General features: G+C 34.5%; 48 protein-coding genes and 1 tRNA gene (1 of these 49 running past the window's edge). 24 read left to right on the plus strand and 25 right to left on the minus strand.

Going from position 1 to position 57,671, the window contains the following annotated elements; genetic code table 11:
• Window positions 1-658: 658 nt before the first annotated feature.
• Genes ACFSJT_RS18315 through ACFSJT_RS18330 form a run of 4 tightly spaced genes read right to left on the minus strand, consistent with a single transcriptional unit; the run spans window position 659 to window position 7,305 of the window.
• Entirely contained in the window at window positions 659-4,156 is a 3,498-nt protein-coding gene (locus ACFSJT_RS18315) for an efflux RND transporter permease subunit (RefSeq protein WP_378321788.1), read from the minus strand.
• Window positions 4,157-4,164: 8 nt separating this feature from the next.
• Window positions 4,165-5,331 (minus strand): efflux RND transporter periplasmic adaptor subunit, encoded by a 1,167-nt coding sequence (locus ACFSJT_RS18320; protein ID WP_378321789.1) that lies wholly within the window; start codon window positions 5,329-5,331, stop codon window positions 4,165-4,167.
• Window positions 5,332-5,338: 7 nt separating this feature from the next.
• Window positions 5,339-6,703, minus strand: a complete 1,365-nt coding sequence (locus ACFSJT_RS18325; protein WP_378321790.1) for a TolC family protein — start codon at window positions 6,701-6,703, stop codon at window positions 5,339-5,341.
• Window positions 6,700-7,305, minus strand: a complete 606-nt coding sequence (locus ACFSJT_RS18330) for a TetR/AcrR family transcriptional regulator (protein ID WP_378321791.1) — start codon at window positions 7,303-7,305, stop codon at window positions 6,700-6,702. Before ACFSJT_RS18330 ends, ACFSJT_RS18325 begins: the two co-directional genes overlap by 4 nt.
• A 231-nt stretch (window positions 7,306-7,536) precedes the next feature.
• Between ACFSJT_RS18330 and ACFSJT_RS18335 the strand changes: the two genes are divergently transcribed.
• Window positions 7,537-8,511: a polyprenyl synthetase family protein gene (locus ACFSJT_RS18335; protein ID WP_378321792.1), complete on the plus strand. Its 975-nt coding sequence runs from the start codon at window positions 7,537-7,539 to the stop codon at window positions 8,509-8,511.
• Window positions 8,504-8,860, plus strand: a complete 357-nt coding sequence (locus tag ACFSJT_RS18340) for a hypothetical protein (RefSeq protein ID WP_378321793.1) — start codon at window positions 8,504-8,506, stop codon at window positions 8,858-8,860. Before ACFSJT_RS18335 ends, ACFSJT_RS18340 begins: the two co-directional genes overlap by 8 nt.
• On the opposite strand, the gene ACFSJT_RS18345 is transcribed toward ACFSJT_RS18340, so the two are convergent.
• Window positions 8,857-9,396: an alpha-ketoglutarate decarboxylase gene (locus tag ACFSJT_RS18345; protein WP_378321794.1), complete on the minus strand. Its 540-nt coding sequence runs from the start codon at window positions 9,394-9,396 to the stop codon at window positions 8,857-8,859. The genes ACFSJT_RS18340 and ACFSJT_RS18345 overlap by 4 nt on opposite strands.
• A gap of 114 nt (window positions 9,397-9,510) precedes the next feature.
• Here ACFSJT_RS18345 and ACFSJT_RS18350 point away from each other — a divergent pair, with 114 nt between their 5' ends.
• The 7 genes from ACFSJT_RS18350 (at window position 9,511) to ACFSJT_RS18380 (ending at window position 16,670) form a co-directional block, all read left to right on the plus strand.
• Complete coding sequence (locus tag ACFSJT_RS18350) at window positions 9,511-12,285, plus strand: 2-oxoglutarate dehydrogenase E1 component (protein WP_378321795.1); 2,775 nt, start codon at window positions 9,511-9,513, stop codon at window positions 12,283-12,285.
• 65 nt (window positions 12,286-12,350) lie between these two features.
• Window positions 12,351-13,640: a 2-oxoglutarate dehydrogenase complex dihydrolipoyllysine-residue succinyltransferase gene (gene odhB, locus ACFSJT_RS18355; protein ID WP_378321796.1), complete on the plus strand. Its 1,290-nt coding sequence runs from the start codon at window positions 12,351-12,353 to the stop codon at window positions 13,638-13,640.
• A 291-nt stretch (window positions 13,641-13,931) separates the two neighbouring features.
• On the plus strand, window positions 13,932-14,417 hold the full coding sequence (locus ACFSJT_RS18360) for a MarR family winged helix-turn-helix transcriptional regulator (RefSeq protein ID WP_378321797.1): 486 nt from the start codon (window positions 13,932-13,934) through the stop codon (window positions 14,415-14,417).
• Between the two features lie 317 nt (window positions 14,418-14,734).
• Window positions 14,735-15,091 carry a hypothetical protein gene (locus ACFSJT_RS18365; RefSeq protein ID WP_378321798.1) on the plus strand — a complete coding sequence of 119 codons (357 nt, stop codon included), beginning with the start codon at window positions 14,735-14,737 and terminating at the stop codon, window positions 15,089-15,091.
• Window positions 15,092-15,151: 60 nt separating this feature from the next.
• The gene (locus ACFSJT_RS18370; RefSeq protein ID WP_378321799.1) at window positions 15,152-15,307 is read left to right on the plus strand and encodes a hypothetical protein; all 156 of its coding nucleotides are present in this window, start codon (window positions 15,152-15,154) and stop codon (window positions 15,305-15,307) included.
• A gap of 298 nt (window positions 15,308-15,605) precedes the next feature.
• Window positions 15,606-16,469: a sigma-70 family RNA polymerase sigma factor gene (locus tag ACFSJT_RS18375; RefSeq protein WP_378321800.1), complete on the plus strand. Its 864-nt coding sequence runs from the start codon at window positions 15,606-15,608 to the stop codon at window positions 16,467-16,469.
• A gap of 9 nt (window positions 16,470-16,478) precedes the next feature.
• Entirely contained in the window at window positions 16,479-16,670 is a 192-nt protein-coding gene (locus ACFSJT_RS18380) for a hypothetical protein (RefSeq protein WP_378321801.1), read from the plus strand.
• Between the two features lie 107 nt (window positions 16,671-16,777).
• Here the strand turns inward: ACFSJT_RS18380 and ACFSJT_RS18385 are convergent, their stop codons facing one another.
• Together ACFSJT_RS18385 and ACFSJT_RS18390 are read right to left on the minus strand one after the other, a co-directional pair.
• The gene (locus ACFSJT_RS18385; RefSeq protein WP_378321802.1) at window positions 16,778-17,713 is read right to left on the minus strand and encodes a GYDIA family GHMP kinase; all 936 of its coding nucleotides are present in this window, start codon (window positions 17,711-17,713) and stop codon (window positions 16,778-16,780) included.
• Window positions 17,714-17,719: 6 nt separating this feature from the next.
• Window positions 17,720-19,039, minus strand: a complete 1,320-nt coding sequence (locus ACFSJT_RS18390; protein WP_378321836.1) for a hydroxymethylglutaryl-CoA reductase, degradative — start codon at window positions 19,037-19,039, stop codon at window positions 17,720-17,722.
• Between the two features lie 336 nt (window positions 19,040-19,375).
• On the opposite strand from ACFSJT_RS18390, the gene ACFSJT_RS18395 reads away from it, so the two are divergent.
• The 5 genes from ACFSJT_RS18395 to ACFSJT_RS18415 all read left to right on the plus strand — a co-directional run bounded on the left by ACFSJT_RS18395 (window position 19,376) and on the right by ACFSJT_RS18415 (window position 27,029).
• Window positions 19,376-21,547, plus strand: coding sequence for a S9 family peptidase (locus ACFSJT_RS18395; protein ID WP_378321803.1), 2,172 nt, complete (start codon window positions 19,376-19,378; stop codon window positions 21,545-21,547).
• A gap of 17 nt (window positions 21,548-21,564) precedes the next feature.
• Window positions 21,565-23,136, plus strand: a complete 1,572-nt coding sequence (locus tag ACFSJT_RS18400; RefSeq protein ID WP_378321804.1) for a peptide MFS transporter — start codon at window positions 21,565-21,567, stop codon at window positions 23,134-23,136.
• A gap of 10 nt (window positions 23,137-23,146) precedes the next feature.
• Window positions 23,147-24,895 carry a peptide MFS transporter gene (locus tag ACFSJT_RS18405; protein WP_378321805.1) on the plus strand — a complete coding sequence of 583 codons (1,749 nt, stop codon included), beginning with the start codon at window positions 23,147-23,149 and terminating at the stop codon, window positions 24,893-24,895.
• A gap of 94 nt (window positions 24,896-24,989) precedes the next feature.
• A complete protein-coding gene (locus tag ACFSJT_RS18410) occupies window positions 24,990-25,529 on the plus strand; it encodes a thioredoxin family protein (RefSeq protein ID WP_378321806.1) in 540 nt (179 codons plus the stop codon).
• 210 nt (window positions 25,530-25,739) lie between these two features.
• Complete coding sequence (locus tag ACFSJT_RS18415) at window positions 25,740-27,029, plus strand: serine hydrolase domain-containing protein (protein WP_378321807.1); 1,290 nt, start codon at window positions 25,740-25,742, stop codon at window positions 27,027-27,029.
• Between the two features lie 12 nt (window positions 27,030-27,041).
• On the opposite strand, the gene ACFSJT_RS18420 is transcribed toward ACFSJT_RS18415, so the two are convergent.
• The 5 genes from ACFSJT_RS18420 to surE all read right to left on the minus strand — a co-directional run bounded on the left by ACFSJT_RS18420 (window position 27,042) and on the right by surE (window position 32,008).
• Window positions 27,042-29,093 (minus strand): ComEC/Rec2 family competence protein, encoded by a 2,052-nt coding sequence (locus ACFSJT_RS18420; RefSeq protein ID WP_378321808.1) that lies wholly within the window; start codon window positions 29,091-29,093, stop codon window positions 27,042-27,044.
• 163 nt (window positions 29,094-29,256) lie between these two features.
• Window positions 29,257-29,784 carry a C40 family peptidase gene (locus ACFSJT_RS18425; protein WP_378321809.1) on the minus strand — a complete coding sequence of 176 codons (528 nt, stop codon included), beginning with the start codon at window positions 29,782-29,784 and terminating at the stop codon, window positions 29,257-29,259.
• Window positions 29,785-29,797: 13 nt separating this feature from the next.
• A complete protein-coding gene (lpxB, locus tag ACFSJT_RS18430; RefSeq protein WP_378321810.1) occupies window positions 29,798-30,907 on the minus strand; it encodes a lipid-A-disaccharide synthase in 1,110 nt (369 codons plus the stop codon).
• A gap of 29 nt (window positions 30,908-30,936) precedes the next feature.
• Window positions 30,937-31,233 (minus strand): hypothetical protein, encoded by a 297-nt coding sequence (locus ACFSJT_RS18435; RefSeq protein WP_378321811.1) that lies wholly within the window; start codon window positions 31,231-31,233, stop codon window positions 30,937-30,939.
• A complete protein-coding gene (gene surE / locus ACFSJT_RS18440; protein WP_378321812.1) occupies window positions 31,226-32,008 on the minus strand; it encodes a 5'/3'-nucleotidase SurE in 783 nt (260 codons plus the stop codon). Before surE ends, ACFSJT_RS18435 begins: the two co-directional genes overlap by 8 nt.
• A gap of 263 nt (window positions 32,009-32,271) precedes the next feature.
• On the opposite strand from surE, the gene ACFSJT_RS18445 reads away from it, so the two are divergent.
• Window positions 32,272-34,407, plus strand: a complete 2,136-nt coding sequence (locus tag ACFSJT_RS18445) for a carboxy terminal-processing peptidase (protein WP_378321813.1) — start codon at window positions 32,272-32,274, stop codon at window positions 34,405-34,407.
• Between the two features lie 6 nt (window positions 34,408-34,413).
• Window positions 34,414-35,526 (plus strand): ABC transporter permease, encoded by a 1,113-nt coding sequence (locus tag ACFSJT_RS18450; protein WP_378321814.1) that lies wholly within the window; start codon window positions 34,414-34,416, stop codon window positions 35,524-35,526.
• Window positions 35,527-35,592: 66 nt separating this feature from the next.
• On the opposite strand, the gene ACFSJT_RS18455 is transcribed toward ACFSJT_RS18450, so the two are convergent.
• The 5 genes from ACFSJT_RS18455 to ACFSJT_RS18475 form a co-directional block, all read right to left on the minus strand.
• Complete coding sequence (locus ACFSJT_RS18455) at window positions 35,593-35,763, minus strand: hypothetical protein (protein WP_378321815.1); 171 nt, start codon at window positions 35,761-35,763, stop codon at window positions 35,593-35,595.
• A gap of 122 nt (window positions 35,764-35,885) precedes the next feature.
• Window positions 35,886-36,485 carry a hypothetical protein gene (locus ACFSJT_RS18460; protein WP_378321816.1) on the minus strand — a complete coding sequence of 200 codons (600 nt, stop codon included), beginning with the start codon at window positions 36,483-36,485 and terminating at the stop codon, window positions 35,886-35,888.
• 65 nt (window positions 36,486-36,550) lie between these two features.
• Window positions 36,551-37,621 carry a hypothetical protein gene (locus ACFSJT_RS18465; protein WP_378321817.1) on the minus strand — a complete coding sequence of 357 codons (1,071 nt, stop codon included), beginning with the start codon at window positions 37,619-37,621 and terminating at the stop codon, window positions 36,551-36,553.
• A 291-nt stretch (window positions 37,622-37,912) separates the two neighbouring features.
• Window positions 37,913-40,702 carry a CHAT domain-containing protein gene (locus ACFSJT_RS18470; RefSeq protein WP_378321818.1) on the minus strand — a complete coding sequence of 930 codons (2,790 nt, stop codon included), beginning with the start codon at window positions 40,700-40,702 and terminating at the stop codon, window positions 37,913-37,915.
• A 145-nt stretch (window positions 40,703-40,847) separates the two neighbouring features.
• Window positions 40,848-41,309 (minus strand): hypothetical protein, encoded by a 462-nt coding sequence (locus ACFSJT_RS18475; RefSeq protein WP_378321819.1) that lies wholly within the window; start codon window positions 41,307-41,309, stop codon window positions 40,848-40,850.
• Between the two features lie 269 nt (window positions 41,310-41,578).
• Here ACFSJT_RS18475 and ACFSJT_RS18480 point away from each other — a divergent pair, with 269 nt between their 5' ends.
• A complete protein-coding gene (locus ACFSJT_RS18480) occupies window positions 41,579-42,142 on the plus strand; it encodes an RNA polymerase sigma factor (RefSeq protein ID WP_378321820.1) in 564 nt (187 codons plus the stop codon).
• Window positions 42,143-42,149: 7 nt separating this feature from the next.
• The gene (locus tag ACFSJT_RS18485; protein WP_378321821.1) at window positions 42,150-42,950 is read left to right on the plus strand and encodes a tetratricopeptide repeat protein; all 801 of its coding nucleotides are present in this window, start codon (window positions 42,150-42,152) and stop codon (window positions 42,948-42,950) included.
• Window positions 42,951-43,431: 481 nt separating this feature from the next.
• On the opposite strand, the gene ACFSJT_RS18490 is transcribed toward ACFSJT_RS18485, so the two are convergent.
• Complete coding sequence (locus tag ACFSJT_RS18490; protein ID WP_378321822.1) at window positions 43,432-45,021, minus strand: vitamin K epoxide reductase family protein; 1,590 nt, start codon at window positions 45,019-45,021, stop codon at window positions 43,432-43,434.
• Between the two features lie 240 nt (window positions 45,022-45,261).
• Here ACFSJT_RS18490 and ACFSJT_RS18495 point away from each other — a divergent pair, with 240 nt between their 5' ends.
• Entirely contained in the window at window positions 45,262-46,062 is an 801-nt protein-coding gene (locus ACFSJT_RS18495) for a DNA/RNA non-specific endonuclease (RefSeq protein ID WP_378321823.1), read from the plus strand.
• 24 nt (window positions 46,063-46,086) lie between these two features.
• On the opposite strand, the gene rodA is transcribed toward ACFSJT_RS18495, so the two are convergent.
• The 6 genes from rodA to purH all read right to left on the minus strand — a co-directional run bounded on the left by rodA (window position 46,087) and on the right by purH (window position 53,267).
• Complete coding sequence (rodA, locus tag ACFSJT_RS18500; RefSeq protein ID WP_378321824.1) at window positions 46,087-47,340, minus strand: rod shape-determining protein RodA; 1,254 nt, start codon at window positions 47,338-47,340, stop codon at window positions 46,087-46,089.
• Window positions 47,340-49,211: a penicillin-binding protein 2 gene (mrdA, locus tag ACFSJT_RS18505; RefSeq protein WP_378321825.1), complete on the minus strand. Its 1,872-nt coding sequence runs from the start codon at window positions 49,209-49,211 to the stop codon at window positions 47,340-47,342. Before mrdA ends, rodA begins: the two co-directional genes overlap by 1 nt.
• A complete protein-coding gene (mreD, locus tag ACFSJT_RS18510) occupies window positions 49,208-49,714 on the minus strand; it encodes a rod shape-determining protein MreD (protein ID WP_378321826.1) in 507 nt (168 codons plus the stop codon). Before mreD ends, mrdA begins: the two co-directional genes overlap by 4 nt.
• Window positions 49,711-50,529, minus strand: coding sequence for a rod shape-determining protein MreC (gene mreC, locus ACFSJT_RS18515; RefSeq protein WP_378321827.1), 819 nt, complete (start codon window positions 50,527-50,529; stop codon window positions 49,711-49,713). Before mreC ends, mreD begins: the two co-directional genes overlap by 4 nt.
• Before the next feature lie 133 nt (window positions 50,530-50,662).
• Entirely contained in the window at window positions 50,663-51,691 is a 1,029-nt protein-coding gene (locus tag ACFSJT_RS18520) for a rod shape-determining protein (protein WP_024772404.1), read from the minus strand.
• A gap of 43 nt (window positions 51,692-51,734) precedes the next feature.
• Window positions 51,735-53,267 (minus strand): bifunctional phosphoribosylaminoimidazolecarboxamide formyltransferase/IMP cyclohydrolase, encoded by a 1,533-nt coding sequence (purH, locus tag ACFSJT_RS18525; protein WP_378321828.1) that lies wholly within the window; start codon window positions 53,265-53,267, stop codon window positions 51,735-51,737.
• 151 nt (window positions 53,268-53,418) lie between these two features.
• Here purH and ACFSJT_RS18530 point away from each other — a divergent pair, with 151 nt between their 5' ends.
• Window positions 53,419-54,672: an ABC transporter permease gene (locus ACFSJT_RS18530; RefSeq protein WP_378321829.1), complete on the plus strand. Its 1,254-nt coding sequence runs from the start codon at window positions 53,419-53,421 to the stop codon at window positions 54,670-54,672.
• 131 nt (window positions 54,673-54,803) lie between these two features.
• Here the strand turns inward: ACFSJT_RS18530 and ACFSJT_RS18535 are convergent, their stop codons facing one another.
• Complete coding sequence (locus ACFSJT_RS18535; RefSeq protein WP_378321830.1) at window positions 54,804-55,241, minus strand: retropepsin-like aspartic protease; 438 nt, start codon at window positions 55,239-55,241, stop codon at window positions 54,804-54,806.
• A gap of 196 nt (window positions 55,242-55,437) precedes the next feature.
• On the opposite strand from ACFSJT_RS18535, the gene ACFSJT_RS18540 reads away from it, so the two are divergent.
• The 4 genes from ACFSJT_RS18540 to ACFSJT_RS18555 form a co-directional block, all read left to right on the plus strand.
• Window positions 55,438-56,226 carry a TatD family hydrolase gene (locus tag ACFSJT_RS18540; RefSeq protein ID WP_378321831.1) on the plus strand — a complete coding sequence of 263 codons (789 nt, stop codon included), beginning with the start codon at window positions 55,438-55,440 and terminating at the stop codon, window positions 56,224-56,226.
• A 40-nt stretch (window positions 56,227-56,266) separates the two neighbouring features.
• Window positions 56,267-57,301, plus strand: a complete 1,035-nt coding sequence (locus ACFSJT_RS18545) for an asparaginase (protein WP_378321832.1) — start codon at window positions 56,267-56,269, stop codon at window positions 57,299-57,301.
• A gap of 65 nt (window positions 57,302-57,366) precedes the next feature.
• Window positions 57,367-57,454 (plus strand) — tRNA-Ser (locus tag ACFSJT_RS18550).
• An 82-nt stretch (window positions 57,455-57,536) separates the two neighbouring features.
• A protein-coding gene (locus ACFSJT_RS18555) for a MotA/TolQ/ExbB proton channel family protein (protein ID WP_378321833.1) crosses the window boundary here: on the plus strand, window positions 57,537-57,671 show its 5' end (the start). It continues 669 nt past the right edge of the window; only the first 135 of its 804 coding nucleotides appear in the window; the start codon lies at window positions 57,537-57,539; its stop codon lies off the right edge, out of view.

Here is a 57,671-nt window from a genome sequence, read left to right on the forward strand (position 1 = left end):
AATGTGTAGTCGTTCTGCTAATTCATCTACTGGTCCTGTAGCTTGCATACGAATCAACTGGTCTATACGCTCTATAGTTTCGACTTGTTTGATGATAGTGCTCATTATAATTCCTATTTTAAATGATTAAAATCTGTATGGATAGCATCGACGATATGTTTACATCGATTAGGTTGGGGTATACTTTATAAAACAGATAGTTCTAGGGGTGCTATTTGATCTAAGAGTTACTTGTAAACTCATGAACTAAAGTACAAGTAGTTATCGCCTTAAAACAAGTGAAGGATTTCGTGATTGATAAATCAAGAGTATCAATTCTGCGCATAAATAGTAATGCTAACTGTTGTACTTTTAGAAAAATTATTACCAAAAAGTGTTACTACGGGTATTCTGCCTAATCAAACTCTTAACTTCGTAGTAAAAGATTGCTTCACCTTGCTTTCCTGAGGTCGAGCAGGTGCGTAATGACGAACACACCGTCATTACGAGGAGGTAGGACGAAGTAGTCTCTCTGCTATGAAACCATAATTCTGCTCATAGTGAAAAGATTGCTTCTCCGCTTGAGGCGAATCGCAATGACGCAGTATACATGACCATGAGCTAAAAAAACAAAAAACGCCGCAATTTGCGACGTTTTCTAATCAATTTATAGCTCTTTCTATGCAGTTGCCGGAGTAACAGCTACCTCTGCAACTTTCTTTTTACTAAATCTAACTTTGACTCTTTGAACAATAAAGAACAAACAAGGAACAATAATTAGCGTAAGAAACGTAGCAATAATGAGCCCGTAAATTACAGCCCAAGCCAAAGGCCCCCAGAAAATTACATTATCTCCTCCTATATATATTTTTGGATCTCCTGTGTTGAATAATGAAAAGAAATCTACATTAAAACCAATCGCCAATGGAATTAATCCTAGCACCGTAGTAATCGCTGTTAATAATACTGGTCGTAAACGTGCTCTACCCCCTTTAATGATAATTTTTATTACCTCTTCATTAGGCAAAAGATCTCTTTCTGGTACATCAAGCTCAGCTTTCTTACGATCTATCAAGAGTTGCGTATAGTCCAGTAAAACCACACCATTGTTTACCACAATCCCGGCTAGTGAAATAATTCCCATCATCGTCATCATGATCACAAATGGTGCTCCTGTGATTAAAATACCGCCAAATACCCCTATAAAACTCAAGAAAATAGCGATCATAATGATGGTAGGCTTAGAAATAGAGCTAAACTGAAAGATCAAAATTAGCATGATTAATCCTAATCCTGCTAAAAATGCCATATTTAAAAAATCTTGTTGTTTTTTTTGCTCTTCGATTTGACCCGTGTAATCTATTTTAACCCCTCTTGAAAGATTAGGAAAGCTTGCCATTTCTGTTTGAATTTGAGAAACAATCGCTCCTGCATCTGTAAAACCTGGTTGTAGGCCAGAATACACTGTAACTACCCTTTTGGTATCTTTATGTTTGATAGCACTAAACGAAGACGTATTTTTTTGTGAAGCCACTGCAGAAACAGGAATTTCTTTTAATCTCCCTGTAGCCTGATCCCTAAAGGTAATGTTCTGGTTAAAAAGCGCACTAGTATTGTATCTATTATCTTCATTAAAACGCACATAAATATCGTAGTCCTCACCTTCTTTTTTGTATACTCCGGCTTTTTCACCAAAAATAGATCGACGTAGTTGGTTACCTACCTGGCCGGCAGCTACATTCAATTCTCCGGCTTTTTCACGATCAACCACAACCTGCATAGCAGGTTTCCCTTTATTGACATCAATTTTAAGCTCTTCTATACCCGGAATATTCTTTTCATTGATGAAATTACGCATCTGCTCGGCAATAGTAATGAGCTCATCATAATCCTGTCCTTCAATTTCTATATTAATAGGATATCCCGCTGGTGGACCAACGGCATCTTTTTCTACAGAGATGGCTACTCCGGGATAAATTCCTTTTAAAGCGTCTTGTACCTTTTGTCGTAATACTTCAGAATCCTTTCCTTTTCTGTATTTGAATTCTCTCATTGTTGCGGTTATCTTCGCACGATGAGGCATTTCGGCATTACTACCACCATCGGTTTGAGGATTACCAGCACCTTCACCTACTTGTGAAACCGCAGATTCTACCAAGAAATTATAATCCTTACCTTCAACATATTCGTCATCATTAACGACTGCATATACTCGCTGCTCAATATCTTTGGTAATCGCATTGGTTTTATCAATGTCTGTCCCTTGTGGATATTCTATATACACAATAATTTGGTTGGGTTTGTTATCTGGAAAAAACTCAACTTTGGTCCGCTGACTGCCAATGGATGCGCCAAACATTGCAAATACAACGATTAATAATAAGAAAGTACCAAAAGTAAACGCATAGGCTCTCCATCCTCGTAAAGCAAAAGTCAAAAAACGTTGATAGATTCCTTCGAGCCATACCAAAAATTTACGTTGAAAAACGTTGGCAGCACCTTTTAAAACATAGCGATACACCCAAAACATAATGGCGGTGAAGATCATTAAAGTACCCAAAGCACGAACCTGCCCGCCTATAAGTATAATAAAGATTCCCAGCCCTCCTAAAATAATACTCAATCGAATCAATTGTTTACGGGTTAATTTTTTCTCACCCACCTCCATAAACTGAGAAACCAGCATAGAATTGATAAAAATCGCTACAAACAATGATGATCCAAGTACTACTGATAGTGTGATAGGGAAATAAATCATAAACTCGCCCATAACGCCCGGCCACATGCCCAATGGAATAAATGCTGCAACCGTAGTTGCCGTGGAAATAATAATAGGGAAGGCTATCTCTCCAATTCCCTTTTTGGCGGCTTCAATTCGGGACATTCCTTCTTCTTCCATCAATCGATATACGTTCTCGACCACTACAATACCATTATCTACCAGCATTCCCAATCCCATAATCAGGGCAAAGAGGATCATGGTGTTCATGGTATATCCCAGAAGTGATAAAATCATAAAGGACATAAACATCGACATTGGGATGGCAAATCCTACAAATAGGGCATTTCTAAATCCTAAAAAGAACATGAGTACACCTACAACCAGGATAATACCAAAAATAATATTGTTCACCAGGTCACTTACCTGATTTTCTGTTTTTTCTGATTGGTCGTTGGCAACTGTAACGCTTAGATCTTGAGGGAAAATATCTTTTTGAGCATCTTCCAGGATTTTATCAATTTTTTCTACAGCTTCGATCATATTTTTTCCTGAGCGCTTCATCACATCCAACATCACGACGCTATGGCCAAATTCTCGAGCATAGGTAGTCTTATCTTCTTCTTCAAAAGTAACCTCTGCGATGTCTCTAAGATAGACTGCACCATCTTGGGATTTTACTACAAAATCATCAAGTTCTGAAGGTCTTTGAATCTCTCCTAGAATTCTAATCGTTCTGCGTTGTCCACTGGTGATCATATTTCCGGCAGACATGGTCATGTTTCCGTTGCGAATAGCATTAATTACATCATCAAAACTCACTTTGGCAGCCATCATTTTATAGATATCTACGGCTACTTCAACCTCTTTTTCCTGGGCACCTCGAATTTCGGCTTTTTTGATTTCTGGTAAATCTTCAATTTCATCTTCCAGGTATTCGGCAAATTCTTTTAGTTTGTCTACCGGATAGTCTCCTGCAATATTGATATTTAAAATGGGTATTTCTTCAGACATACTGAGGTCGAAAACATTGGGCTCTACCTTGGCACCATTAAAAGTGGGCCAGTCTTCATTTGCTTTTTCAGAGTCTACTTCGTCCTTAACTTTTTGTTTAGCTTCGGCAACGGCAAGATCTTCTTCAAATTCAACGGTAATAATACCATAATCCTCTTGAGAAGTAGATAAAATTTCTACGACCCCACTTACATTTTTAAGTTGATCCTCTAACGGATCTATAATTAAGCGTTCGATATCTTCTGCAGTATTTCCAGGATAGGGAACACTTATATATATTTTGGTTTCATTAATTTCGGGAAAATTTTCTCTGGGCATAGAGAAATATGCAGAAAGTCCCAATACCAAAAATATAGCAATCATTACGTAAATGGTAGTTGGGTTGTTTATGGCCCAAGAGGACAATCTAAATTCCTTATCTACCTTTTTCTTATTAACTTCCATAGGATATGTTAGTTTAAAATTTTAACTTTCTGACCGTCTTTTACACTTCTGGCACCTTCACTAATAATGGCATCACCGTTGTTAATGCCTTTGGTAACTTCAATAAGGTCTCCTTGTGTCTTTCCGGTTTGTATGATAACTCTCTTTGCTTGTGCGATGTTTTGAGCATCTTTTTCTAAAGTGATATAGGTATATTGATCTCCTTCTGCATTTTCAGAAATGATGCTTTGTGGTATCAAAATAGCATTTTCGCTAGTATAGTCATTGATCTTCACTTTGGCCGTAAGATTAGGTTTAACTGTACCTCCGTTCGCAGGGATACCAACTTCAACCATAAAAGATCGATTGTTTGGATTGATATAATTTCCTACCTGTCTAACCTTGGTATTGATCGTTTTATTGAGAACCGGAAAGTATACCTCTACATCTTTTCCTTTAGTGATGCTGCCAATGTAGCGCTCGGGTACTTCAGTTTCAATATACATATCATTAAGATTTACTATCCGAATGATTGGGTTTTGACCTGCAGAGACAACAGTTCCCTGTTCTGTGATTACATCGTCAATTACCCCAGAAAATGGAGCATTTATAGTAGTTTTTGCTAATTGACGCTTTATTTGGTTAACTGCGTTTTGCTGGGCTTCGAAATTCGTTTTTGCCTCGAGGTATTGAATTTCTGAACCAATTTTCTGTTCCCACAACCTTTTTTGGCGATCAAAGGTAGTTTTTGCCAATTGTGCTTGTACTTCTACCTGGGAAAGTTGTTGGCTTAATCCACCATCATCAATTCGCGCCAGTAATTGTCCTTTGGATACTTTTTGACCTTTATCTACATAAACCCTGGTTAGAATTCCGCTCATTTCTGGATATAAGACGATATTTTGTTTGGTTTCTACATTTCCTTGTAATTCTAGAAAATGATTAAACAGTGTATCCTTTGCCATTATGGTAGTGACCAACGGAAGTTTTTGTACAGTATCCAAAGTCGCAATGGCCTCGTCTATTTGTTTTAATTGATCTGCAACTGTTTGTTGTTCTGCCACAATCTCGGTTCTTTTGGCACGCAAAGCCTGAAGATCACCTTTTTCTATGATTTTTTCTATAGACTTGCCATCATTTCCTCCACAAGAAATTAAAAGAAGTGATGTGTATATTATCGTAAGTACCTTTTTCATAATTCGATTACTTATTTGTTGTTGGTGTGTTTAAAATTGTTTCTAGTTCTGCTTTGTTATTAATGATGCTTAGCATTGCATTTAATACTTCATCCTGAGAAGAATAAAGCTGTAATTGCGCTTGTCTAAGTTCAAAACTTGTGGCAAGTCCCTCAGAATATTTAATTTGATTCTTTTTTTCTATTCGTTCTGCCAGTGCCAAATTTTGTTTTGCAATATCATAGCTTTCTATTGAAAATTTGAAATCATTTATGGCAGTGTTATAATTTAGCTCAATTTCTTGTTGAGTTCTTAAAAAATCGGTTTTAGCCTGCTCATCTGCTATTTTTGCTTGCTGTGTTTTTGCACTTCTTCGTAGTGAGCTGAAAATGGGAATATTAAGACTGGCACCAAGTATAGAAGATTGAAACCATGGAGTCTCACTATCAAGAAAAACAAAATCGTTATCAAAAGCTGCTGTACCATAATTAATAAACGCGGTTAACTTAGGTAGTGCTCTACTTTTTTCTAGTTTTAATTCTAATCGAGTCTGCTCTGTGAGAAGATATGCCAATCGATAATCAATATTATTTTCCATGATAAACGGTTTTGTGATGATAGATTGATCCATATTCTTCATAGATAAATCTTCTAAAGTGTCTGATAACACGGTATTCGAATTAACAGTTATCCCTATAGTAAGATTGAACATCTGTAAAGCAATTTTCTCTAAACGTTCTGCATTGCTAAGCTGATTAGTAATTTGTAAAAATGTGATCTGTAGTTGTTCTACATCTTCTTCTTCGGCCAAGCCATTTTCAAAAATCTTTTTAGTTTCTAAGTAGTTCTTTTCTAAAGCAATTAAATTGTTTCTGAAAATCTTTACACTCTCTTGCGCAACCAAAACACTACCATAGGCATTAATGACTCCTTTTCGAACTTCAAGCTGTGTCTTTTCCTCAACATCATCCGTATACTGTAAAAAGCTCTTTGCGGCTTCGATACCAACTAAGTAGGATCCATCAAAAATCTTTTGACTCAAAGTAGCAGTGGCCGACGCCTGTTGTTTAACTCCAAAAATTACGGGTACAAAAGTTCCGGGTTCTTCGCCAACAAATTCTCCTGGTAATGGAGTAACTGGTTGTTTCAATTGATTTTGATAATCAATAACCCCATCAATTTGAGGAAGCCCATCTGCTGTAGTTTCCCACTTTTTTTTTAAGGCTTTGGCAACTTCACGCCGTGCATTAATTGATTGATAACTATTTTCTAATGCAAATTCAATAGCCTCATCAAGAGTGAATGAGTAAATAGAATCGGTGGGTGGTTGTTGTGCAGATACTGTGGTGGTAAATAGCCAACCTAAACAGATTAACCAAAGGTTGTTTCTCATATTTGATGTTCTTTAATAAGATTGTTTAAAATTGTACGTCCTTTTTCAGTGGTGATTCCCAGGATGTGATATTCTAGGTAGTCATCCATAAGTTTTCCTACCGGAAACATAAGTTCGGGAAACATATTTTTATCTTTTATTCCATTGGTGCCAATAAAATAAATTCTTGATATAAATTCGATGTCTATATTTTTTCTAAAAACACCTGTTTCTATACCTCTTTTAAGATTATCAACTACGCATTCCTGAAATACTTCGAACTGCTTTGTTTTTAACCCTTGATGGATTTTTGGATAATACTTTTCTAATTGATGAATTGGAGCTGTTTTTTCATTCTTTAGATGATGCATCACAAATGTCTTAATTGCATATAGTTCCTCTATCGGATCTAGGTTTTGAGCTAATATATCATCAATACCACTACAGATCGAACAAAACAGGTGATCGGTAGTAGCTTCTACAAGCTTGGTTTTATTTTGAAAATGCGTATAAATCGTCTTTTTGGAAATTCCCATTTCAGACGCAAGATCGTCCATGGTAACACTTTTGAAACCAAGATTCAAAAACAAATCATTCGCTTTTTCTACTATTTTTTCTTTCATTATTGGGGAGTAATTGTATAAAACGACGGTAAATATATAATAGGAAACTTTAAAAACAATAAAAGTTTCCTAAGTTTTACATTTATTTAACATACTCGTAATACCAGACTATTTTTTGTTAATTTTTTTACATATATCGCATTATATTGACGTTTGGTGATACAATTTTTGGACAGTAATTTTGAAATGCGTTTCTCAAAATTTGTCTTATTTTAGCATAAAAAATTGACTGTGCACACAATTTCTGATTACCAGGGGTATTTTTTGGAGTACCTATCAAAGCAAACGGCTACTAAAGAACCCAAAAACCTGTACGAACCTATTTCTTATATTTTGAGCCTTGGTGGCAAACGATTGCGTCCAACGCTGGTACTAATGGCAGCAGAGATATTTGGCGGTTCTTATAAAGAAGCTTTAGACGCTGCATTAGCGATAGAGGTTTTTCATAATTTTTCATTAATTCACGATGATATTATGGATGATGCCCCATTGCGTAGAGGTAAAGAAACAGTTCACGAAAAATGGGATATAAACACAGGGATTCTTTCGGGAGATGCTATGCTTATTAATGCCTATCAATTGTTTGAAAATTATGAAGGTAATACTTTTAAGGAATTAGCTAAGCTATTTACTAAAACTGCGATAGAAGTATGTGAAGGGCAGCAATATGATATTGATTTTGAAACTCGTGATGATGTAACCATTCCTGAGTATATTAAAATGATAGAATACAAGACTGCAGTTTTGGTGGGTGCAGCTATGAAAATGGGAGCTATCGTTGCTGATGCTTCAGAGCAAAGTAAATCTTCTATATATGACTTTGGAAGGTTATTGGGGCTGGCTTTCCAGCTTCAGGATGATTATCTCGATGCGTTTGGTGATCCCCAGACTTTTGGAAAACAGATCGGTGGGGATATTATAGAGAACAAAAAGACCTTTTTGTACTTAAAAGCTTTAGAATATGCTTCAAAAGATGAGCAGAAGCAGTTAAGAGGCTTGTTTTCGTTAAATCCAGAAGATCCTACAGAGAAGATAAGTACAGTTAAGCATCTTTTTGAAACTACTGGCGCCAAAGAACGCACCAGAGTAGAAATAGAACAGTATACTCAGAAAGCTTTTTCGGCATTGGATGATATGAGTATTTCAGAAGAGAAAAAAGATCTTCTAAAACTTTTTGGTTCAAAATTAATGAATAGAAGTGTCTAAAAATGAACATATTGTAAAAGTTGATAGACTTTTTTCCGAAGTCTCAAAAACAGACTTATATCCAAAACTATTAGACCAACTTCAAAAGGACTTACATCGCGCGGGAGTTGATCACAAAATAGATCCCAAAATAACATCAAGTGACCTTGTCAGGGAATTGAATAGTTTACTTTACGATACCTTACAAAATGCTTTTAATGACTACTTAAACTTATTGTATGCTGTAGATGTCTCTGAAACAGAACTACGCAATTTTAAATCTGAAAAAATAGAAGATATAGCTAGTTATACTACTTATTTAATTCTTAAGAGAGAATGGAAAAAAGTTTGGTTACGTAATAACTTCTAGAAAAAGACTCTTACAAATGGGGCATAGGCACTTCCGTAGATACTTTTATCATCATCAAAAAGGAGGTCGTATCGAAGACCAAAACTTACAAAACCTGTTCTGTATCCCGCTCCAACAAATAATGCGGGATACCAGTAATTATCGGTAAATGTTTCTCCCGGGACCTCAAAACGTCGACTAACACCCATTTGTTCAAATTCTGCAGAAAACTGAAACTCAGGGATTGGATTAAATAGAGTAATAATACTTACACCATAATTGGTACTGCTACCTTCTTCATTAAAGCGATCATTATCAAAACTGCTATACCCAAAATTTAACCCAACACCAGCACTAAACCAAGGATTAAAATCATAAATTGCTGCCGGCGCAAGAACAGCACTGAAAGTGTCGTTAGAAAAACCAATTCCTATATTTCCTCCAAAACGTACGTTTGACCAAAAATTTTGATCTTGAGAATACGTATGTTGTAAGGAAAACATAACAAAGAAAACTAATGCAAAAACTTTGTTATTTTGAGATATATATACTTTCATAGTCAAATTTCAGAAAAAATCTTACATAAATATAGATATTTCAATGCTCAATAAATTGTAATTGTTGTATTTTTGTATCGTTTTGTCGTAAAAAAGACAATTGAGTACTTACATATGGATAAATATTCATTTTTGAATGCGGCTCATACCGCATTTTTTGCAGATTTATATGATCAATACTTGCAAAGCCCTGATAGTGTAGAACCTAGTTGGAGGGCTTTTTTTCAGGGATTTGATTTTGGTTTAGAAAACGCCAATGGTACAGGAGAAACTATTTACGTTGAAAAGGAATCCGGAGAAACTGCCATTGTTCCCGAAAGTGTACAAAAAGAATTTCAGGTAGTTCGATTAATCGATGCCTACAGAACACGCGGTCATTTGTTTACCAAGACAAATCCTGTAAGAGAACGTAGAAAATACACTCCTACTTTAGCATTAGAGAATTTTGGACTAAGCCAGGCTGATCTCAATACTGTTTTTAATGCAGGAGAGATCATAGGCATTGGCCCGAATACTTTAAGTAACATTACTGTTCATTTAGAACAAATATACTGTGATTCTATTGGTATCGAATATATGTATATTCGCAATCCTCAGGAGCGCGAATGGATTCAGTCGAGAATCAATTTCAACACCAATAGAACGAAATTTTCTGCAGATCAAAAAAAACATATCCTTAAGAAATTAAATCAGGCCGTTTCTTTTGAAACCTTCCTGCATACCAAATATGTTGGCCAAAAAAGATTTTCACTCGAAGGAGGAGAGACATTAATACCAGCGTTAGATGCATTGGTTGAAAAAGCAGCCGACCTTGGTGTTAAAGAGTTTGTTATGGGAATGGCTCATAGAGGCCGTCTAAGTACATTGACTAATATTTTTGGAAAGAGCCCTAAGGATATTTTCAGCGAATTTGATGGTAAGGATTATGAAGAAGATATTTTTGATGGTGATGTAAAATATCATTTGGGATGGACATCAAAACGCAATACCGACAATGGTAAGGCAATTAATATGAATATTGCTCCAAACCCGTCACATTTGGAGACAGTAGGGGCGGTAGTTGAAGGGATTACCAGGGCCAAACAAGATCGTCACTATCAAGAAAACACCTCTGCAGTACTTCCTATCGTAGTGCATGGAGACGCTGCTATTGCAGGACAAGGATTAGTATATGAAATCGTGCAAATGGCAAAGCTGGATGGTTATAAAACAGGCGGGACTATACATATCGTGGTGAATAATCAAATCGGCTTTACTACTAATTATTTAGATGCCAGATCTTCGACATATTGTACTGATGTAGGTAAGGTTACTTTGTCTCCTGTATTGCACGTAAATGCAGATGACGCTGAAGCTGTTGTACATGCTACTAATTTTGCTTTGGATTTCAGGATGACATTTAAGAGGGATGTATTTATAGATTTATTGGGATATCGTAAATACGGGCATAATGAAGGTGATGAGCCTCGTTTTACGCAACCAAAACTTTATAAAGCTATTGCAAAACATAAGAACCCGAGAGATATTTATGCAGAAAAATTAATTTCTGAAGGTATTATTGACAAGGATTATGTGTCAAAGCTTGAAAAAGAATATAAGTCTTCACTTGAAGAAGAATTGGAAGATTCGCGCAAACAGGAAAAAACAGTAATTACGCCATTTATGCAGGATGAATGGGCAGGCTTTGAGCGCGTACAAGAAGATAAAATGATGGAGGTAGTAGATACCACTTTCTCCAGGGATAAATTAACTGAAATAGCCGAGGTAATTACTAAATTACCAAAAGATAAAAAGTTTTTACGCAAAATAGAACGATTGATAGATCAAAGGCATAAAATGTTCTTTGAAACCGATCAACTTGATTGGGCAATGGGAGAACTATTAGCCTACGGATCTTTGTTAAGAGAAGGATATGATGTGCGTATGAGTGGTCAGGATGTAGAAAGAGGTACTTTCTCTCACAGGCATGCAGTGATCAAAGTAGAAGATAGTGAAGAAGAGGTATTGCTTTTAAACGAATTGAACGGTGATCAGGGAGATTTTTACATTTACAATTCATTACTTTCTGAGTATGGTGTAGTAGGTTTTGATTATGGATACGCTATGGCAAGTCCAGATACATTAACCATTTGGGAAGCGCAATTTGGAGATTTTAGCAATGGAGCCCAAATAATGACAGATCAGTATATATCCTCTGCAGAAGATAAATGGAAGCTGCAAAATGGTTTGGTGATGTTGTTGCCACATGGTTACGAAGGTCAGGGAGCAGAACATTCTTCGGGTAGGATGGAACGTTATCTTCAGCTTTGTGCTAAAGACAATATGTTTGTTGCAGATGTTACCACTCCTGCTAATATGTTTCATTTGTTGAGAAGACAAATGAAAGCAAAGTACCGCAAACCTTTGATAGTTTTCACACCAAAGAGTTTATTACGTCATCCTAAAGTAGTTTCTACTGTTGATGAGTTTGCCAATGGAAGCTTTCAAACGGTAATAGATGATCCTGATGCAAAAGCAAAAGACGTAAAGTCCCTGGTTTTCTGTACTGGGAAATTCTATTACGACTTATTAGAAGAGAAAGAAAAATCGGGAAGAAATGATGTTGCCTTAGTAAGAATAGAGCAACTGTTCCCGCTACCAGCTTCAGAAATGGATAAATTGATCAAAAAATATAAAGCAGAAGATGTCGTTTGGGCACAAGAGGAGCCCCGTAATATGGGAGCTTTAAGTCATATGATAATGCACTATGACGATGCAAAAAGTTTTAGATTTGCAAGTAGAAGACCTTACGGTGCACCAGCAGCCGGAAGTGCAACACGATCTAAGAGAAGACATCAAGAAGTAATAGATTATGTTTTTGATAAAGAGAAAGACAATCAAAGAAAATAAAATTAGTTAATAACTATAGTTAAAAAATTTCCAAAGGAAATTACACAAAGGATAAATTCAGAATTATGGCTTTAGAAATGAAAGTCCCATCACCCGGAGAGTCAATAACAGAAGTTGAAATAGCACAATGGCTTGTAGAAGACGGTGATTATGTAACAAAAGACCAGGCTATTGCCGAGGTTGATAGTGACAAAGCAACGCTAGAATTACCGGCAGAAGCGAGTGGTATTATTACTTTAAAAGCTGAAGAAGGTGATGCCGTAGCTGTAGGTCAGGTGGTATGCCTTATTGATACAGAAGCAGAAGCTCCTGAGGGTAACGCAGATAATGAAGGCGATGAAGGAGGTCCTGGTAATGCGGCTATGGATATTGACAAGCAACGTGACAAAACTGAAAATAAAGCCGATAGCCCTAAGGCAGAAGCATTAATTCAGACTCCGTCAAAATCAACAACACCTCCGCAACAACAAGATTCATATGCAGCGGGAACAGCTTCTCCTGCAGCTAAAAAAGTTCTTGCAGAAAAAGGGATAGATGCATCTGAGGTTAGAGGAACTGGTCGTGATGGTAGAATTACCAAAGCTGATGCACTGGATGCAAAACCATCGATGGGTACTCCCGGACCAGGTAGTAGGGGAGAAAGTCGTAAGAAGTTATCTATGCTTCGTCGTAAGGTAGCAGAGCGCTTAGTTTCAGTTAAAAATGAAACGGCGATGCTCACTACTTTCAATGAGGTAGATATGCAACCTATTTTCGATCTTAGAAGTCAGTATAAAGAAACGTTTAAAAATAAACATGGTGTAAGTTTAGGATTCATGTCGTTCTTTACTTTGGCCTGCGTTAGAGCTTTACAACTTTTTCCTGCGGTAAATTCGATGATCGATGGTAAAGAAATGATCTCTTATGATTTCCAGGATATAAGTATTGCAGTTTCAGGTCCTAAGGGGCTTATGGTTCCTGTGATTAGAAATGCAGAGAATCTAAGTTTCAGAGGAGTAGAATCTGAAGTGAAAAGATTAGCAATTAGAGCACGTGAAGGACAAATTACAGTAGATGAAATGACCGGAGGCACTTTTACTATTACTAACGGAGGTGTATTTGGAAGCATGTTATCTACACCGATTATTAATCCGCCACAAAGTGCTATTTTGGGAATGCATAATATTGTAGAGCGCCCCATCGTAAGAGGTGGTCAAATAGTAGTGGCGCCTATTATGTATGTTGCATTGTCCTATGATCACAGGATCATTGATGGTAAAGAATCTGTAGGGTTCTTAGTAGCCGTGAAAGAAGCCTTAGAAAACCCAGAAGAATTATTGATGGATAATAATGTGACAAAAGCATTAGAATTATAGTAATTCATCGTCCCTATATCGAAAACCTCAGTTCTTAACTGAGGTTTTTTGTTGCTTTATGAAATCTTAGATATTTTATGTTTTCAAATAATTTCAAGACATAATAGATTTTGTAATGCATAAGTCGGTTTTGAAATCTTTAAAATAGTATCTTGCTTATGTATAAATACTAGGGCTGTGAAACAAGGTGTTGCATAAAAGTTGATACCTTCTAAAATGCATAAATAACAATTTATCCCCGCACTGAGCGCAGTCTAAATATGGTTACGACATGATATAATTAATAAACAGATGAAGTACATAGAGATACTGGTAAAACTGCGTAAAATAATACGTTCGATAAACCTTGAGAGCAAAAAAATTGAAAAAGAATTGGGAGTAAGTATTCCTCAACTGCTTGTGCTTCAGTACTTATCAGATCAAACGGATTATCGTGCTTTTGCTAAGGACATTAAGGCGTACATAAACTTAAATGCAAGTACGGTTTCAGGAATCATTTCAAGATTAGAAAGTAAAGGGTTAGTTGCTCGTTTACCTGAACCTAATGATAAAAGAGCAACGTATATAACACTTACTGCAAAAGGGGCAGAATTGCTACAGAAATCTCCTACTACACTTCAAGAAAAATTATCTCAAAAACTTAAAAAGCTGACTCCTTTTCAGATTGATGAGTTAGATAGAAATATTGAGCTTCTTACCTCAATTATGGATGTAGAGGATATCGATGCGGCCCCCTTGCTAACGATTAAAGAATTACCTAAGACTTCTGAGAGTTAGGTATTCGTGGTTCAAAGTTTTCTTATTCTTGGTCATATACTTTGTATTTAGAGCGTATGTGATTCGATTTATTTTACTACCCTTCATAACGTATGCCTATTTCGTTTATTGACACTTTTTTTAATTGATAATGGTCATTTTGTTGTCTCTCGCTATTTTGATTTTTATGATGAAAGGTATTCGAATTAAAGAGTTGATTGTTTGGTTTTAACTTTATTCTAACACAAATAGTTTCTATGCAAACTAATTTTTAGTATATTTGCAGTAAACCTTTTAAAAAAGGGTAATTTTTCAATTGTTTCAATAAAAATTAATAAATGAGTAAAGAAAAGTACTTAGATAAGGCAATTGCTTGGGCAGAGAGAAAAGCAACTGTTTCTTTGAGATCTATTCATGAAGATTACGAAGACACAAAAGTTTTTACAAATAAGTCTACAAAACAAGAAATTCAAGCTGATTTATCTTTTACCACTCATGGTGGTGCGAAACATTTTACTGAAGTGGTTTTAAAGGAAGAGAATCCAAAAAATCTTGTAGTGAAATGGAAAGTGCTCAGTTTCGTAGCCTCAATGAAGAGAGGTAAACTACACCTGCTTGCACCAAAAGGTCATAAAGCATTTACAGAGCGTTTGGTAAATCGACATAACATCAATGCCGTCGTACACGCTATTTAATTCTTCTCAATCTATCAGCACTAGTTACAGTTTTAATTTAAATAACATAATTATCTATTTATGCAAATAAAGAATGGAATACCCGGAGAAAAACAAGATTCTCACAAAATAAGAAAAGAAATAACCTATTGGAAAGCACAAAGTAAAGAACGTAAATGTTCAGACTTTTCTGAAATGTCTTATTGGGAAGTAATGTGTACTAATAGTGCATTATAACTCCTGTCATTCTTACGGTTCTTGATTTCTAATAAGATCATGAGTTCTAGATAAATAATCGTATTCTGACAGCTTTATTATTGCTTTTGTCAGAATCTCTACTTAAATAAATTTTCCTAGCTTTTTAATTACACAATTATAAGATTCGCAGCTGAAGATGGGCGATTAAAAAAGAAAGGGATAGTTATGATTATAACAAATTGTAAAGGAGGTACAGCACTGTACATTGTGCCAAAAAATTCTTCGGATTCTTAATGTTAAAAGATCATGCGATAAAAAAATTAAATTTTCAAACAGAATGAGACAATTAAAAATAACAAAACAGATTACCAACCGAGAATCAAAATCTTTAGACAGATATCTGCAGGATGTTACAAAATTATCCATGATAACTGCAGAAGAAGAAGTCGAACTAGCAGGACGTATTAGGGATGGAGATCAAAGAGCATTGGACAAAATGGTGTCGGCTAATCTGCGTTTTGTTATTTCGGTAGCTAAGCAATATCAAAATCAGGGGCTGAAACTCTCAGATTTAATTAATGAAGGAAATTTAGGATTGATTAAAGCTGCTAAACGTTTTGATGAAACCAAAGGTTTTAAATTTATTTCATATGCTGTATGGTGGATCAGACAATCTATTTTGAAAGCTCTGGCAGAACAATCTCGGATTGTAAGATTGCCTCTCAATAGAATTAACGACATTAACAAAGTTAAAAAGGCCTATTCTTCTTTAGAACAAAACTATCAAAGACCTCCTAGTGAATCAGAATTGAGTGAAGAATTGCAGTTGTCAACCTCTAGTATAAAACAATCACTACGACATAATGCAAGACACATATCAATGGATGCTCCTTTAAAAAATGAAGAGACTTCTAGTATGTATGATCTTATGCATAATAAAGAATCAACAGCCCCAGATAAGAATTTGATGAATGATTCTTTACAGAAAGAAGTGAACAGAGCATTAAATAAATTGTCTGACAAGGAAAGTAATATTTTACGCTTGTATTTTGGAATTGGATCTTTCGAGGCAAAAAGCCTAATTGAAATAGGTGAGATCTTTGACCTTACTCGAGAAAGAGTAAGGCAAATAAAAGAAAGAGCCGTGCGAAGATTACGGTACTCTTCAAAGAATGGAATTTTAAAAACTTACTTAGGATAAACAAAATAAATGAAATTTATAGAAATTAAAAGAAAAACAAGAACAGAAAAACGATACAGTAAAAGAATGGGAGAACTCACTACAAAAGTTACCTATATCAGAAAACACTTGTTAGGACTTCCAATAAAAACGCTCCATAAGTATCGTGAAACATACTATGGTAAGATTAAGAATTGTGAAGACTGTGTCTTATATCAGTAAAGTTGTAGGATACTAATCACTCTTATTTCAACAATTTGGGAAATGCGACTCTTTTGCTTTTTTAGAACTCTTGGGCGTACAATAAAAGTAAACAAATTTCTACACGGCTATGTTGACTGTAGAATCATTTCCTTATAAGGAATAATCGTTGTAAATCCTTTATTTTTAAAGTAATCCATATCAGACACATGACCAGTAGCCAATACAAAATCACCACCCCAACCACCAAGGCTTTTAATGCTTCCTGAGTAATCTGGAAATAATTGTGATTTGACGGTTTCCGTTTTGATGATTTTTGAGATAATTTCTTCGTGCGTATTAACTAGTTCTTCAAATCCTCCAATAGTATTACAATTTAGAATTTTGGAAGTAATTTCTTTAACCGCAGCTTCGGCTTTATCAAAGTCTTTTAAAGGTAAGGATTGGTAGCGTTTTATTGATTCTTTACTATCCTGTTTTTGATTTAAATATACAAAAAAGAGATTTTCCTTAAAAGGTGGGTCAAAATGTACTTCTTTAATAATGGGCTTACTCTCGGTTCTTGTGTATAGAATAGGAGTGTCATGCTGAGCACAAGCAATATCATATCCACTGCCTCCGAAGCTATGGTCTAAAAGTTCAAAAGCATTAACTTTTGCCCATTGTGCAATATTATTAATTAGTGTAGATGATGATCCCAAACCCCATTCTCTATTGAACTCTAGCCTGGCTTCAATAATATATCCCTTTTCTGAAGAAAGAAAATTTGTGTTTAGTGCTTTGGCGGCGTTTAAGATGTTGATTAATGTTTTTGATACAGTATTTTGCTCTTCGTCATTTTTTGGCTCAATGATAAGATTATTTTCTATAGTCAATGTAGTTTCAAACCAACTGTTTTCATCTTCATCAATACTTTTCCAAACGATTTGATTAGAATTGTCATGCTCTTCTACAAATAACCACTGCCCTTTTTGGGTAGGTAATGCCAAAGCAGTCACATCATCCAGAACCAAATATTCTGCTGTGAGTAGTAGTTTACCGTGGCTGTAAAAAGACTTTTTCATTGGTTCTTATGATGCTCTCAATTTTTCAATTTGTGTTACTACTTCACTATGAGTAACCGTATTTGTCTTGAAATATTTTATAAGCTGTTCTTTTTCATTTTCTGTGGCTTCAAATTGATTAAGAATATTCATTAGATGCATTTTCATATGCCCCTGCTGGATTCCTGTAGTAATTAATGAATTTATAGCAGCAAAATTTTGAGCGAGTCCAGCTACGGCTGTAATCTCCATTAGTTTTTTTGCATTGGGTTTGCCTAATAATTCCAAAGCCAATTTGACCAAGGGATGAAGATTAGTCAATCCACCAACGGTACCCAAGGCAAGAGGTATTTCGATCGAAAAGCTAAATACGTCATTCTTTATTTCGGCATGTGTGAGACTTCTATATTTCCCATTTCTTGAGGCGTAAGCATGTGCACCTGCTTCTATAGCTCTAAAATCATTTCCGGTTGCCAAAACCACAGCATCAACACCATTCATGATTCCTTTGTTATGTGTGACAGCACGATAGGGCTCAATTTCTGCAATATTGACTGCTCTCACAAATTTTTTGGCGTATTCATTTGCCGAGAGTTCTGAAGTGCTGGGCAGCTCATTTACGAAACATGATACAGAGGCTGTTACCAAGCACTCAGGCACATAGTTAGAGAGGATACTCATGATAATTTCTATCTTTTTTTCTGAATCCGAAAAATTATCATATTCTTGGGCTTCAGCAACAAAAGTTTTTGCAAATTGCTCTAGACAAGAATTAATAAAATTAGCTCCCATCGCGTCAGCAGTCTCAAAGGTGCAATGTAACTGGTAGTAGTTTTCAATTTCTGCTGTCTTATCTCGTAATTCAATTTCTTTTACCCCTCCACCTCGTTTTTCCATATTTTTGGTAATGTGCGATGCAGAGGACATTAATTTTGATTTAATTTTGCTAAAGAATAGAAGTAGTTTTTCGGGATTTCCGTGATAAGAAAAATGAACTTGCCCAACTTTTATGGTAGAAAGTACTTCAGCTTTAAACCCACCTCTTCTTTGCCAAAATTTAGCAGCTTTGCTGGCGGCGGCGACTACCGAACTTTCCTCAATCGTCATAGGTAAGGTATATCGCTTATCGTTAATCAAAAAATTTGGAGCTACCGAAAAAGGCAAATAATAATTAGAAATTGTGTTTTCAGTAAATTCATCATGAAGCTGCTGTAATTGCTCGTTAGAGTTCCAATACGTAACTAATGTATCTGTGGCAGTGGCATCATTGCCAAAATGATGTTCTGCCAGCCACTTTATTTTATCTGCTTTAGAGAGTTTTGAAAATCCAGAAACTACAGGAGCCATTGTATCTTTTATTATTATTGCCTTCAAAGATACTATTCTGTTTTGTGAAATACCTAATTGAAATGTTTTTGCTTTAATTTAAAACCTTAAACACTATTTTTTCTTGGGGATAAGTTTTATGGTTTATTTAACGATATGTTAAAAAAAATCAGGTTAGGAGCTATAATTTTATTGTATTTAACAGCATTTGTTGTATTTTTCACGGATTTTTTAGTATTCTTGGCGTTAACAATTTTTAAAAATATGATATGAAATAAGCCGTAAATATCAAGTTGATATTAACTAAAAGAGTTATTGGCGATTTCATATAACTATTAAAGCGATAAATACATACGGATGAAAATTACAAGATTATTTTTTGGAATTATATTGTTTCTTGGAATTACAGCGATTGCACAAGACAAAGCTTTTACACTTGAAGAGATTTTCAAGGGCACATTTAAGACCGAAGGATTTAAATCGTTACACTCCTTGAAAAATGGGAAGCAATATTCTGTTTTAGAAAAGGATAAAATTTCTGGAGCCACTCATATAGAAGTATATGATTATACTACGGGAGAAAAAGTAAAAACTTTGGTCAGCTCATCTTCAATAGAGGGGTTGGATGCCTTTCAGGGATACAGCTTTAGTAAAGATGAAACTAGAATTATACTTTCCAGTGAGATAGAACCTATATTTCGTCGTTCCAAAAAAGGAATTTACCATATTTATGATGTGCCCTCGAATGGAGTTTTCAGAATAAGTGATCAAAAAATTCAAGAACCTGTATTATCTCCCGATGGAAACAAAGTGGCTTACATCCTGAACAACAATATATATATGCTCAATTTTGTAACAGGACAGGAGGTACAATTAACAGATGACGGTAAGAAAAACGAAATAATTAATGGGATTACCGATTGGGTGTATGAAGAGGAATTTGCTTTTGTGAGAGCCTTTGAGTGGAGTGCCGATAGCAAAAAAATAGCTTTTATAAGATTTGACGAAAGAGAAGTTCCAGAATTCTCTATGGATGTTTATGGAACAGGATTGTATCAAAAACAAGAGGTGTTTAAATATCCCAAAGCGGGAGAAAAAAACGCAAAAGTCTCTTTGTTTATTGCTAATATTGAAGCTATGGCGCTAGATGAAGTAAAGCTGGCGAATTACAAAGATTTTTATATTCCAAGAATAAAATGGACCACAAATCCAGATGTTTTGAGTGTTCAAGTACTAAACAGACGCCAAAATAATCTGGATTTACTATTTGTAGATGCCAAAACTAAAACGCCAAAAGTGGTACTTAATGAAAAAGATGAGGCATACATAGATGTGACCGATAATTTAACTTTTTTAGAGGACAACAGCTTTATCTGGACTAGTGAAAAGGATGGGTTTAACCATATTTATCACTATGCTGAAACAGGAGAACTGATCAATCAGGTTACCAAAGGTAATTGGGAGGTAACCCAATATTATGGATACAATCCCAAGAATAAAAAAATATTCTATCAAAGTGTGGAAAACGGAAATATCAATAGGGATATATATGCTATTACTTTAGATGGAAAAGACAAGAAGAGATTAAGTTCTAAAGAAGGAAACAACGATGCCGAATTTAGTGCAGATTTTAGTGTGTATATTAACTATTTTTCGAATGCTACAACTCCTTATGAGTATACTTTGAATGATGGATCTACAGGAAAAGTGATAAGAGAACTCAAAAATAACAGCGCCCTTGTAGAAAAGTTAAAACTTTTTGATATGAGACCTAAAGAGTTTTCTACGATCCAAGTAAATGGAGAAATTTTGAATATGTACATGATCAAGCCTAAAGATTTTGATACAAAAAAGAAATATCCATTATTGATGTTTCAATACTCGGGACCAGGGTCACAGATGGTAAAAAACACCTGGAATAATCGAAGAGATTATTGGCATATGATGCTTGCACAACAAGGATATATTGTAGCATGTGTTGACGGAAAAGGTACAGGATTAAAAGGGGCCAAGTTTAAAAAAGCAACACAAAATGATTTAGGGAATCTAGAAGTGCAAGATCAAATTGCAGCAGCCAAACAACTAGGTGCTTTAGAATATATAGATGCCTCTAGAATTGGTATTTGGGGATGGAGCTATGGGGGCTTTATGTCTAGTAACTGCTTGTTTAAAGGTGCCGATACCTTTACAATGGCTATTGCAGTTGCCCCTGTAACAAGTTGGAGATTTTATGATACCATTTATACAGAACGATATTTGATGACTCCTCAAGAGAATGCCAAAGGATATGATGATAATTCACCGATCAACTATGTTAATGGTTTAGAAGGTAAGTATTTACTAATTCATGGTAGTGCAGATGATAATGTACATGTGCAAAACACTATGCGATTGATCGAGGCTTTGGTACAGGCTAATAAAGAATTTGATTGGGCAATTTATCCAGACAAAAATCATGGTATCTATGGTGGAAATACTCAATTACATCTCTACAACAAAATGACGAACTTCATTAAAAATAACTTATAAATAATTAAACTAACATAATGGCAAATACAGTTAAAGCAGCTCATCAAAAAGAGCTTTTTGGACATCCGGTAGGGTTATACATATTATTTTTTACAGAAATGTGGGAACGATTTTCCTACTATGGAATGCGAGGAATTTTGGTTCTTTATTTAACTGCCAAAACTGTAGGAGATAATCCAGGATTAGGATGGTTGGATGCAGAAGCTCTATCTCTTTATGGGTGGTACACTATGTTAGTTTATGTGGCGTCTATTCCTGGAGGAATTATTGCTGATAAAATCTTAGGACAAAAGCGCTCTGTAATGATCGGAGGCCTACTGTTAGTTGCAGGTCATGGTATTCTTTCTATTGAAGAAATGTGGGCTTTTTACACTGGTTTAGCGCTAATTATTGCCGGGGTAGGAATGTTAAAGCCAAATATCTCAACTTTAGTAGGAGGTTTATATAAGCAGGGGGACGAAAGAAGAGATAAAGGTTTTTCAATTTTTTATATCGGTATAAATGTTGGAGCTGCTCTTGCCAGTCTTGTAGTCGCAGTAGTTGCAGATGCTTATGGCTGGCATGCAGGGTTTGGGCTAGCTGCAATCGGAATGGTTCTGGGTCAGACTGTTTATATGCTAGGTCAGAAATATATCACACACGTAGGGAATAAGCCAATAAAAACTATTGATAAAGAAGATGATCACGTTTCTATCGGGAAAATTTTCAGAAATCAATTTTCGTCTACTGTGCCATTGGCAGTGACTTTTATTCTAGCAATTGTTTCTTCTCTGGTAGCTTATCTATTTATCGAAAATCAAAAAATAGCGTATATTCTATTTTTTATATTCTTATCTCTGGTAGTAGGAATGATGATTACCATATATCGTGATTTAAAATCTAAGGTTGAAAAAGATAGATATATCGTACTACTACTGTCCTTTATTATTGTCATCGTTTTCTGGGGAGCCTTTGAGCAAGCCGGTGGATTAATGAATCTTTATGCTGAAAATAGAACTAACAGAATGTTTTTAGGATATCAAATACCCGCAGCGGTTTTTCAATTTTTTAATCCTTTCTATATCATCCTGTTTGCTGTTCCTGTTGCTAATTTCTGGCTTTGGTGGAAAAATAGAGGTAAAGAAGCTTCTTCATTATTTAAAATGGCTAATGGTGTGATCATAATGGGATTAGGTTTTGTATTTATGGTGTTTGCTTCAATGCAGTACGAAAAAATAGGCGAATCTGCAATGTACTGGCTCGCTTTAGCATATTTATTTCATACTATTGGAGAATTATGTGCTTCACCTGTAGCACTATCCTTCATTACTAAACTTGCACCAGTTCGCTATGGCGCTTTAATGATGGGAGTATATTTTGCCGCAACTGGTTTGGGTAATAAAGTTGCAGGACTTATTGGAGAATCAGCATCAGAGGCAGGCGAGCTTACCATTTTTTCAGGGATAACAATATTCTGTGTGATTTTTGGAATCTTAGTGATTATGCTCCTAAAACCATTAAAGAGATTGACTCATAAAGCAGAAGACCTAAAGCCGAACACTTACGATGAAGAAACTGAAGGTTTTGAACTAGCAGATACTGCAGAATAACCCTATATTTATGAGTACAGATATAGAAAACTTATTCAAGGATAAGGTATTAGGACATCCTGCAGGTTTGTTCATTATATTCTTTACCGAAATGTGGGAACGATTTTCGTTCTATGGGATGAGAATTCTTTTAGTCATATTTCTTACAGCACCATTATTTGGAGAAAACCCGGGTTGGGCTGATTGGCCAAGAGAGCATGCATTGGCTTTATTTGGCACATATGCGTCACTACTGTATTTAACTCCGATTTTGGGAGGCTATATTGCCGATAAAATTACAGGGTATCGTTGGGCAGTTGTCATTGGTTGTCTGATTATGACCCTGGGCCATGCTTCCATGGCATTTGAGACCGAAACTACATTATATCTTGGGTTGGCTTTTTTGGTGATAGGGACTGGGCTTTTTAAGCCGAATATCACTTCTATTATTTCTGAAATGTATGAAGGAAATGATGCTAAAAAAGACGGAGCATATACCATATTTTATATGGGAGTAAATGCCGGAGCCTTTTTTGGGATTATGCTTTGTGGGTATTTAGGAGAAAACTATAGCTGGGCATTGGGATTCGGATTGGCAGGAATATTCATGTTTTTGGGAATGATTATGTTCTGGCTAGCTAAAGACTTATTTGGTGGCATTGGAGCCAAACCCAATAAAGAAGCAAAAAAAGAAGTAGTCCTAAAAGAAGGGGATAAGTTGAATCCCTTTACAATTGTCGATAAGGTTTTAATTGCAACAACTGCCATTATTGGGTTTGCCTGGTTAATAAATGATCCGATGTCAAAAATTGGAGATGTTAATTTGTTTGATTTTTCATTAGGAAATTATGAAGGACCAACAGTAATGATTGTTTTTGCAGTTATTATGTTTTTGTATTTAATCATTTCAAGAATTTTACGATACAATACAACTGTTCGTGATAGGATGTTTGCTGTAGCAATTTTTGCATTTTTTACTATATTCTTTTGGGCCGCTTTCGAACAAGCCGCAGGATCATTAAATATCTTTGCAAGGGATTATACATCTAGAGATCTATCTGGTTCTTCGGCAATGATATTTAAAATAATAGACACAATTCTAACGGTAGTGCCATTGGGTATTATCACATGGGTTTTATATTTGCTATTTAAGAAAACATTTTCGAAGATTGGTTTTTCTAATGTTGTCTTATCGATTTCGTTTTTAATTATCTGGGGAATTGTTATCTGGAAATTAAATAAAGAATTTAGTAAAGATACTACCGAAGTAGGAGCAACTTGGTTTGGGATTCTAAATTCCTTTTTTATCATCGCGTTGGCACCCCTGTTTTCAAAATGGTGGGAAAGTAAATATAATCCTAGTGCAGCGTTCAAATACGGCTTCGGACTGGCGCTTTTGGGTTTCGGTTTTGGATTGTTAGCATATGGTTCATCAAATATTCCACAAGGGGCTAAAACAGCTTCAGTAAGTATGGTATGGCTAATTTTAGCTTATTTGTTTCATACTTTGGGAGAATTATGTCTATCTCCTGTTGGATTGTCATACCTCAGTAAACTAGTTCCCGGAAGAATGATTGCATTTATGTTCGGAATCTGGTATCTGGCCATTGCTATCGGTCAAAAAGCTGCAGGAACGGTAGGAGGAATGATTGATGAGGTAACTGCAAATTATAATTTATCCACATTTTTCCTGATATTTACCATAATTCCTATTGCCGCAGCAGGATTAATCATGGTATTGAATCCTTTATTGAAGAAACTAATGCACGGAGTGCGATAAATAATAATAAATGACTTCGCTCGTTCCTCAATGACGAGTGAGACTTCTTAAATAAGGAACAGTTTTTGTTCCCAATAAATAAAAAACAATAATTATGAAATACCTACTTTCTGTTTTTATCTTTTTCATGTGTTTTGCTATTCATGCACAAGAGATCAATTGGATGTCTATGAATGAAGCACTGGAAGCTCAAAAAAAAGAGCCCAAGAAGATTTTTATGGATGTATATACTGATTGGTGCGGACCTTGTAAACTTCTGGATAAGAAGACTTTCCATAATAAAGACGTGGTTTCTTACGTAAACAAGCATTACTATGCTGTAAAATTTAACGCAGAAGGTACAGAAGAGATTCGATATAACAATTTCACATATACAAATCCAAACTATAATCCCAATAGGAAAGGAAGAAATAGTCAACATTTTTTTGCCAATGCTTTAAAAGTAACAGGGTATCCTAGTATGGTATTTTTTGATGAGAAAGGGAATCTTATTGCTCCTGTAGTAGGTTTTAAAACTCCACAACAGCTGGAAATTTACTTAAAAATGATTAATAATAATGATTATAAAAAATTAACCACTGCGGATGCCTGGAAGAAATATGAAAAATCTTTTGTGAGTACATTTTCAAATTAATTTTTTACAGCAATTAAATATTTCCGTTAAGTCTCAAATCATATAATCTTAACTATTGACATACAATTAATCGACTTTGTAGGCGTTATCTTATTCGTAAACCCAAAAAATACCCTGATTTAGCTTAAAAAAAAGTTAAAAACGTATTTCAAAGGATTTCTTGTTGCTTTTGTCGATGTTTTTATCTTTTTTTGTGTCAGAAACCTACTTATGAAAAAATTTTTAGCCATAGCTACCCCCTCTATGCTGTTGATTGTTTTGCTGTTTTCTTTTGTATCTGCAAAACAACCTGAAGAGAAAAAACAAACATTATCAGGAAAAGTTAACCGTGTTCAGCTTCCCTTACCACAACCGCCAGAAATTCATTTTACACATTTATATAAAGAGCGATTAGAGGATGCTATTCAGGAGTACTTTAATAATGCAATTGATAAAAATCAAATTGTAGGAGCTTCTGTTTCAATTGTAAAATGTGACTCAATCATTTATTCCGGAGGTTTTGGAAATAAGAATGTTGCTCTTAAAGATACTGTTAATGCGGAAACCATATTTAGAATAGGCTCTGTGTCCAAAGGTTTTGCAGGAATTTTGACAGGTATTCATGTACAAGACGGTCTTATCGACTGGGAAGATAAGATTATTGATCATATACCAAATTTTAAACTGGCCAATAAAAAACAAGCTACCCAAGTAACACTGTCACATGTGTTATCGCATACTTCTGGATTACCTTACCATAGTTTTACTAATCTTGTAGAAGATGGATTGGCGTTAACCACCATCGCAGGTCGTTTTAATGAGGTGCTACCTTTGCAAAAGCCTGGAAGCGTATATAATTATCAAAATGCCATATTTGCGCTTAGCGGGGAAATTATAGAACGAATAACAGGAAAACCATTAAGAGAAGTAATTAAAGATAGAATTTTTAGTCCTTTGCAAATGGAGACTGCTTCGGCAAGTTATGAGGCTTTAGAGCATTCTGACAATGTTGCGATGCCACATCAACGCGTACGTCGTGGTTGGAGGCCAACCAGGATTAATAAGAAATATTACAACGCTATTGCCGCAGGAGGTATCAATGCCAGCGCTATTGATATGGGAAAATGGATGAAATTTTTATTAGGGAATAATCCCGATGTTTTAATGACTAAAACTATGGAAGAAGTCTTCAGTCCGATGGTTCAGGTTGGAGGTAGAAGAAATTACTACCAGAGATGGCCAGGGTATAAAGCTTCTTATTATGGATTAGGGTGGCGAGTTCATGAGTTTGATGATGCCAATACTGGTGAGCTAAACAAAGTCATTCATCATGGAGGCGGAGTGAACAACTACAGAAGTGAGATTGCAATTTATCCCAATGAGGACCTGGGAATTTGTGTACTCTTTAATAGCCCAAACAAAATGGCAAAGGATTGTATTCCTAAAATTCGAAAAATTTTACAGGAAATATTGGATACTCAAGGTGCCGAAGACATCAAGGAGTCTTTAGTTGTATTGTAAATGCCAAAATTTTTATTCCAAAATAAAAGCTCCCTTCTTGTCAGTACGGTGAAAAGGGATTTTTCGTTTCTTGCAACTAGTTTCCCAACGATCTATATAACTCTTGAAATTACTTCCGTCGGCAATAATTTGTTTAGGCTGTAAACTATCGATCATTCTATCCAAATGAATTTTTGGAGAATCAATTAGAAGGACAATGTCGGGTCTTAATTGTTTTTTGAGGTATATAGAGCTACTATCAATCACCAAAATCATTTGATTTTTATAACTATACATGTTCTTTAGAGAGATAACAGAGCTATCTGCCATGGCTTGGTTTTGAATAAGATAATTACCAAACAAAAAGTGCTGCGTTTTGTCAGAAATATACTTTCTACTATAAAGGTGCAATTTTTTACTGTCAAGAACGCCTAGAGTAGTGTTTCGTTGATTTTGAAATATGACCAACTCTTGTTTTTGTAAGGCATGCTGCTTTTCGAAGGTAAGAACAAGGAACATCACAATTATAGGAATTACTGTCCAATACAATTTTCTTTTTTCATACCTCTCAAATAATGTTATCGCCATTATAAGAATGATGTAGAGTGTAATGAGCATTCTCCATGAAAATGGGATATCAGTAATCAAGAATGTTTTTTGATCTGCCACCCAAGCTATGATCGTATTCATAATATCGATACAAGCGCCAAATAAATCGGGAACGGCTTGAGGTAATATTCCTATTAGAGCTAAAATAATTACCGTGATTCCAAACCCAAGTATTATCCCTAAAAAAGGAATGATAATAAGATTAGAAACAAAAAATAAAATCGGGAACTGATGAAAATAAAATAAAGAGAGTGGGAGCAGTCCCAATTGGGCACTAATGGTCACTGTAAAGGTTTCCCACAGCTTTTTAGAGATATAAAATTTCGGATAATACTGTCTTGCGATTATTGGCTGAATCCAAACAATTGCAAAAACTGCCAAATAACTAAGTTGAAAGCCAACTGAAAATAACAGGAGTGGATTGAAACAAAGGAGTATAAACATGGATACAAAAAGCGAATTGTATATGCTAGTTTGAGATCTTAATTGTATTCCGATAGCAAGAAAAGAAAACATTGTCACGGCTCTTAGCACCGATGGTGATAACCCAGCAAGAATAGCAAAGCACCAGAGTAAGAAGATGGTGATTAACAATACAATAGTTTTTCCTTTTCGAAGAAATCTAAGCAATGGCTTTAATATCAAATTAAGAATGAGCAATAAGATTCCCACATGCAGTCCTGAAACTGCCAAAATATGGATAGCCCCTGCATCTCTGTAGTTCTCGAAAACTTCTTGATCTATATCTTGACGTTGACCCAAAATCAGAGCATTGATAATAGATAGCTGTTCAGGAGAAAATGAATATTTAGATAGTTTTAAGTTGATATTCTTTCTTATTTGATCGGCTAAACTAAACAGTGACTTTTGTTCTTCATAATTATTAATAAGTTGGTGAGGGGATACTGTTGTCTTATGATATATGTAAAGATTACTAAGATATTGTGCATAATCAAATTGATTTGGATTTAGTGGATTTGGAATAGACTTCAATTTGGTTAGAACCGTGTAGGTTTCTCCTACCGCCAAAATACTATTTGTGGTATCTTTTGGTACTTGAAGAAGCAAATTACCTTTCGCTTGGTTTTCTTCAATAAATTTAATAGAGACAATATATTTGTTATAATAAGAGGTAGGTTTTAAACGCTCTTTTATATAAAACCTGATCCCAATTTCTTTTTTCTGATCATTTTTCTGGTTAAGGATATGGCTGTAATGCTTCGAATCGTTTTTTGGATTGTGAATTTGCACTAATACGGTACCAAAAAGGATAAAAGCCGCGATTGCTGAAAAGGTAAAAGTATAGGACTCGTTGAATATTTTTTTAGAGTGATGCCATGTAAATAGTAACAAACCGATAGAAATAATAAATATGATTAGAGATGTTTCTAAAGAGAAAGTAGTATAATATCCTAAAATTATACCAGTGATGGTTGATAAGGTAATAATTATAAAAGGGACATTGAGTAATTTCATTCCTAATAGAGTAGAACATTTTTTTAAAGTGTCTATCTATGCAATGATAATAGATATCAGTTTCATTTTATGAAACTGGGGATATGAAGCAGAATAATTATTGTAATAGTGTAATAAAAAAGGGATCTTTATAAAAAGTTTTTCAAGGTATATCAAGTGTGGTTTAGAATACTCTTCTGGCACTTACAAAAGCTTTATTCCAATATTTTTCATTGAGGCTTGATATAATTACTCCTTTAGAAGTAGAGGCATGAATAAATCGTATGGTGCCTTTGGTTTCGACTACTAATCCAACATGGGAAATTACATTTTTCCTTTTATTGGTTTTAAAAAACAACAGATCACCAATACCTACTTTTTTGATAGATACTGGTTTTCCCTGGGTTGCCATAGTTCTCGAAGTACGTGGCAGAATAATATTCTCTTTTTTAAATGAAGTATATACCAAACCAGAACAATCCATTCCTTTTTTTGTAGTTCCACCAAATTTATAACGGGTACCCTTAAAAGATTGGGCATAAGTTACAATACTTTTAATCTTTTTCTTAGCTGGAGGATTATTGGCCACTTTTCTCCTAAAAGCAGGTGTAGGTTTAGCTGAAATAACGGCTTTGTTTTTTGATGAGCTTCCGCAGGAATATGTAATGGCAATGAACAAAGTGATTAGCATGTAGGTTATAAATTTTTTCATTTTGGGGAAGTTTTTATTTTATAGATTCTACAATAAATGCCGCAGTTTTGTCACTTGCACCACGACCACCAAGCTTTTTTTCCAGATCATAATAATCCAAAAACATGACCGCTCTTTTGTAGTCGTCTAGTATAATAGTGAGTTCTTCTTTAAGTTTCTTAGGGTTAAAATCACCTTGAATAAGCTCGGTTACAATAGGTTTATTCATGATCAAATTCACTAAAGAGATATACTCTAGATTAATAATTCGTTTGGCAATTTGATACGAAATATAGCTTCCCTTATAACAAACTACCTGGGGAACTTTGAATAAGGCAGTTTCTAGGGTTGCAGTTCCTGAAGTCACCAATGCTGCATTGCTGAGGCTAAGCAAATCATAAGTTTGGTTCATGACCAAATGAATGCCTTCTTTTTTAATAAAAGGTTTATAGAAGGAAACGTCTTGACTGGGCGCGCCAGCCACTACAAATTGATACTCCGGGAAATCATCTACCACAGTAAGCATCACTTCGAGCATTTTTTTAATTTCTTGTTTTCTGCTTCCCGGTAATATAGCAACAATTGGTCGATCATCAAGATTATTCTTTTCTTGAAAATCCTGAGGCAAAATCTGTTCATGATCTGCAATAGCATCAATCAGTGGATGCCCTACAAATTGAACAGGATATTCATATTTATCATAAAAATCTTTTACAAAAGGTAATACCACATACATATAATCAACGTAAGCCTTTATGGTTTTAATACGGCCTTCTCGAGATGCCCAAAGCTGAGGGCTTATATAATAATGAGTGATAAAACCTTGAAGTTTTGCCCATTTTGCAATAGGAAGATTAAAACCAGAGTTATCAATTAAAATGACGACATCTGGGTGATACTGCTTGATATCTTTTTTGCAATATTTGATAAAACCAAGTATTTTAGGCAGGTTTAGAAGAATTTCTATAAACCCCATAAACGATCGTTCTTTGTAATGTGTCACTAAAGTACCTCCTACGGCTTGCATAAGGTCGCCTCCCCAAAATCTAAATTGAGCTTTGGGGTCTTCTTTTAGAATAGATTTCATAAGATTAGCACCGTGTAGATCACCAGATGCTTCTCCCGCAATGAGGTAGTATTTCATTAAAAAAAATCACTTAACGTTATCAAATATTAACCAAATTTACTAATTGCAATACAAATAGCTGCAATAAGAGTAGCAAGAAGTACGCCACGAGCTCGATATACCTTCTCTTTTTTTAAATACAGAAAGAAAATTACCAAGTTTGGTATCGCTCCTAATACAATAAGGCTACCAAAGGAATCATTACTAATAGACGCCTTAATTGTTTCAAAAAACCCTAGGCTTTGAGGGCTAAGCGCTGAAAATATAAAAACACATAAAATAAACCCTATACTATTGGCCAATAAACCGGTTATAAAACCAATACTAATTTCTTTTTTAATCATGTAATGACCAATTATTTAGTTCTTGTATAAAATGATGGGCAGTTAGATCAAATTGCGTTGGTACTACAGAAACATATCCTTGACTTAGAGCCCATTCGTCTGTATCTTCACCTTTATCTTCATTTATAAATTTACCAGAAAGCCAATAGTATTGCCTTCCCATTGGGTTGGTTCTTTTATCAAATTCTTCCATCCAATGCGCGTTTGCCTGGCGGCATATTTTAATTCCTTTTATATCCCCTTCTGGCAAGCGAGGAATATTTACATTAAGCACAACACCTTTTGGCAATCCATTAATTAGTACATTTTCTACAATAGTCCTAACAAATTTCTTAGAAGGTTCAAAGTTAGCATTCATGCTATAATCAAGTAAAGAAAATCCAATAGCGGGTATTCCTTCTATTCCAGCTTCCACAGCGGCACTCATCGTTCCCGAATAGATTACATTAATAGCAGAGTTAGATCCATGATTAATACCACTTACACATAAGTCTGGTTTTCTATGGATGATCTCTCGAGCTGCCATTTTTACACAATCTGCCGGTGTACCAGAACAACTGTATTCTTTTTGAGGTGCATCTTTGTCAATCACAATAGGATCACAATAAATGGTGTTGTTCACGGTTATGGCGTGACCCATCCCACTTTGAGGGCTATCAGGTGCTACAACGAAAACATCGCCTATCTCATTCATGACACTTATTAATGCTCGTATTCCAGGTGCGGTAATACCATCATCGTTAGTAACAAGAATCAGTGGTTTTTTTTGAGACATAACATTTTTTTTAAAGAGATAAAAATACACTTTTTTTATTCTTAATATTTATCGAAAAAAGAGGAGTGGGGAATATTAGCTCATTTAAGAAAAATTTAGTATTATTACAGGTTATTGGCACGATTTTTAATGTATTTTGCTAAATAAAACCCCTAAATTTTTTTGAGCGTATGAAATAAGCCATAGTTGTAAAGTTGATATCAATCTAACTAATAATTACTGGCGGTTCCATACGAGCGTTAAAAAACAATAATATTGAACGTATGAAAAAGAGTTTTTTGATTTTGATGCTTACCGTAATCGTTTCGGTTGCTTCTTGCAGTTTTACCACCAAGGTTGAGGATGGCCCTGATAAGGATAAATTGCTAATTGATTTGATTAGTTATGTTCTAGGAAAAGGACATTATGATGCGAAGGATATAAATGATGATTTCTCAAAAGAAGTTTTCTCAGATTATGTGGATGCATTAGACCCTCTTAAACGTTACTTTTATCAAATTGATATCGAGGAGTTTAGGAAATTTGAAAAACTTATAGATGATGAAATTAGAAATAAAGAGATTACTTTTTTCAACCTAACTTATACTCGTCTTCAAGAAAGAATGACCGAAGCTCGATCATTGTATAAGGAAATTTTAGACACTCCTTTTAATTTTCAGAAAGACGAAAAGATCAGCACCGATTACGATAAGTTGCCGTATGCCAAAAACAAAAAGGAGATGAAAGATCGTTGGAGAAAGCAACTTAAATTTAATGCACTTTCCAGCTATTATGATAAAGTTGAAGAGCAATTAGATTCTGTTTCAGTCAACAAAGATTATAAAAGAAAAACTTCTGTAATACTTGAAGAAGAAGCTCGTGAAATCACTCGGGGCTCTTTGAAAGAATACTTTGAATTTGCCGATGATCTTGAGCGCAAGGATTGGTTTACAATTTATATAAATTCTATAGTTGAAGAATTTGATCCTCATACCTATTACTTTGCACCCCAAGATAAAGATAGATTTGATATTGCGATGTCTGGAAAATTAGAAGGTATAGGAGCAAGATTGCAGAAGAAAAATGATAATGTAAAAATTATTGAAATCATTTCTGGTGGTCCCGCCTGGAGAGGTAATAAGGTCGAGGTAGGAGATTTGATTATGAAAGTAAAACAAGAGGATGAACAAGAAGCCGTAAGTGTTGTTGGTATGCGTCTTGACGATGCTGTAAGTCTTATTAAGGGTCCTAAAGGAACAAAAGTTTCTCTTACAGTCAAAAAGGTTGATGGTACTACTGAAGTCGTTGAGATTGTTAGAGATGTAGTTGAGTTAGAAGAGACCTATGCAAAATCATCTGTGGTAAAAAAAGATGATAAAGCTTTTGGTATTGTTAATCTGCCCAAGTTTTACTTCAATATGCAAGATTATAATCAACGCAACGCTGCTAAAGATGTAAAACAAGAAATTGTTCGTCTTAAAGAGCAGGATATAGATGGATTAGTGATTGATCTAAGGAATAATGGAGGAGGATCATTACAAACCGTAGTTGATATCGCAGGCCTTTTTATCGAAAAAGGACCAATTGTTCAAGTTAGAACCAAAGGCGAGGCTCCTGAAGTCTTGAGTGACAAAGACAGAAATATTCTTTGGGATGGTCCCTTAGTAATTTTAGTAAATGAATTATCAGCTTCTGCATCTGAAATTTTAGCTGCGGCTATGCAGGATTATAAGAGAGCAATTATTATTGGTAGTAAGCAAACCTACGGTAAAGGTACAGTACAGAATGTTATGGATCTTAATCGGTGGATGAGAAGTAATGATTTTGGAGATTTAGGTGCCTTAAAGCTTACCACTCAGAAGTTCTATAGAGTTAACGGTGGATCTACGCAATTAGAAGGAGTGAAAAGTGATGTGGTAGTACCAGATCGTTATAGTTATATCGATATAGGTGAGAAAGATCAGGAAAATCCATTACCATGGGATAAAATTCCTGCAGCAGATTATTCGGTATGGGATGGTTACATAGATTTTGATCAAACTATAACTAATAGTAAAGCCAGAATGGCTCAAAATGATCAGCTAAAATTGATCGAAGAAAATGCCAAATGGGTAAGACAAAAAAGAGATATTAATGTTTATTCTTTACAATTTGACAAATATAAGGCCAACATAGAGCTAAATCAAAAACAAGCCGAACGTTTTGATGCTATTGAGGATTATAAAACAAATCTTAGTTTTGAATCTTTACCATATGAAAGAGAACTAATGAAGAAGGATTCTATTTTGGAAGAAAAAAGAGAAAGGTGGCACGAAACCTTAAGTAAAGATGTCTATGTAGAAGAGGCAATTAGTGTGCTAGAAGATATGAAAATTAATAATATACGTCGATCTAAAAATCCTCTTACGCTGAAGAATTAATTATTAATGCCCGAAATAAAATCAAACTCTTTAAGTAAACTTGCGCTCCAAAAATTCAAGAAGAATTTTTGGGGCGTTTTGAGTTTTTACTTTATTATTTTTTGTGGGATTATAGCAATTTTTGCCTATGTTTTGGCACCGGATAATTCTCAGAATGCAAATCAGATGCATTTATCTATTCATTCTAAGCCTCCTGGCTTCACAGTAAAAATATTAACAATCCCTTCTCAAAGCTCATACGATCAATCATTTTTAAGTAAGGTTTTTTTTGGAGTAAAAAACACAGATACTGAAATTCCTATAGAACGCTATACCTTAAAAAATAACGTTTTAAAGATTTATCCCTATAGTGAGGGTGAAGTAATAGGTATTTCAAAAGAAATTCCTCTCAAAGTCTTTCCGAAAGGTTTACCTTCAGAAGAGATAATTAGTACCTTCATTAAGGATCAAAAATTTATATTGGGTACCGATAAATACGGGAGAGACTTGCTTAGCAGAATGTTAGTAGGTATACGTATTTCATTTTCTATTGGATTTGTAGCTGTATTAATTTCATTACTATTAGGAATTTCTCTAGGGGCAATAGCTGGATATTTTGGAGGTATGGTAGATTCTACAATTATGTGGTTGATTAATGTAACATGGTCCATACCTACATTGTTATTAGTAATTGCTATCACATTAGCTTTGGGAAAAGGCTTTTGGCAGGTTTTTATTGCTGTAGGCTTAACCATGTGGGTAGAGGTTGCCAGGGTTGTCAGGGGTCAGGTACTAAGTGTTAAGCAAATGCAATACGTTACTGCTGCAAAGGCTTTGGGTTTTACCCATTTCAGAATTGTTACCAAACACATACTACCCAACAGTTTGGCTCCTGTAATTGTAATCTCTGCAGCTAATTTTGCTGCGGCTATTCTCATCGAGAGCGGACTTAGCTTTTTGGGGATAGGAGCACAACCACCAATGGCTAGTTGGGGGGCCATGATCAAAGATCATTATTCTTACATTATTTTAGGTAAAGCTTATCTTGCTGTCATTCCCGGGCTAGGTATTATGAGTCTTGTGATGGCATTTATGTTGATGGGTAATGCATTACGCGATGCGTTGGACGTGAAGGCGTAAGCTCCATTATGGTTAAAAAATAAAAACCATCCAGAAGTTTTTCCAGATGGTTTTTATTTTACCTAATTAGGCGACATGATCGCCTAATATTTCCCAGCATGTATCAATTAACCATTCATTACCATCTCTTTTAGCTGTAGCAATACAATCACTTAATGGATCGCCACCATTTACCTTTTTGGCAACACTTTTTGAAATTTGATAGGGTTTAAGGTTTTCTAAAATGGATTTTTTCATGATAATCAAATTTAATATTAATGCCTACTCTATTTTATTGGTTTTCGGCTTTCCCAAAAGATGATTTAGTAGCTCATGATTTATATAAAATTCTTCATAGTAGGTTGAATATTATCAATTTTTCATTCCATACTTGGGCAATTGGGTTGACACATTTGACCCATATTGGCTACCCCAGTAGATTGGTTGGTTTTTTGCAACCAAGACGCATTTTTAAAAACATCAGGCCCTGATTTTAGGATCTTTTCAACAGCAACGGGTTGGTTTTTGTCATTTATCAAGGCAGGATCAAAAGGTCGATGAATATTTTTTGAAGCATCAAAGTAAGTGGGTACGAACATATAGGTTTGATATCCTGCTTTGTCTCCATAGGTATCAGGATCTTCTGGGTATGCCGCAAAATACAATCGCAAACCGGTCACTTCTATATTGTTTTTGGCAGCTTCTTGTTCTAAATAGGCAATATACTTTTTGTAGAAATCTAAAGAGTGCCACCCATATTTTGCCTGTTTGGTATTATTACTTTTAGATATAAAGTTCTTTTGGTAAGCCTCGTATAGTTTATGTGCTTCTTGTAAAGAGATCATTTGATCTGGTTTCTTAACTTTTGTAACAATTGAGTTATTGTCGAGACTTTTTGCTGAATCATCATTTTGGCAGGAGGCGATAAAAAAGATACTTGCGATTAATATGGATAAGCTTAATAAAATCTTTGTTTTCATAATTGATTGGATTTAAATAATTTATAACAATTATTTCCCTTACTTTTAGGATTATTTGATGCTAATTAATCAGCAATTTGTGGCATAGCAACAGTCACCTGTGGCCCAGGACCGCATATACTAACACACGCATCTCTACGGCGATAAGTAAAAGTTGTATTCAATCTGTAATGTTTCAAAGACCTTGTACCTCTATATGAGCGCACTTTAGACCTATTATCATGTAATTGGTAGTCGTTAAGTGATCCTGATTTTTTCTCATTTCTTCTAAATCTACGACGGCGTTCGTAATAGTAACTTACTACTGTTGATAAAGTAGTTTTTGTCGCTCCTGGAGTGCCATATGCACATTGAGGACTACCTCCTGATCTATATTTTATTTTAGACTGTAAAGAGAAGTAAATACCTGCTTTCTGATATACATGCTTCATATCTGCTTCATATCTGATACAATCATTTGCACTATCACCGCATTGAACAGTTGAGATAATGATTTTTTTATCTTTTAAAAAATTAGTACTGCTATCCTGTCTATTATTGAAGGAACAATAACTCTTTGTTGTAATTTGTTGTGTTCTTTGTATAGCTTTATTAATTCGATCTTCAAGCTGTTCTCTGTTCAGAGTTCCTTCTGAGCCCTCTTCGAGCAAAAGGAGAACATCATCTTCAGTTCCAAACCAGTAAATTCTATCTTCATTAAAATCGCTAATCGATAATGCATCAAATACGTTTTGATTGCCTTGCCAGGTAACTCCAACAATTTGATGAGTTAGATCAACCTTAAATACCCAATCACCAATCGTCACCATTTCATTTTCATTTAGAATATTGAGAATAGGAGATTCTTCTTCATTATCAAAGCCATAAACTGTTTGATTATAGTATAAGTTTTCCGCTTCATTATTTAATTTTTTGTATAAACTATTGAAATTATTATAGTTTTGATTGAGTATTGAATTCAAATGACTAGTAGTTACTTGATCATTTTCAATCATCGATTCAAAGACCTCTACCGAACTAAATACCAATTGATTGTCGCGGATCACAACTGAGGTTCTGGTGCCTGGATCAGAAAGTTCTTTTTTAAGGAGTTCTTGTTCAGCTTCTTCTTCATCACATGAGATAAAAGCACTCATGATAAGTGAAAAAGTGAGCAAAATAAGTAGATGTCTGCTGTTTAATAATATATTCATTTTGTGTGGAGAATTAATTATACCTACTCTGTTAAAGGTTTTTCGGTTTCGACCTGATTGGTTGTTTTTAGAAATAATAGATACATGAACTAGATCTAAAGAACATGTATGCTATAATGTTAACGCTATACAAGATTCTTACCCGTGCAATAGTGTTAAAATCAAAAAAGTCTATCAGAAAAGTATCTAATAGACTAATTGTTTTATTATGAGTACGCCTTTGTTTTTATTGATTCATCTTTTAAATTTTTGATAAGCTAGTATTAAAACTGATAGTATTAGAGTAATGGATAATAACCAATACACCGAAAAGCTAGAGGGATTGTGAATGACACTAGCATCACCTAGTAAGACAAATGTTGCCCAAAAATGAGGTGAACGCTCAGAAAGTTGGTGGTTGTTGAGATAATGAAGTTTTGCATTTCGAAGGGCCTCGGATTTAGACTGATTTTGCCTTAAATTTTTATAAAATTGATCCATAATATAGGCGGTAGATCGATCATCGATACTCCATAAAGAAGATACCACACTTTTTGCGCCAGAATGAAAAAATCCTCGTGCCAGGCTCATTACACCTTCTCCGGTTTCCTGTTTTCCTTGTAACGTGTTACAACCACTCAACACTACCAAATCGGCATTATTTTTCGTAAAATAGAGTTCTTCTAAATTTAGTTTTTTGTTACTAAATGCAATCCAGGGCGAAATAGAATCAAGTGCGTTTGCGTGAGTTGCAAGATGGATGATGTTATAATTAGGTAAAGTGGTCAGGAATTCTTCTTTGGTAGCCGCTTCATCTGTATATATTTTTCCTTGAAAATAGTTTTTGATTCTCGAAAGCTCGGGTATACTATTTTCTAGTGGAGCCATATTATATTTTTCAAAATTAAGAGGTGCAAAACCAAGAAATGAGTTGTTCTTTTTATTTTTAAATTCTTTAGTCTGTTGCAAAAATGAATTTGAATAGGCGTAGCTAATTTCACAATCCTCAATCAAATAATGATTTTTTGGGGTATTATTTGTAGAGGTGATTAAAGCTTCAAATGGTAGATAGTTAAGATAGTTATCGGGGATAATCTTAATCTTTTTACTTTTAGTATTTTCTTTAAGTTCGTGAGTAGGGAATAATTTATTGTAAACTTCATTCGCAATTTTATTATATGAATAAATGGTCGCTTTAGTCTTGAAAGGGGTAGATGCTAGCCCTACCAGTAAAGCCACCTGTTGCTTTAATCCAGAAGCTTCTTCAATCTCTAAAAATTGAGTATCCTGTCTAGAAATATACAATACATAGGCTTTAGTAACTAGTTTTACACCATAATCACTGCCTTCATGAATTGAGGTATATCCCGTATTTTTGGAAACCAATCCATACTCTTCATGTTCTGAAATATTATATTCCAAGATTATCGTATTGGGATCAAGATCTTTTTGAATTTCTTTTAAAGAAACAGCCGTAGATTGAATCGGAAGAGGGTTATATTTTGGGAACGAGTTTTGTATACTATCCTGTAACTTTTTAAGCACTCTTTTTTTGTTTAGCAATTCGATAGTAATTGAATCTTCGGACGTATTAGCAGTCCTATCACTGTTCTCGAGGAAGTATATATTTTTTTTAAGTTGTATTTCTCGCTCAACTAGCTTGGTAGGGATTTCTAGCGATTGACGAATTTTACTATTATTAATGTCTTCGCTTAATAAAAGAGCCTTGTTTTTTTCCATAAAGAAGAAAGCACTTTCTGTATCTTTTGCCAAAAAACAAGCTTCTATTGCCTTTCCATATAGATCGGCACTCTGCTTACGCCAATAGAGTTTGGAACGAAATTCTTTACTTTCGATTCGAATAAGATCAATCAATCGATCGGCTATCAAAAATGTTTTTATAGATTGTTGAAGAGATTTTCTATTTGTTGTGGATTTGAATTGTTTTAGAAAGGCATTTGCCAGATCCTTGAGAATAATTAATAAATAAGAGGTATTTGGTGAAGAAGCTGATAGTTCAGATATAGATTTGTTTGATAACAACAATTCTATCGCTTGGTCATAATTTTTTATGCATTTGTCATATAATTCTTTCTGTTCTAAGCAAAATCCAATATTAGAAAGACTTATAGCTAGTTGTAAAGTATCTTTTTTGTGATTATAATCAATGGCTTTTGTGTGATAGTCTATGGCTAAGTCAGGGTCAATAGTGTTGTATAGATTTCCAATAATTTCAAGCGTATGGGCAATTCTTCCGGTATCTTTTAACTGTTTAGCTATCCCTAATGCTTCGTTATAGTAATCTAATGCTTTTTTGAATTTCAGGTTTTTTTCCTGATTATGCAAAGTGCCCAGAAGTATTTTTATATTGTATCGTGTAGAGGCTTTAGCATTGATTTTTTGTGCAAGAGAATCTGCAAATAACAAATTCTTTATTCCCTTATTATAACTCGACAAAGTTTCTAGTTTTATATCGTTGCCGGCTGCATTGATATTATTAGCGATAAGCTTGTTATAGGCTTTTTTTTCTAGCAATAACGATCTGACAAGATCAAAATGTAAAGAAGCTTTATAATAATCACCAATCTTTAAATAACATTTCCCTAGTGCAGAATAGGCATCAGCGGCATAGACGTTCTTAGAATTAATGCGTAGCAGTTCTTCATAGCTTTTTATGCTTTTTGCGTATTCATTATTTTTAAAGTAAAAAAAAGCCTGATTCTTTAATCCATGTTGGAGTAATGCTGAGTCTTCGGGATACATCTTTTTCTTTAACTCAAACGAATATTGATTGGTTTTTAAAGCATCATTAAGTTTTCCAATTTTATATTTCCATATAGCATATTTATGAGTTATACGTTCTAATAAGCTATCGTTGCTATGTTCTTGATACCGATTGATAATAGAATCCAGTTTTTTTTCTTTTTGATGTTGAACTAGATCTGACCTCAAAATAATTTCCCAGTCTGAAGAAATTTCTTGTGCACAAAAGAGAAAATGAAAAAAATAAAGTATCGTAGATAAAAGAACTATTTTAAAAGTCATTGCAAAAGCTGATACATTTGTGAGATATAACGAATATAAAAATTATCTCACCTTATCAAGCTTTTTTAAGAGGATTTTAAATAAAAGAAGAAAGAGGTGCTTATATTAAATAAACTATCTTCCTTCTTTTGTTCGATTATACTAATTAATTGCGTGTTATCACCTCATCATATAAGTCGATTAATGGATGATTGCCGATTTTATCAAGGATGGATTTCAATTCATTTGTGGTACTGCTAGGTTCTTCTTCTTCTTCTTCTGGTAGATACTGAATGCTTCCAGAATCATGTCCTGCTAAGGGTTTTAAGAACCAATATTCGACAGGAGATCTTAGGCTTACTATTTTTACTAATACCAAATCAGGGTGATTTCTTGAGAATTTTCTTCTTATATCCACTTTTCCTTCTTCACTTATATCATTGTATATGACTTTAATTAAGAGATTTTCGTCAAGGTATTGATCATCAAAAGGCATCCCGTAATCAGGAGAAGTACTTTTTGTGTTGGATTTGATAAGAGAATCATTATCCTTTTCTAAAGATTCTGTAGAACAACTTACAAGAGTCAATGATAACAAACAGTTGAGAAATACTTTTCTTAAGGCCATTTTTATGCTATTTAAATTATGTATATCTAATAGTGATTAAAAACTAAAAATCTTAACCATTGTGTTTTTATTATTATAAATAAAATAAAAAAAGATTCAGAAAGGAAGGGATTTGAAAAATTTAGCTGAAATTCAAATTTATACAGATGAAGTACGACTTAAAACCCCTAGAAATAGTAAGTTTACTGTGAAATATTCGATTAAAACTGTAGTTTAGTAAGAATTAAGTACGTTTCTCTTTGTTGATTAACCCGAGCACATAGTTGAAAATGCAAAAAGCTAAAAGCGATTTTTATTTAGATGGATTATTGTCTGGTGATGAAGCTGTCATTGATGAGATCTACAAAAAAAATTTCTCACAAGTAATTGTATTTGTAAAAAATAACCAAGGAACTTATCAAGATGCTGAAGAAATTTTTCAGGATGCATTATTTCAATTAATTATTAGATTGAATAAAGAAAAATTTGAAATTAAATCATCTTTTAAAGCGTATCTCTTCACTGTTTGTAAAAATTTATGGAGAAAAGAGCTAAAGAATCGAAAAAAGAAGGTAAGAAATGATGGCATAATTGAACTAGTAAGTGAGGTAGATAAACACGGTTCATTTTATTTGGAACAAGAACAGTGGGAGCTTTTTGAGGAAAAAATCTCTGAGCTTTCTGAAAGTTGTCGCAATCTCTTAAAGGATTTTTTTAATAAAGTACCTTATGATATAATAGTAGAAAAATTTCAATATGCTTCTACAAATGTTGCTTTTCAAAGGGTTTTCAAGTGCAAAAAGAGATTAGCAGAACTTATAAAAAAAGATGCTCGATACAAAGGATTAAGTTAATGTAGTTATGAAAGAACAAATGTATCAAAAAATAGAAGCGTATGTAGGTAATTCTATGACACCTGAAGAACAAAGGCAATTTGAAATAGAAATAGCACAAAATCCCGAATTGCAAAAAGAGGTGCGTTTATTTAATGAAATAAACCATCATCTCAACCAAAAAACCTGGTTGCCCGTAGATGAAATTCACGCCAAAGCTAAGAGGAAAGAATTGAAGGAGTTCATTAATAGTGATGAAGCTGAAGCATTAAAGTTAAAATTGAAACGAGCAGCCGAGAACTACAAGAAAAATAAGAATAAAGTAAAAATAAGATATATTATAGGTAGTACAGCCGCCATACTTGTTGTTGGTTTAATAAGTGCAATATTTTGGAAGGGAACTCCAAATCACAATTTGCTGTATGAAGAATATTATACTCAGAGCGATTTACCTTCGGTTGTTAAACGTGGAGCGGAAGATGATCTTTTAACACAGGGAATAACTGCTTTTAAAGCAAAAGATTTTAAAGCATCTGCTAAAAATTTTGAGGAGTACATGACAGAATCCCTAAATAAGGATCCGTTGATTTATGCATATATTGGGTTTTCATATTTAGAAATGGAAAAAACGAAGAGTGCACTCATAAACTTTGACAAGTTACTTACTTCAAATTCTATTGATAATTCTAGAGCACTTTGGTATAAAAGCTTAGCATATTTAAAAGCCAATAAAATTGAAGAATCTAAAGAAGTCTTAATAAAAATTATTCAGGACTCCTTAAATTTTAATTATAAAAAGGCAAAAGAACTCTGGATAGATATCAAATAAATAATTTCCCAAGATGATATCTTGTTTGAATATAATCATTTATTTAAAGGGTTTTGAAAACGAAACGAAATTAGATATTAGATGTGAGCGTATAAAAAAGACCTCTTTTTAACAGGAAAGAAGTCTTTTTATTCTAGGAGGGCTTAATGCCCTAAGGCTTGCCTAGTTCGAAAATGGTCAAAGTTTGAAAACATCTTCCTACAAAATGCTACAAGAGCTTGGCCCGGAGAAATTTAATGTTTTTAGAAGCTATTTCGTTTCAAAAACTAACATAAAACCATTTCTATATATTTCATCACTGTGAGGCCTACGTCGCGTTGCCACTTTGCAGTTCCGCAATATTAGGGGACCGCGACTAGTGTAAATGACTGAGTTAGAACAAGGCCACTTCTTTTAATTGATTTTTGGTCTTTTTTCTCAATTTACTTTATTCAAAGACAAAATGTTCTTCAACGATGTTTAAGGTTTTAAGATTAAATGATTATACTTCTATCGTTTCTCCTCCTTCAGAAACGGTTTCCAAATGATTCTCTAACATAATCCCAATAAAATGGAAGAACTCATCATAACTATATTTTTTCGGATACGCTGCTCCATTAATAATTGATGCAGGTGTGTAAGGAATATTGTTATTTTTGGACCATTCAGATTGTTTGTGTAATACTTCTGCATGTATAGGGTTGTTGGATGGAGCCTTATATTTTTTGATCCATTTGCTAAAAGTTCTATCTGCAAACCAGTCAGAGTAAGCCGTTATAAAACTCTCCTCTCCTTGATCATGATATATTTCTAGCAATCTTAATGCTATTTGAGTGGGTTCTGCCTTTTGATCATCCAAACTTACTCCAAGCCGAACCACGATCTGTAATTTATCACCCATGGTTTTTATAACGCGAGCATACGCTTCAAAAGCACTCTTGCAATAACCACACATTGGATTAGTATAACTGATAATTTTAAAGTCAGAATTTGGATTGCCCAAAACTATCTCGTTTGTAAATGTTGCGGTATCCGATATATGGTCCGAAATACTTAATAAATGATTAAATATTTGACCGTCCCTTTTAAATTGATTTAATCGCATGTTATCTGCTCTAAACTTCTTACTACTAGCTGTCTTTTCTTTTGCAAAAAGATATATAGAAGTAAATAGGGTAGAAAGCAGTAAGAATCCTGGAATTAAATTAAAATCTACCGTCAACGGGAGACTCCTTAACGCAATTATTGCCAGGATAATAGACACGGCAGCAATAGTGATACAAATAGCACACCACTTTTTTATGACGAATCCCTGAGAATAGATAGAGTATATAACAAAAGGAATTCCCATAACGGCTGGAATAAGTAATACACTGGTAAAACCGAAGAAAACCTGGTACAATATAATAGAACCAAAAAAGGCAATGCCAGCATCAGCAAGGGTGAAACCTTTGAATAGTTTTCCACTATTATTATTAATCACATCACCGCAATTGGTGTTGCCTACTGTGGTACAGAATTGATGAATCGTCTGTGATTGTATCCCTAGGCTTTCACGAAGCGCAAAAATACTAAAAACTGCACCCGTAGTAGAAACCAATAAAAATAAAGCTTGATCAAAGTCCCATGACCTGTTTATCAAGGTGGCAACCAATCCAATAACTAGTGCTGAAGCTAGAAAATTTTGTATAAATGATCGATTAGATGTAAAACTTTGCTTACTATTGTATTCTACCGCAATAACCTTAGGGACCCAAATTTCTTTAAACTGTTCAAAATTGAATTTTTTCTTAGCCAGACTAGTATGTTTTATTTCTACAAAATCTTTCTTTTTAAGAACAGTAACAATCTCTTCCTGATCTTCTTTTTTTACCAAAGAAATAAAACTATCAGGAAGCTGGTCAAGAGCCTCTTTTGGAACTTCTACAGCAATATTTTCAATACTAAAATAGTCTAGTGTGTCTGTTATAGATTGAAAACTTGGGTAGTTTGGGTGTATTTGAAGCTGAAGTTCTAAGTCTTTTTTGTCGTAGCCGCCTATTCGATTTTGAATAAGGACACTTTCCACAATATTTTCAATGTTATTTTTCATGCGTGTAATTAAGGTGGTTTTTTTGTGTAATGTTATATTAATAACAACTCTAAAATAAAAATTGAAAAGTCATAAACTTGATATTTTATGTTAAAATTTTTACCGCTTGATGACGTGTTTTGGTCTGTTTAGGACATTTCTTCTTTTTCAATTAGATAAAAATAAGAGCGATTTCCGCAATTAGTCGTTATTCTATTTGATATTTTTGCCTTTCTAATAAAAACACTAAAAAATAATATATTGAGAAGGAAATATCTATACCCGGCATTGATAATAATACTAACAATTGGATTTTATTATATTGAAGAATATCAAGGAGGTAACTGGTCAATATCTAATGATAAAACTGAGGATACGTCTGAATTCAGTTTTTTCTTTTTGCCTACCTCTACAACGGGTTCAATAGTTATACATAAAAACTATGCTCTTTCTTATTCTGAAAAGCATGAACAGGCAGAATGGGTGGCGTACGAATTAAAAAAAGAGCATCTGTCTAAAAATGAATTTAAGCGACCTTACTTTGAAATGGATAAAAAAGTAAGCTCATCGTCTGCAGATTGGCGTAATTTTAAAAATTCGGGCTATGATCGTGGACATCTATGTCCCGCAGGAGATCGAAGATTTAGTTTTGAGGCTTTTGAAGAAACTTTTCTAACTTCTAATATTTCACCACAAAATCACGAATTTAATAGTCAAATCTGGAACTATCTCGAACAAAAGGTTAGATATTGGGCAAAAGTTTATGACGGAGTGTATGTAGTTACAGGAGGTGTTTTATCAAATGATCTGAAAACTATAGGGTATGAGGCAGTATCGGTACCGAAGTATTTTTATAAGATTGTTTTAAAAGATGCTCCAGAAAATCCTAAAATAATTGCTTTTTTAATTCCACATCAAAATTCAAAGGAGTCGTTAAAAAAGTTTGCTGTTCCTGTAGATCAGATAGAACAATTAACAGGGATAGATTTCTTCCCGAAATTAGAAGACGCTATTGAAGAAAAATTAGAAGCTTCTTTGAATACTAATGGGTGGAAGTTTTGATCATAGCTTCATCTTTTCAGAGTTCTACCATTCATTAACTCGGTTTGAATCAAGTTTGATAAAGATAAATAGTAAAATAGTGAATCCCCATAACCCGGATCCCCCATAACTGAAAAATGGTAAGGGTATTCCTATTGTGGGTATTAGACCTGTAACCATACCAATATTGATGGCGAAATGAATGAATAAAATTCCAATAACGCTATAACCATACACACGACTAAACTGAGATTTTTGTCGTTCGGCCAGATGAATGAGTCTGATTAATAGTAAAATGAACAAAATAATGACCATAGAGGCTCCCAAAAAGCCCCATTCTTCTCCCACGGTACTAAAAATGTAATCAGTATGTTGCTCTGGTACGAAACCTCCTTTGGTTTGTGTTCCTTCTTTCCACCCCTTTCCTGTCCAGCTTCCGCTACCGATGGCGATTTGACTTTGATTGGTGTTATATCCAATTCCCTTGGCATCTACTTCTTTTCCCAAAACTATATTAAATCGGTCCCTATGCCGCTGTTCAAATACATTGTTAAAAATATAGTTTACAGAAAAACAAAATCCAGTAATCACAATAAGGGCCAATATGTACTTCGAATATTTTGGTTTTTGTTTTCTTTTTTTAATTAAAACAAAGATCATAACAGCAGCAATAGAGAGAACTACCCATAAAGGGGAGAAGAGTAACGTGAGCATAAACAGTGTTGCTGCCGAAACTCCTACAATAAGATATATTGCTGCCAATCCCTCTCTATAAAGAGGGAAGAAAAAAGCCGCGTATACTAAAGCACTTCCTGGATCGGGTTGAGGTATAATTAATAAGGCAGGCAATGCAATAATTAAAAAAGCTCTTAATTGATGATTGATATAGGTAATATTAGTTTGCATGTCGCTTAAGAATTTGGCAAGAGCTAATGCAGTGCAGGCCTTCGCAAATTCTGAAGGCTGTATTCTAATCGATCCAAATGCATACCATGAAGTTGCACCCGAAATAGTTTTGCCAAAAACAAAAAGGCCCAGAAGTGATACTATAGATATCACATAAATTAATCCTGCAAATCGTTCATAAAATTTCACCTCTATCGCCTGAATGACAATAATGAGTACTATGCTCAATAAAATCCAATATGCTTGTTTTACATAAACTTGCGAAAAATCAGAAAAAGAGAAGGTTTCACCTTCGTAAGATGCAGAGTAAATATTACCCCAACCGAACCCGACCAGTAATAAAAATAATAAGACCGTTATCCAATCAATAGCGGCAACACTTGATTTTGCCATTATTGATTAATTTTAAAGGGTTTGCCACTATAGGGTTTCGCATATTCTTCCTCTAAACTATGTGTAAGAACCCAGTCTTCTAGATCTCTTCGAGTAATCGCACCATTTAAATATTTCTCTATCATCAGTGATGCAATTCTTCCTGCGTAGCGTGCTCCCCAATATCCGTTTTCAACAAAAACAGCTAGTGCTATCTTGGGATTATCTTTTGGGGCAAAAGCTATAAATACAGAATGATCGGTAAGTTGTGTTTTTACTCCATTGATTTTTGCGAAATTTTCTGCTGTTCCTGTTTTTCCACAGATATCAATTCCTTTAACCTGTAAAAAACTTGCAGTACCTTTTGTATACACTTCGTGCATTCCTTGAATTACCGGTTCGAAATGTTCTTTATCAATCGTAGTAATTTTGGGTTTGGTGTAATTTTCATTTTCTATAGGTTTACCGTCAATTGCTTTTATAATATGAGGAGTATAATAATATCCTCTGTTTGCAATAGCAGCTGTCATATTAGCTAATTGAATAGGAGTGGCAAGCACTTCCCCTTGTCCGATAGCATTTGATAACGTTGCAGAAGCATACCACTTATAGGTTGGGAATTGATATATTTTATTATAATATTCTGAATTAGGAACTTTACCTCGTTTTCCTGTTGCCAAATCATTTCCTAAATATTTTCCTAACCCAAAACTTTGCACATGTTTTCTCCAATTGTCTATTCCCTCTTGCGGAGTTTCATATTTTTCTATAATTCTTCTGTATACCGTTGCAAAATAGGCATTACATGAATTAGCAATTCCCGGGATCATGTTAAGCGGACTTCTGTGAGAGTGGCATCCTAATTTTTGTCCTCTTTTTCCGTAGTAGTATCCCATTCTGCAAGAAATTTTTTCTTTGGTATCTATGACTTCTTCTTGTAGCCCGATAAGTGCATTGATGGTTTTAAAAGGAGATCCTGGAGGATACTCTCCTATGATACCTCTATCAAACAGTGGATTTGCAATAGTGTCATAAACGAGTTTGGTAAAGTTTGGGGATCTTTTTCGACCGACCAGTAGTTCTGGTTTATAAGTAGGTGCTGTAACCATTGCCAGAATCTCCCCTGTTGATGGTTCTATTGCCACGATACCTCCTCGTTTATTCTGCATGAGTGTTTGTCCGTATGCCTGTAATCTAGCGTCAAGGGTAATGGTAAGATCTTTTCCATTTACTGGTAACGTATCAAATTTTCCCTCTTTATAAGGACCAATATCTCTGTTAAATCTGTCTTTTTGAATTCGTTTTACACCTTTAATTCCTCTAAGTTCTTTTTCATATATCTTTTCTACACCATCTATACCTATTAAGTCACCTGAGAGATAGTATGGATCTTTTTTTATTAAAGCTTCATTCACCTCACCTATATATCCCAAAACATTAGCAGCATGTGTGGTTTGATAATCTCTTAAGGAGCGTTTTTGAATATAAAAGCCTTCAAATTTTCGCATTTTCTCTTGCAGATAAGCGTATTCATCTTTAGTTAATTGAGGAATTACTATTGAAGGAACTCTGGGAGAGTAAACTCTGGCTTTTCGTAAACGCTCTACAAGCTTTTCTTTGGTAATACTAAGTATAGAGCAAAACTCTAAAGTATCGAAAGGTTTTAATTCTCTTGGGATTACCATCACATCATAAGATGGCTGATTGGCTACCATCAATCGAGCGTTTCTATCATAAATTGCACCACGTTGGGGATAGTCATAGATTACTTTTATTGCATTATCTTCTGAAAGAGATACAAATGAAGTATTGTAAATCTGTAAGTAAAAAAGTCTTGCAATAAAAACAATACCCGTAGTAATAATGACGAGGTACAATAATAATTTTCTCATGAATCGCTTCTTCTAAACAAGATTAAAACAAGTGTAGTGATCACAATAGTGAACAAACTGGAAAATAACGTTTTTTTGGCTATTAATAGTATGTGAGAGAAGTTAAAAATTTCTAATGAAAAAAGTACAATATGATGTGTTAAAACCATAAGGGTGACATAAGCCAATTTTTCCCCAAAAGCAATATTACTTAATTTTACCGTTTGGAACTCATAACTGAGACCAAAAACGGTTCGTAAGGCTACTGGCCGAAAAAATGCTATAATAAGACAGGCAGCTGCATGAACTCCCCCAGAATCACCAAACATATCTATGATGAGACCCAATATAAAGCTAATTAAAAGAAATAGGCTTTTATTTATATTAATAGGTGCCAAAAGAATAAAAATAATATAGATATATGGGTTTAGATCACCTAAAAAATTGATATGGTTGAGTACTAACACTTGAACCAGAATTAAGATTATAAACCTTCCGATATGTATTAGGGTATCTCTATTCATAAATCCAAGTTTTCCAAACTTTTAATCTCTTCAGCGTTATTGTTTTTTATCGCATATACAAATCCAATATCCGTCATATCGTTAAACAACTTTACATCTATTAAATAGTAACTCTTGTTCTGATCTAATTTATAATTAAGTATAGTACCAATACCAATACCTCGAGGGAAAATAGTAGAACGACCGTGGGTGATGATTGTATCGCCTTCTTTTAAGATAGCTTGTCTAGGAACAGTTTCTAATTGAACTATATTCGGATCTTTTCCATTCCAAATCAAAGAACCATATTGATTTGATTTTTTAAGACCTGCATTGATACGCGAATTACTGTTAAGGATAGAAATGACCCTACTGTAGTTTTTAGAGGTGTTTTCTACAATGCCTATAATTCCTTTATCTGTAATAATTCCCATGTCTGGAAATATACTATCTTTTTCACCTTTATTTATAAGAATATAATTATCAATTTTACTGTAATCATTTTTAAGTATTCGTGCTTTCGTATAAGAGAAGGGTTTGGCAAACGTTGTGTCTACATAGGTCGCAGAAATAGAATCAACCCCCATAGCGCTAACTATATTATGAAGTCGTTCATTTTCTTCTAGCAATCTTTTGTTTTCAGTCTTTAGATTGAAATAATCACTTACCGAATGTTGCCATCTGTAAATTCTGCCACTTATAAAATTAGTTGAACTTACAAACTTGCTTTTGTGATAAGAGTGCGATTGTATGGTAAAAATTATCGATACAAATAGAAGAAGAAGAAATAGCAGAGAATGTTTATTTCTTATTAAAAAATTAATAATCTGCTGCATGATTTAGGGTGTAGTTATTTCTTAAGTTAAACGTTACATTAAATAGTTTCTTTTGTACCCATACTAATGTATCAAAGCAGAATAACGTAAAATCAGAAACTTAGGTATACTCCCGACATTATTTTTTATAACATTATTTGATTAGTACACTTTTATATCTGTTCAAGTTTTTGAGAGTAATCCCTGTTCCTCTTACTACTGCTCTTAAAGGATCTTCTGCAATATATACGGGTAAATCGGTCTTTTGCGACAACCTTTTGTCTAACCCGCGTAACATAGAACCGCCACCAGCAAGATAGATTCCTGTATTATAAATATCTGCTGCCAATTCTGGCGGAGTTTGAGATAAAGTTTCCATTACTGCGTCTTCAATACGTAATATTGATTTATCAAGTGCCTTGGCCATTTCTCTATAAGAAATCTGCACTTGTTTAGGTTTTCCTGTCAATAGATCACGACCTTGAACATTCATTTCTTCAGGTGGTAGTTCTAAATCTTCGGTTGCGGCACCAATCTGTATTTTTATTTTTTCTGCCGTTCGTTCTCCTACATACAAATTATGTTGTGTACGCATGTAATAGATAATATCATTGGTAAATACATCACCTGCAATTTTTACAGACTTATCACAAACAATACCGCCTAAAGCAATTACAGCAATTTCAGTGGTACCCCCACCTATATCTACAATCATGTTTCCTTTGGGTTGCATAATATCAACACCAATACCAATTGCAGCGGCCATAGGTTCATGGATCAAGTATACTTCTTTTCCATTTACACGTTCTGCGCTTTCTTTTACCGCTCTCATTTCAACTTCAGTGATACCCGAAGGAATACAAATCACCATACGCAGGGCAGGAGCAAAGATCTTTTTCTTTAATGCAGGAATATCTTTGATAAACATACTTATCATTTTCTCACTTGCATCAAAATCAGCAATTACTCCATCCTTTAGCGGGCGAATTGTTTTGATGTTTTCGTGGGTTTTTCCTTGCATCATGGCAGCCTCTTTTCCAGCGGCTATAATTTTACCAGTCATAATATCCCTGGCTACAATAGATGGGCTATCAACCACTACTTTGTCATTATGAATTACTAAGGTGTTCGCGGTACCTAAATCTATTGCGATTTCTTCGGTAAAGAAGTCAAAAAATCCCATAAAAGTCGAAAAAAGGGGTTAAAATTTCGTAAATGTAATAAAATTAATGTTTAAAATGGCGTGTTCCTGTCATAACCATTGCAATTCCATTTTGATCACAGTAATCGATACTTAATTGATCTTTTATAGAACCACCTGGTTGGATTACTGCTTTAATACCTGCATGATCTGCAATTTCAACACAATCTGGGAAAGGAAAAAAGGCATCACTAGCCATAACTGCACCATTCAAATCAAAATTAAAAGAAGTTGCTTTCTTTATGGATTGTTTTAAAGCATCGACCCTAGAAGTTTGTCCCGTGCCACTTGCCAATAATTGTTTTCCTTTGGTAAAAACAATCGTATTTGATTTGGTGTGCTTACAAATTTTTGAAGCAAATAACAGGTCTTCGATTTGTTCTGAAGTAGGACCAACTTTGGTAACAGTTTTTAAATCAGTCTCGGCATCGGTTTTAAGATCTTTGTCTTGCACTAAAGCACCATTTAAACACGAACGTACCTGTGTTTTTGGCAGATCTATTTCTTTTTGTACCAATAGAATTCTATTTTTCTTTCCTTTTAAAATTTCTTCTGCAGCATCGCTAAATGAAGGTGCAATAACTACTTCACAAAACAATTTATGAATTTCTTCTGCAGTTGCTTTATCTATTTCAGTATTGCTAATTAATATTCCTCCAAAGGCTGAAACCGGATCACCCGCCAGGGCATCTATATAGGATTGAAGAACAGTTTCTCTCTGTGCTAATCCACAGGCATTGTTATGTTTTAGAATAGCAAAGGTTGGTGCTTCACCTTTAAACTCGTTCATTAAATTTACAGCTGCATCGACATCCAAAAGGTTGTTGTATGATAATTCTTTTCCGTGCAATTTATCGAACATGGCATCAAAATCGCCAAAGAAAAATCCTTTTTGATGTGGGTTTTCTCCATAACGCAAAACTTTTCCTTTGGTTTCGCTTATTTTAAGGGAAGCTATTTCATGGTCACTATTGAAATAATTGAAAATAGCACTATCATAGTGAGAGGATACATTGAAGGCTTTGGCTGCAAAACGTTTTCGATCTTCTATAGAAATATTTCCATTTCCTTCTGTGATAACACTCAAAAATTCAACATAATCATCTACCGAAGCTACACAGGTAACATCAGCAAAGTTCTTTGCAGCAGCTCTAATCAGTGAGATTCCGCCAATATCAATTTTTTCAATTATATCTTGTTCTGATGCTCCTGAAGCCACAGTTTTTTCGAATGGATATAAGTCAACAATGACAATATCAATCTGTGGGATTTCATATTGCTCAAGTTCTGCAACATCGCTATCGTTGTTTTGACGATTAAGAATTCCACCAAACACTTTTGGATGCAGAGTTTTTACTCGACCGCCTAAAATAGATGGATATGAAGTAACATCTTCTACTGGGATGACCTCAATACCTAGATCTTTAATAAATTTTTCGGTACCACCGGTTGAATAGATGGTAATATTGAGTTCATCCAATTTTTTTACGATAGGAGCTAATCCGTCTTTACTAAATACGGAAATTAATGCGGATTTCGCGGCTTTTGTGTTGCTCATGAGAAATTTTAGTTAGTAAAACGCAAAAGTAGCAATTTAGTATGCAATTAGACAACCAATTATGCGTAATTGTTTTGGGTAAATTGTAACAAAATTATAAGGAATACGTCCTATCTTTGGATAATTGAAAATTGAGAAGAAAAAATAGGGCATGCTAATCTATCTTAGAGTACTTAAAGAGAGTTTCAATTTTGCAATAAATGCACTAAGAAATAATAAGTTGCGCACATTTCTGTCGTTGCTTGGTGTAACCATTGGAATTTTTTCAATTATTGGTGTGCTTGCTGCTGTAGACTCGTTAAAGCAGGAGATTAAAGGTAGTATTAGCTCACTAGACAACAGTACTATCTATTTGATGCGTTTTTCTTTTGCCCCAACAGATATACCGCAATGGAAAAGAGAACAGTTTCCTGATGTTACCTACGAAGAGTATCAATATATCAAAAGAACAATGCCAGATCTTAAGGCAGCTAGTTTTTCGCTAAATGTTGGTCCTGAAACTATAAAATATCAGGACGAAACCATAAGTAATGTTCAAATTGCACCAGTAACCAATGATTATTATGATATTGAAGAATTGCAGGTGGTAAAAGGAAGATTTTATAATGAACAAGAATCTGTCTCTGGAGCTCCGGTTATGGTCATAGGTGACGAGATAGCAAACAGTTTATTTGGGAGTGCCGATCCAATAGGTAAAAAAGTGCGTTTGTATGGAAGAAAATTTACAGTTATAGGGGTACTGAAAAAAGAAGGAACCGGTCTGTTTGGAGACTCAAAAGATACGATGGTTATGGTTCCTGTAAATTTTGTAAGAAGAATTTTTGGTGATAATAATAAGGCTTCGTTCCCGGCGATTATAATTAAACCTGAATCGGGAATAGATGTGCCAGAGTTTGTGGCGGTTTTAAAACAAAAAGTAAGAGCATATCGAGGCATAAAACCGGATGAAATTGACAATTTTTTCATAAATCAATTACAGGGATTTACAGATTTTATTGATAATATTACTGGTACCATGTCCACTATCGGTGGTTTTATTGGCATGTTCTCACTCTTAGTGGGAGGATTTGGGATAGCCAATATTATGTTTGTGAGTGTTAAGGAACGTACTAATCTCATCGGTATACAAAAGGCTTTGGGTGCCAAAAGAAAATTTATATTGTTTCAGTTCTTATTTGAAGCGATTATACTAGCTATTTTTGGTGGTTTGGTAGGACTTTTCTTGGTGTGGTTGATTTCCATATTTGCTTCTCAATTTACAGGAGACTTTCAATTTATACTTTCGGGTTCTAATATGTTTTGGGGTATGTTTTCTTCTACCATAATCGGGCTAATTGCGGGAATTTTACCAGCGATATCGGCATCTAGATTAGATCCTGTCGAGGCGATTAGAACGGGGATGTGATTTTTTTAGGTTGCACAGTTTCAGAGCAACAAGGTTTCAAAGGGATTTTTTGATTAAAGGGAGTAATGGCAACTTGCTTTATTAGTGCTGATTACTGATCAATAGACTTATTTCTACCAATGCCTTATTACTTATTTGAGATATAAACAGGTTCTTTCGTAATCAATAACTGCTTTTCCTCTTTTGAGAATGTCGGCACCAATGATTCCGTCTACAGGTTCTGCCTGGTGGGCTAATAGCGCTGCATTTACATGGTTCAGGTCAAATAAGATAAGAGATATTCTATTCTTTGACCAAGTCCCTATTTTTATAGCATTCTTTTTCGAAAACTTGGTCAGCATATCTGTTGCTCCGGCTCCCGCCGCTTTTACATCGCTATCCTGAGCAAAGAGATTAAACTTATCTACTGCCTCAAAACCTACACAAGAATTGGAGGCTCCGGTATCAACTATAAAATTACCTTCAATACCATTTAAAATAGCTTTGACTTCAAAATGATTGGTTTTGGTGAGTATTAATTTAATTCGGTGATATTCTTTTTGAATCAAAAATTTTCTAAGTGTGCTCATGTTTTGCGTTGAAGAAATTGGTATAAAAGTAGTGCAATTAGTAGCAATAAAACAAGAACAATACTGTGCTAAAAATAATTTAAAAATTCCATTAGAAATAATCATCAGTATATCTTAATATTTTTTGATCATTTGATTAGTTTTAATATCCCAAAAAGTATAATGAGTAAAAGTGAAATTTAGTTACTTTTGCCGCATGATACTTACCGATACCCATACACATATATATAGTGAAGCTTTTGATGAAGATCAGGGTGAGATGATGCGAAGAGCTATAGAAAAAGGAGTAACACGTTTTTTTGTTCCCTCAATCGATTCTACGTATACAAAGGCAATGTATGATATAGAATCCCGATATCCAGAGCACGTTTTTTTAATGATGGGACTGCATCCAACGCATGTCAAAGATAATTATCTAGATGAACTTGCTCATGTTGAAGAAGAGTTAGAAAAACGATTAAAAAAAGATTCTGACAAAAAGTTTTATGCCATTGGCGAGATCGGTATTGATTTATATTGGGATAAGACTACCTTAAAACAACAACAAGTAGCATTCAAGCATCAAATTAGGATTGCAAAGAAGTATAAATTACCAATTGTAATACATTGTAGAGAAGCTTTCGAAGAAATTTTTGAAGTACTTGAAACAGAGAAAGATGATAATTTGTTCGGTATTTTTCATTGTTTTACAGGTACGATAGAAGATGCGCGTCGCGCTATCGATTACAACATGAAATTAGGAATAGGAGGTGTCGTTACTTTCAAAAATGGTAAAATTGATAAGTTTTTAGACCAGATTTCTTTAAAACATATTGTTTTAGAAACAGATGCCCCGTATTTGGCTCCAACACCTTATAGGGGTAAGCGTAATGAGAGTTCTTATTTGATTAATATACTTGATAAGCTTACCGAAATCTATAAAAAATCTGCTGCAGAAATAGCAGCTATAACTACCCAGAACTCTATAGATATTTTTAGAGTTTAAAATAAATTCGATTTGATATAAATTTTGTTCATTTGCTATTATGAATATCACACCAAACATTCTTCTTATTTATACTGGTGGTACCATAGGTATGATCAAAAATTTTGAAACAGGAGCATTAGTTGCTTTTGATTTTGATGAACTTTTGTTGAATATTCCAGAGCTGAAACAATTAGATTGTACCATAGATACTATAAGTTTTAGAGAACCTATCGATTCTTCAGATATGGATGTAGAGCGATGGAAAGAACTGGGTGATATCATTAGCCAAGCATACGACAAGTATAATGGCTTTGTAGTTTTGCACGGAAGCGACACTATGTCTTATACTGCTTCGGCTGTAAGTTTTATGTTTGAAAATCTCACAAAGCCTATAATTTTTACTGGATCACAACTTCCAATAGGGGATTTAAGAACAGATGCTAAAGAAAATTTAATTACAGCTGTGCAAATTGCAGCTTTACAGGAAAAAGGGAAACCGGTAATTAACGAGGTAGGACTATATTTTGAATACAAGTTGCTTAGAGCCAACAGGACTACAAAAATTAATGCAGAACATTTTGAAGCTTTTCAATCTCTTAATTATCCTTCTTTAGTAGAATCAGGAGTTCATCTTAAGGTGAACAAATCATTTTTGAGACCGGTGAATAGAAGAAAAAAAGTGGTATACCATACCCATTTTGACAATAATGTCATCATAATAAAAATGTTTCCTGGCATTAATAAGTACATTCTTCAACATATTTTTTCTTCTAAAAATATTAAAGGAGTAATTATTGAAACCTATGGGGCGGGTAACACCACAACAAAAAAATGGTTTATTGACATTTTGACAAAGACCATCAAGAGCGGTATTCCTATTATCAATGTTACTCAATGTTCGGGAGGAAGTGTAGAAATGGGTAAATATAATACGAGTATTGCTTTGAAAAAAGCAGGAGTTATTTCAGGAAAAGATATAACAACAGAAGCGGCGGTAGCCAAATTGATGTATTTATTAGGGGAAAATTTACCTCTTAAAGTTCTCAAAACCATCTATGAAACCTCTCTACGAGGGGAAATGTCAGAAAATTAACGCCTCAAATTTTAGTACTTAACATTTTTTTTGTTATTTGCTCCTCCCTTTTTTAGGGAAATTACAGAGAGGTGGCCGAGTGGTCGAAGGCGCACGCCTGGAAAGTGTGTATACGTCAAAAGCGTATCGAGGGTTCGAATCCCTTCCTCTCTGCATTATATTTAAATAATTGAAAGATTTTATAATATTTTTATATCTTTAACCCTTTAACTAATTAAAATTAAGAATCAGCGCAATGAAAAGATTATTTTCTATTCTGGCAATCGTAGCGGTAATGGCTTTTGGAAACTTACAAGCAGCTACTGCACCTGCCCAGTTATTAACGGCAAATGTGCAATTATTAATTGCTCCTATAACTACGACAACAATA

The organism is Aquimarina celericrescens (assembly GCF_042682765.1).
Taxonomy (GTDB): domain Bacteria; phylum Bacteroidota; class Bacteroidia; order Flavobacteriales; family Flavobacteriaceae; genus Aquimarina; species Aquimarina celericrescens.

Excerpts from the sequence above, each read along its gene's own strand:
- ACFSJT_RS18435 (WP_378321811.1), bottom strand. The coding sequence starts at position 31,233 with ATGATTAAAAAAGAAATTAGTATTGGTTTTATAACCGGTTTATTGGCC.
- ACFSJT_RS18425 (WP_378321809.1), bottom strand. The coding sequence starts at position 29,784 with ATGAAAAAATTTATAACCTACATGCTAATCACTTTGTTCATTGCCATT.
- mreC (WP_378321827.1), bottom strand. The coding sequence starts at position 50,529 with ATGCAGCAGATTATTAATTTTTTAATAAGAAATAAACATTCTCTGCTA.
- rodA (WP_378321824.1), bottom strand. The coding sequence starts at position 47,340 with ATGGCAAAATCAAGTGTTGCCGCTATTGATTGGATAACGGTCTTATTA.
- ACFSJT_RS18470 (WP_378321818.1), bottom strand. The coding sequence starts at position 40,702 with ATGACTTTTAAAATAGTTCTTTTATCTACGATACTTTATTTTTTTCAT.
- ACFSJT_RS18530 (WP_378321829.1), top strand. The coding sequence starts at position 53,419 with ATGCTAATCTATCTTAGAGTACTTAAAGAGAGTTTCAATTTTGCAATA.
- ACFSJT_RS18405 (WP_378321805.1), top strand. The coding sequence starts at position 23,147 with ATGAGTACAGATATAGAAAACTTATTCAAGGATAAGGTATTAGGACAT.
- ACFSJT_RS18330 (WP_378321791.1), bottom strand. The coding sequence starts at position 7,305 with ATGAAAGAAAAAATAGTAGAAAAAGCGAATGATTTGTTTTTGAATCTT.
- ACFSJT_RS18545 (WP_378321832.1), top strand. The coding sequence starts at position 56,267 with ATGAATATCACACCAAACATTCTTCTTATTTATACTGGTGGTACCATA.
- ACFSJT_RS18445 (WP_378321813.1), top strand. The coding sequence starts at position 32,272 with ATGAAAAAGAGTTTTTTGATTTTGATGCTTACCGTAATCGTTTCGGTT.
- ACFSJT_RS18380 (WP_378321801.1), top strand. The coding sequence starts at position 16,479 with ATGAAATTTATAGAAATTAAAAGAAAAACAAGAACAGAAAAACGATAC.
- ACFSJT_RS18465 (WP_378321817.1), bottom strand. The coding sequence starts at position 37,621 with ATGAGTGCTTTTATCTCATGTGATGAAGAAGAAGCTGAACAAGAACTC.
- ACFSJT_RS18320 (WP_378321789.1), bottom strand. The coding sequence starts at position 5,331 with ATGAAAAAGGTACTTACGATAATATACACATCACTTCTTTTAATTTCT.
- ACFSJT_RS18480 (WP_378321820.1), top strand. The coding sequence starts at position 41,579 with ATGCAAAAAGCTAAAAGCGATTTTTATTTAGATGGATTATTGTCTGGT.
- ACFSJT_RS18410 (WP_378321806.1), top strand. The coding sequence starts at position 24,990 with ATGAAATACCTACTTTCTGTTTTTATCTTTTTCATGTGTTTTGCTATT.
- ACFSJT_RS18475 (WP_378321819.1), bottom strand. The coding sequence starts at position 41,309 with ATGGCCTTAAGAAAAGTATTTCTCAACTGTTTGTTATCATTGACTCTT.
- ACFSJT_RS18375 (WP_378321800.1), top strand. The coding sequence starts at position 15,606 with ATGAGACAATTAAAAATAACAAAACAGATTACCAACCGAGAATCAAAA.
- ACFSJT_RS18455 (WP_378321815.1), bottom strand. The coding sequence starts at position 35,763 with ATGAAAAAATCCATTTTAGAAAACCTTAAACCCTATCAAATTTCAAAA.
- ACFSJT_RS18490 (WP_378321822.1), bottom strand. The coding sequence starts at position 45,021 with ATGAAAAATAACATTGAAAATATTGTGGAAAGTGTCCTTATTCAAAAT.
- ACFSJT_RS18535 (WP_378321830.1), bottom strand. The coding sequence starts at position 55,241 with ATGAGCACACTTAGAAAATTTTTGATTCAAAAAGAATATCACCGAATT.
- ACFSJT_RS18350 (WP_378321795.1), top strand. The coding sequence starts at position 9,511 with ATGGATAAATATTCATTTTTGAATGCGGCTCATACCGCATTTTTTGCA.
- ACFSJT_RS18385 (WP_378321802.1), bottom strand. The coding sequence starts at position 17,713 with ATGAAAAAGTCTTTTTACAGCCACGGTAAACTACTACTCACAGCAGAA.
- ACFSJT_RS18400 (WP_378321804.1), top strand. The coding sequence starts at position 21,565 with ATGGCAAATACAGTTAAAGCAGCTCATCAAAAAGAGCTTTTTGGACAT.
- ACFSJT_RS18485 (WP_378321821.1), top strand. The coding sequence starts at position 42,150 with ATGAAAGAACAAATGTATCAAAAAATAGAAGCGTATGTAGGTAATTCT.
- ACFSJT_RS18540 (WP_378321831.1), top strand. The coding sequence starts at position 55,438 with ATGATACTTACCGATACCCATACACATATATATAGTGAAGCTTTTGAT.
- purH (WP_378321828.1), bottom strand. The coding sequence starts at position 53,267 with ATGAGCAACACAAAAGCCGCGAAATCCGCATTAATTTCCGTATTTAGT.
- ACFSJT_RS18370 (WP_378321799.1), top strand. The coding sequence starts at position 15,152 with ATGCAAATAAAGAATGGAATACCCGGAGAAAAACAAGATTCTCACAAA.
- ACFSJT_RS18450 (WP_378321814.1), top strand. The coding sequence starts at position 34,414 with ATGCCCGAAATAAAATCAAACTCTTTAAGTAAACTTGCGCTCCAAAAA.
- mrdA (WP_378321825.1), bottom strand. The coding sequence starts at position 49,211 with ATGAGAAAATTATTATTGTACCTCGTCATTATTACTACGGGTATTGTT.
- ACFSJT_RS18520 (WP_024772404.1), bottom strand. The coding sequence starts at position 51,691 with ATGGGATTTTTTGACTTCTTTACCGAAGAAATCGCAATAGATTTAGGT.
- ACFSJT_RS18390 (WP_378321836.1), bottom strand. The coding sequence starts at position 19,039 with ATGGCTCCTGTAGTTTCTGGATTTTCAAAACTCTCTAAAGCAGATAAA.
- mreD (WP_378321826.1), bottom strand. The coding sequence starts at position 49,714 with ATGAATAGAGATACCCTAATACATATCGGAAGGTTTATAATCTTAATT.
- ACFSJT_RS18420 (WP_378321808.1), bottom strand. The coding sequence starts at position 29,093 with ATGAAATTACTCAATGTCCCTTTTATAATTATTACCTTATCAACCATC.
- ACFSJT_RS18360 (WP_378321797.1), top strand. The coding sequence starts at position 13,932 with ATGAAGTACATAGAGATACTGGTAAAACTGCGTAAAATAATACGTTCG.
- odhB (WP_378321796.1), top strand. The coding sequence starts at position 12,351 with ATGGCTTTAGAAATGAAAGTCCCATCACCCGGAGAGTCAATAACAGAA.
- lpxB (WP_378321810.1), bottom strand. The coding sequence starts at position 30,907 with ATGAAATACTACCTCATTGCGGGAGAAGCATCTGGTGATCTACACGGT.
- ACFSJT_RS18365 (WP_378321798.1), top strand. The coding sequence starts at position 14,735 with ATGAGTAAAGAAAAGTACTTAGATAAGGCAATTGCTTGGGCAGAGAGA.
- ACFSJT_RS18325 (WP_378321790.1), bottom strand. The coding sequence starts at position 6,703 with ATGAGAAACAACCTTTGGTTAATCTGTTTAGGTTGGCTATTTACCACC.
- ACFSJT_RS18315 (WP_378321788.1), bottom strand. The coding sequence starts at position 4,156 with ATGGAAGTTAATAAGAAAAAGGTAGATAAGGAATTTAGATTGTCCTCT.
- ACFSJT_RS18415 (WP_378321807.1), top strand. The coding sequence starts at position 25,740 with ATGAAAAAATTTTTAGCCATAGCTACCCCCTCTATGCTGTTGATTGTT.
- ACFSJT_RS18345 (WP_378321794.1), bottom strand. The coding sequence starts at position 9,396 with ATGAAAGTATATATATCTCAAAATAACAAAGTTTTTGCATTAGTTTTC.
- surE (WP_378321812.1), bottom strand. The coding sequence starts at position 32,008 with ATGTCTCAAAAAAAACCACTGATTCTTGTTACTAACGATGATGGTATT.
- ACFSJT_RS18395 (WP_378321803.1), top strand. The coding sequence starts at position 19,376 with ATGAAAATTACAAGATTATTTTTTGGAATTATATTGTTTCTTGGAATT.
- ACFSJT_RS18460 (WP_378321816.1), bottom strand. The coding sequence starts at position 36,485 with ATGAAAACAAAGATTTTATTAAGCTTATCCATATTAATCGCAAGTATC.